This window comes from Actinocorallia sp. API 0066 (assembly GCF_020991275.1).
GTDB lineage: Bacteria > Actinomycetota > Actinomycetes > Streptosporangiales > Streptosporangiaceae > Actinocorallia.
On record NZ_JAJLQY010000004.1, the window covers coordinates 508,984 to 553,838 of the forward strand.

The following is a 44,855-nucleotide window of genomic DNA, read 5'->3' on the forward strand; positions in this document are numbered from 1 at the left end:
GCCCGGGCCTTCGGGTGCGCACGTGTGGTCTTCAACGACGGACTGCGCGCCCGCCAGCAGGCTCGCGAAGCCGGACAGCCGTACATCAAGGACAATGACCTGCAGAAACAGGTCATCACCGCCGCGAAACGCACAGCTGAACGCGCGTGGCTCGCGGAGGTGTCGTCGGTCGTGCTGGTCCAGGCCCTAGCCGATCTGCACACCGCTTACCGGAACTTCTTCGACTCTGTCACCGGCAGGCGCAAGGGCCGCAAGGTCGCGCCGCCCCGTTACCGCTCCCGCAAGGACGGTCGGCAGGCCGTCCGCCTCACCCGTAACGGGTTCTCCCTTCGCCCCAACGGCCGCTTGTATGTGGCGAAGGTCGGTGAGCTCGAGGTCCGCTGGTCGCGGGACCTGCCGTCCGAGCCGTCCAGCGTCACCGTGATCCGGGAGGCTTGCGGCCGGTACTCCGCCTCGTTCGTCGTCACGACCACTGACGAACCCCTGCCCACGGTGGAGGCAGAACTGGGGATCGATCTGGGGCTCGCGTCGTTCGCCGTCTGCTCGGACGGGACCGTCATCGACAACCCACGCGTGCTACGACGGGCCGAACGCCGTCTGAAAAGGGCGTACAAGGCGCTCAGCCGCAAGGCCAGGGGCTCAGCGAACCGGGCGAAGGCTCGTGCCCGGGTCGCGAAACTTCACGCGAAGGTCAAGGACACGCGCCGTGACCATGCGCACAAGCTTTCCACGCAGATCATTCGCGAGAACCAAGCGGTGTATGTGGAGGACCTGTGCGTGTCGGGCCTGGCCCGGAGTCGGCTCGCGAAATCCATTCACGATCCAAGCCACTGCACGTCAGGCGGTGGACGTGCGCGGCGTGCGGCCGTACGCACGATCGGGACGTCAACGCGGCGAAGAACATCCTGGCCGCCGGACGGGCGGACAGGCTAATCGCCTGTGGAGCGCGGGTGAGACCAGGAGTGATCCCGGCACCGCGCGACGAAGCAGGAACCCACCTGAGCACCGCATCGGCGGAGCAGGAGGAATCCCCGGCCTGAAAGCCGAGGAGGACGTCAAAATCTCTTGACTCAACCCGGGGGGTTTCGGTGTACGATTTGTACCTGACGCTCCGGTCCCCCGTCGGGGCGTCCGTTCCGGTGTTCCGGGCCCCCGTCGGAACACCGATGTGCGGCACAGGGAGGGTTGCCCCCGTATCCTCCCTGTGCCGCTTTCTTTGTGTCGCGGCGGAATCGGCGGCGGCGCGCTTCGGGGGGATTCGACCGCAGGGCCGAAGGTCCTTCTTCCCGCGCGGCTTTGGGCTCTGTGCCGGTATCGGCCAAGCCGGAAGGCTGTGGGCGTCGAAGCAAGGAGGATCATGGGCCCCGTCACCGTCCGCCCCGGCCACCGGATCACGCAGGCCATGGCGTCGCACGCGGAGGCGCGGGTGGCCGAGCTGCTCTCCGCGCTCGACGAGCCCGTCCTGGACGCGACGGTCACGCTCTGCGTCCTGCCCGACAAGGCACTTCCACGGCCCGCACGCGCACGGGTGAGCGTCCGGCTGCGCGGCAGGCGGATCCGGGCGCACGCGCAGGCCGCCAGCCCGCACGGGGCGGTGGAGCTGCTGAGCGAGGCGCTGGCCGACCGGCTGCGGCGGCTCGGCGGCCCGGCCGCCGAAGGGTGAGGTTCAGGGGATGATCGCGACGGGGCAGTGCGCGTGGTGCAGCACCGCGTGGCCGACCGAGCCGAACACGAGGTTCCCCAGCGCGCCCCGGTGATGGGTGCCGAGAACCAGGAGGTCGGCCCGCCGCGACGCCGCGGTGAGCGCCGCCGCCGGATGGTCGCTCACGATCTCCTCGGCGACCTTGACGTCGGGGTTGTCGGCCCGCCACGGCGCCAGCAGGTCCGCGAGCGTCTCGGCCGGGTCCACGACGACGGGCGCGGACTCGGCGTAGGGCGTGAACACCTCGCCGACGTCCCAGGCGTGCACGGCCCGCAGCACGGCGCCGCGCCGCCGCGCCTCGGCGAACGCGAACTCCAGCGCGCGGCCGTGGTCCAGGTCGAACGCGACGGCGACGACGATCTCGCCGCGCGGCCCGTGCGTGTCGCCCCTGACCACCACGACGGGCCCCTCGGTGGTGCCGGCGACCTTGAGGCTGGTCGAGCCGAGCAGGAGTTCGGCGAACCTGCCCCGGCCGCGCCTGCCGAGCACGAGGAGGACGTCGGGCCGGGAGATCTCCCGCAGCGCGCGGGCGACCTCGCCGAGGATGTTGTCGGTGGTGACGTCGATGTCGCGTCCGGCGGCGAGCCCCGCCGCCTCCTCCAGGATCCTGCGGGACTCGGTGGACCTGATCTCCTCCGCCTGCGGCGGCGGGATGTCGGGGAGCCCGAAGACGGACGAGGGCTGCACGTGCAGGATGCGCAGCGGCCGTCCGGACAGCACCGCCTCGTCGGCCGCCCAGCGCACCGCCGCGGCGGCCGCGGGCGACCCGTCCGTCGCCACGACGACGGACCCGGCGCCGATCCGCCCGGTCTGCTCGCTCATGGTCCGAGCATGCGCCGCGGCCGGGCGCCGGGGCAAGGCCGGGGGTCGCGGGCGGCGCGACCTTGGTCGGGGCCTGCCGTCTCCTCGCCCCGGTGTGGCCGGGCGCGGGTCGGGGCTTTACCTGAGCGGGACGCGCCAGCGCAGGACGGTGCCGCCGCCGTCGCGCGCGCTGATCTCCAGCGCGCCGCCGAGCGCCTTCGCCCGTTCGGCCATGTTCCGCAGGCCGCTGCGCCGTCCGCCCTCGGGGATGCCGGAGCCGTCGTCCTCGACCCGGAGCACGAGGTCGTCGCGGACCTCGATGACGACGTCGACCCGGCGTGCCCCGGCGTGCCTGACGACGTTGGAGAGCGCCTCGCTGACGACGGCGAGGAGCTGTTCGCCGGTGTCGGCGTCCACGGCGGTGTCGAGGAGGCCGTCGAGGCGGATGGACGGGGCGAAGCCGAGCAGCACCGCCGCGTTGTCGACGATGGTGTGGACGCGGCTGCGCAGGCTCTCGGCGTCCTGTTCGACCTGGAGCGCGAAGATCGTGGAGCGGATCTGCCGGATCGTCTCGTCGAGGTCGTCCACCGAGCGCTGGATGCGGCGCTGCACGTCGGGATTGTCGGCGAGCTTGACCGCGCTCATGAGGGTCATGGCGGTGGCGAACAGCCGTTGGATGACGGTGTCGTGGAGGTCCTTGGCGATCCTGTCGCGGTCCTCCAGGAGCGAGAGGCGCTCCAGGTCGCGGCGGCGGGCGGCGAGTTCGAGCGCGACGGCGGCCTGGGCCGCGAAGCCCTCAAGGAGCCGCTGGGTCAGCTCCCCGAACTGCGGCCTGCCCGGCGCGTTGACGACCGACAGGACGCCGCGCGCCGATCCGCCGCTGCCCAGCGGCACCTGGAGCGCGGGGCCGATGGGGATGTCGGCGGGGATCCCGGCCCGGTCGGCGGCGGGCCTGGCGTCGGCGAGGGAGCGGGACGCGCCGGTCTCGTAGACGGGCGCGCCGAACGCGTCGTCCAGCGGCATCCGGGCGTCGTGCAGCAGGCCCGCGTGCTCGCCGGCGGCGGCCTCCACGACGAACTCGCCCTCGACCTCGTCGGCGGTGGCGACCATGGCGAGGTCGGCGTCGCAGATCTCGCGGGCGTGCCCGGCGACCTGCCCGACGACCTCCTGGAGCGACGTGCCCGACAGCAGCGCGGTGGAGATCTCCGTCAGGGCCTGCTGCCAGCGTTCGCGGCGGCGTGTCTCCTCGTACAGGCGTGCGTTCTCGATCGCGACGCCGGCCGCGGTGGCCAGCGCCGAGACGACGACCTCGTCCTCCTCGTCGAAGTCGGCGCCGCCGTTCTTCTCGGTCAGGTAGAGGTTGCCGAAGACCTCGTCGCGGACCCGGATGGGGACGCCCAGGAACCGGTGCATCGGCGGGTGGTTGGCGGGGAAGCCGACCGACTCGGGGTGGCTGGCGAGGTCGTGCAGGCGCAGCGGCGACGGCTCCTTGATGAGCAGGCCGAGGATGCCGTGCCCGTGCGGCCAGTGCCCGATCCCGGCGATCTCGTCGTCGGTGACGCCGATCGTCACGAACTGGACGAGGTGCTCGCCGTCGGCGCTGATCACGCCGAGCGCGCCGTACCTGGCGTCGACGAGGGTGGCGGCGGCCTCGGTGATGCGGCGGAGCACCGTCTCCAGGTCGAGGTCGCTGCCGATGGAGACGACGGCCTCCAGCAGCGAGTGGACCCTGTCGCGGGTCGCCCGGACGGTCTCCAGCCGTGCCTGGAGTTCGGTGAGCAGGTCGTCGAGCTGGAGTTGCGGCAGGATCAGCCGGGCCCGGTCCGCGCCGGGCCTGGATTCCGTTCCCACGGCTCTTCTCCTCGCTGTCCGAAACTCCCCGGTTCCCTGCCTATCCTGCCCCAGCGCGGGCGTCCACCGGAACCGGGGCGCGGTGCGGTCACGGCCCGGCGGCGGGACCTTCGTCCCCGGAAAGGGCGGCCCTTCGCGACTTGGCCGTGCCGGACGTCCCGGATACGTTCGGAGTATCCGACGGCCCTGGAGGTCCCCATGAACACCGAGGGCGCCCGTATCCGCGTCTTCCTGCTCGACGACCACGAGGTGGTCCGCAAGGGCGTCGCGGCGCTGTTGGAGGCCGAAGGCGACATCGAGATCGTCGGTGAGGCGGCCACGGCGGCCCAGGCGCTGGCCCGGATCCCGGCCGCCGCGCCTGACGTCGCCGTCCTCGACGTGCGGCTTCCGGACGGCGACGGCGTGTCGGTGTGCCGCGACATCAGGGCCGCGCATCCTGAGATCCGCTGCCTGATGCTGACGTCCTTCGAGGACGAGGACGCGCTGTTCGACGCGGTCATGGCGGGCGCGTCCGGCTATGTGCTGAAGCAGATCCACGGGTCCGACCTCGTGGGCGCGGTGCGGACGGTGGCGTCCGGCCAGTCCCTGCTGGACCCGCGTTCGACCGGCCAGATGCTCCAGCGGCTGCGCGACCGGGAGACCCGCAAGGACCCGCTCGCGGCGCTGTCGGCGCAGGAGCGGCAGATCCTCGAACTGATCGGCGAGGGCCTCACCAACCGGCAGATCGGCGAGCGGATGTTCCTCGCGGAGAAAACGGTCAAGAACTACGTCTCCAACCTGTTCGCCAAGCTCGACATGCGCCGCCGCACCCAGGCCGCCGCCTTCGCCGCCCGGTTGAAGGCGGACGCCGGGCACGACCACCGGTGACCGGCGATGGGGACGTTCGCCCCTAGGGGCGGCGGGCCCGTCGGGCGAGGATGCCGGTATGCACGCTGACGCCGACGCCTCCTCCGAGCTGGAGGTCCTGGACGAGGCGGTCTGCCGGGTCCTGCTGAGGAGCGTCCCGATCGGCCGCGTCGTCTTCACCCACCAGGCGCTGCCCCGCATCCAGCCCGTCCCGTTCGCCCTGGACGGCGACGACGTGGTGATCCGCGTCCCGGCCGGGTCCACCCTGGCGGCCGCCGCGCGGGACGCGATCGTGGCGTTCGAGGTCGACGACTACGACGCGGTGCGCCGGACGGGCTGGTCGGTCGTGGTGGTCGGCCGGGCGCACCGGGTGACGTCGCCGGAGAAGATCGCCGAGCTGCGCGATCTCGGCCTGCGCACGTGGACGCCGGGGCCTGGCCCCGGCGAGGGATATATCCGGATCGTCCCGGAGATCCTGTCCGGCCGCCGGATCCGGGGCCGGGACCTTCGCCCCTGACGGCGGCCCCCGCCCCAGCCGGACAATGGCGGCATGACGGGCCTCACACCCGGACCTCAGGTCCTCGACACCGCGGCGTGCCTGCGGCTGCTGGCCACCGTGCCGGTCGGCAGGGTGGCGTTCACCGACCGGGCGCTCCCCGCGATCCAGCCCGTCAACTTCGTCATGGACGGCGCCGACGTGGTGCTGCGGACCGGGCGGGGATCAACGCTGGAGATCGCGATGCGCCGGGCTGTCGTCGCGTTCGAGGCGGGCGCGTTCGACCCGGTGACGCACGCCGGGTGGACGGTGACCGTGCTGGGCGAGTCCCGCGCGGTCACCGACCCCGCCGAGCACGCCAGGCTCGCCGCGCTCCCGCTGCGGGTGTGGGCGGGCGGCGAGCGCGACCACTTCGTGCGGATCACCGGGCGGCGGATCTCCGGCAGGCTGCTCCAGGAGGCTGCGGCCTGACCGTCACCCGTGCGCGATCACCACGGGGCAGTGCGCGTGGTGCAGCACGGCGGTGCTCACCGACCCGAGGACGAGCCCCGGGAAGCCGCCCCTGCCCCGGCTGCCGACCACGAGCAGGTCGGCCCGCGCCGACGCCCCGGCCAGCGCCCTGACGGTCCTGGCCCGCACGACGTCCTCGACCACCTCCACGTCCGGGTACCGCCGCGCCCACCCGGCGACGGCCTCCGCCAGCACGAGGTGTTCCTCCTGGGCGACGAGCGTGGGGTCGAACACGACGGGCTGCATCTCGCCGTGCCCGGTCGAGGCGGGGTGCGTCCAGGCGTGCACGGCCCGCAGCCGCGCCTTGCGGGCGTCGGCCTCGGCGAACGCGAACGCCAGGGCGGGGCCCGCGCTCGCCGCGGTGTCCACGCCGACGACGACCTCTCCGTGCGGGTGCTGGTCGGCGCCGCGCACGACCGCGACGGGGCCGGGCGCGTGCACCGCGACCTGTCCGGTGACCGAGCCGAGCAGCAGCCCGGTCAGCTCGCCGTGGCCCCGGCCGCCGACCGCGAGCAGCGCCGCGCCCTCGGCCTCGCCGATCAGGGCGGCGGCCGCGCCGCCCGGCACGAGCGCCGTCTCGACCCGTGGCGGGGCCGCCGCCGCCGCGTGGTCGGCGGCCCTGCCGAGCGCGCGCAGGCAGCCGTCCCGCAGGTCGGCGCGGACGGCCTCGGCGCCGACGGCGGAGGCGGGCTCCAGCAGCCGGGCCGGGACGGCGAACACCAGCCGCAGCGGCAGCCGGTGCCGGGCCGCGTACTCGGCGGCCCACCCGGCGGCGGCGAAGCCCGGCTCCGAGCCGTCCACGCCCGCGACGACCGGCCGCGTGTCAGCCACGGCTCAGGGAGTGCGCGACGGCGACGTTGGTCGGCGCGACGTCGATCATCGCGCCGCTCACCGAGCCGAGCCGCAGGTTCGGCGGCCCGTCCTCGCCCCTGTCCCCCACGACGAGCAGCGACGCCCCCTGCGCGGCCTCCAGGAGCACCGCACGGGCCTCGCGGTGCACGAGCCGCACCGTGACGTCGGCCGCCGGGTGTTTGGTCCGCCACAGGCCGATCTCGCGCTCCAGCCACGACCCGGACGTCCTGGCGAACTCCTCGTGCGTCGAGGCGTCCGCGGGCAGCTCGGCGGCGTGCACCACGACGAGCTCGCTGCGGCGCAGCACCGCCTCCTCGAACGCGAGCGCCAGCGCCGCGTGTGAGGCCCGCGACCCGTCGATCCCGACCACGATCGGCCCCTCGGCCGCCGGGTCCCGCACCACAACGACGGGGCACAGCGCGTGCCCGGCGACCTGCCGGGGCGTCGAACCGGACGCCAGCGCCGGGAACCCGCCCGCGCCGCGCGCCCCGACCACCAGCATCACCGCCTGGGACGCCTCGTGCAGCAGGGTCGGCGAGGCCGGGCCCTGCACCAGCGCCTTGCGGACCTTCAGGCTCGGCGCCATCGTCTCGGCGACGAACATGCCCTTGCTGAGCTCCAGGTCGGCGAAGCGCTGGACCGTCTCGTAGGACGCGGTGTGCAGCGGGTCGGCGTACAGCCAGTGCCAGGCGTGGCAGACGACGAGTTCGAGGCCGCGCAGGGTGGCCTCGCGGACCGCCCAGCGGACCGCGCGCTCGCTGCCCGCCGACCCGTCGTAGCCGACGACGATCTCGTTCATGGCTCTTCTCCCGACTCTCCCGACTCTCCCGACGTGACGACGGCGACAGGGCAGTGCGCGTGGTGCAGGACGCCGTGGGACACCGACCCGAGGACGACGCCCTTCAGCCCGCCCAGGCCGCGCGACCCGACGACGAGGAGGTCGGCCCGCTCGGACTCGCCCGTGAGCGCCGCCACCGGATGCTCGAAGGGCATCTCGCCGGTGCACTTCACGTCCGGGTACCGCTCGGCCCACGGCTCGATGATCTGCTGGATCCGGTCGAGCGGGCCCGCGCTGAGCACCGCGAGGTCCGGGGTGTCCCACGAGTGCACGGCCCGCAGGTCGGCGCCGCGCGCCCTGGCCTCGGTGAACGCGAAGTCCAGCAGCTCGGGCGACTCCCGGTCCAGCTCGATGCCGACGACGACGGTGCCGCGCGTCCCCGAGGTGTCGCCGCGCACGACGACGACGGGGCAGGCGGCCCGTCCGGCGACCCGCAGGCCGGTCGAGCCGAGCAGCAGGCCCGCGAACCTGCCCGTCCCCCGGTGCCCGAGGACGAGCAGGGCGCACCGCCCGGCGAGCTCGATGAGCGCCCGGTCGGTGTGGCCGCGCAGCTCCTCGGTGGTGACCGCGACGCCCGGGAACAGGCCCGTCACCGAGGATCTGGCGGCGGCGAGGATCACCCTGCCCCGCTCGCCCACGCCCGACTCGGCGTCCGGGACGGCCTCCCCGAACCTCGGCTGCGGCTCCCGTACGTGCACGACGTGCAGCGCCGTCCTGTGCCGCGCCGCCTCCTGCGCGGCCCACCGCACGGCGGCCCCCGCCGCTGGTGATCCGTCGGTCGCCACCGCGACCGGCCCCCTGGTCAGCTCCATCCCCCTAGTGTCACCTTCCGTGTCCGTCCGGTCGCGACCGGCTCCCGTGTTCGGCCTGTGCCCGGCCGCCGCCCCTGTGCGAAGGGCCCTTCGGCGCGGGACCTTCGCCCCTAAACGCGAGGGGCCTCCCTGGTCGAGACTGCTGTTTCCGGAACCTTCGGCGAGGAGAGGGCGGGATGCACATGTCCGGCGAGCACGACGGCGGGGCGCGGACCCCGGTCGGCACCGCGGAACTCGAATCCCTCATCCGTGATCTGGAGGAGCGGACGGCGCGCGTCACGGAGTCGCTGATGACGGTGGCCGAGGACTTCGCTCGTGCCCCGTCCGAGGAGCGCGCGGAGGCCGTCAGGCTGGCCGCCGAGACGCTGCTGACGCCGCCCACGGTTCCTGGGCCCTGAGGCTCCCTGCTTACGCTGTGCTGCTCTGTTCGGCCGAGACGGCACCCGCCTCAGCGCGGGTGCCGTCTCGCGTTTGACCGGCTACTCCGCGTGCTCGTGCGGCGGGTGCACGACGCTCACCGGGCAGAGCGCGTGGTGGATCGCCCCCTCACTCGACGAGCCGAGCAGCCGCTTGCGCAGGGTGCCGCCGCTGCGCGCGCCCACCACGAGCGCCCGCGCGCCCTCGCTCGACTCGATGAGGACCGTCGTCGGGTCGCCGTCCACGAACCGCGCCTCGACCGGGACGTCCGGATGGGCCGCCCCGCCTTCGGCGACGGCCCTGTCGAACCGCGCCCGGGCGATCTCGCGCAGGCCCTCCTCGGTGACGAACGGCGTGTCGCGGACGCTGGCGCTGCCCGGGTAGACGCACAGCGCGGTGACGCCGACGCCGCGCGCCTTCGCCTCCTCCAGCGCCGCCAGCAGCACGCCCGCCGACACCCGTGAGCCGTCCAGGCCCGCCACGACCGGCCCCTCGGGGTGGTCGTCGCCGCGCACCACGGTGACGACGCCGTCGGCGTGCGCGGCGACCTGGGCGCCGACCGAGCCGATGAGGGCGCGGCGCACCGCGCCCAGGCCCAGGCTGCCGACGACGGTCAGCTCGGCGTACTGGGACAGGTCGATGAGGGTGTAGGCGGGGGAACCGCTGTACGTCCTGGTCAGCACGTCCAGGCCGGGGTGGGAGGTGCGGATCTTGGCTGCGGCGTCGCCGACCAGTTGCGCCGCCGTCTCTTCCATGGCTTCCATCGGCATGACGGCGGTGAAGCCGGGGTAGACCACCTGCCACACGTGGCAGATCGTCAGCGACAGCCCTCGGGCCGACGCCTCCTGCGCCGCCCACTCCAGGGCGCGGTCACCCCCTTCCGAGCCGTCGTAGCCGACCAGGACGCCGAGGGCTTCGGCCATGTGTCTCCAACCTCCATGGTTAACGGTCCTGCGTGGGAACGATGACGGCACGACCCGTCAGCTCGCCCGAGGCCAGCCGCCGGTAGGCGGTCACCGCCTCGGTGAGCGGGAAGGTCGTGATCTCCGGGACCAGCATCCCGCGCGCGGCGAGGTCCAGCACCTCGCCGAGCTCCGGGCGGGTCCCCCAGTACGTGGACTGCACCGACACCTCGTAGGCGGGTGTGGTGAACGAAACGGGCAGGCTGCCGCCGCCGAGGCCCACGACCGTGACGTCGCCGAGCATCCGCGCGGCGGCGCCCGCCGTGGCGAGGGTCACGTCGTTGGCGACCATGTCGATGACGACGTCGGCGCCGCGCCGGTGCGGCGTGGCCTTGCGGATCTCGGCGGCCGTGTCGGGCCCCGAGGGCAGGACGAGGTCCGCGCCGAGCGTCTCGGCCAGCTTCAGCGCCTCGGGCCTGGTGTCCACCGCGACGACCCGCGCGGACGTGGTGGCCTTCAGGATCTGGACCGCCATGTGGCCGAGCCCGCCGACGCCGATCACGACGGCCGTCGCGGTGGGCCCGAGCTTGCCCCACGACCTGCGCACCGCGTGGAACGGGGTCAGCCCCGCGTCGGTGAGCGGCGCTGCGTGGACGGGATCCAGGCCGTCGGGGAGCGGCACCAGGAGCCGCGCGGCGGGCACCAGCATGAAGTCGGCCATCCCGCCGTCCAGACCGAGGCCGCCGCCTCCGCCGGGCGTGGGCGCCTCCCAGGGCTTCTCGCAGTAGTTCTCCGCGCCCCGGAGGCAGCGCCCGCAGGAGCCGCACCCCCACGGCCCGTAGACGGCGACGGGCTGGCCGACGTCAAGGCCGCGCACCCCGCTGCCGAGCGCGTGCACCCAGCCCGCGTTCTCGTGCCCCAGCACGAACGGAGGGCTCCACGGCAGGCCGCCCTCCTCGAAGTCGTGCATGAGGTGCAGGTCGGAGTGGCAGGCGCCCGCCCCGCCGATCTTGACCACCACCTGGCCGGGACCCGGCTCCGGCGCCGGGAGCTCCACCAGCTCGGGCTCGGACTTCCAGTCGTTCAGCCTCAGTGCGCGCATCTCCCCGCCTCCCCGGTGTCTCGGTAGCCCGCCTAGACCGCGTGGTCGTAGGCGTCGTACGCCCTGTGCTCCTCGTGCTCCGCCGCGTCGACCAGCCTGAGCCGCGTCGACTGGAGCCGGCCGAGGATCAACTGGGTGAACCTGGCGTTCAGCTCCGCCCCCAGGCCCGGATGGGCGGCGCAGTGCGTGCGGACGAGCGCCGCGTCGAACTCCAGCGCCGTCAGCGGCATGGTGACGTAGGCACCGAACCGCCAGGTGCGCGGCGGGAACAGCCACGACCAGCCCACGATGGCGCCGCGCCCGAAGAACTCCACGGGTATGTGGCCCCTACCCGGCGCGGGCAGGTCCAACCTGACCTGTCCGGAGAGGATCGCCCAGAACCTGTCGGCCGAGCCGCCCTCCCGGAACATGCGGTGGCCCTCGGGGTAGCGCACCTCGGACGCCGTCGTCGCCAGGAGGCCGAGATAGCCGCCCGGCATGCCCCGGAAGAAGTCGTGCGCGGCGAGCAGTTTCGGGTCCACGCTCATCGGTGCCTCCCCAGTGGGTCCTTCTCGACACCCCAAGTCCACCAGCGGGGCGCGCGCCGGGTCAGGGGCGCACGTCCCCGGCGCCGGGGACCTCCGCCGGGCGCCCGGGACCTTCGTCCCTACAGCCGGACCGGGCGCCGGGCGAACCTTGGGGGCGTGGATCGGAGCCAGGCAGGCACGGCGGGGCGGTACCGGGTGCGCGGCACCGCCCCGCGGCCGTACCGGATCGTCGACCGGTACGCGGCGGCGCCCGGCGAGCTGACGCTCGTCCTGGCGCCCGAGGGGCCGTCCGGCGGCGACGGGCCGGGCGGACACCGGCCGGGGCCGTCGGCGGCGGGACGGTTCTGGGTGCTGCACACCGCGTCCGGCCAACGGCTGCCCGCCGCCGACGTGTCGGCGCGGCGGCTGCACTCCGACGGCGCGACCGCCGAGAGCTCCCTGGTGGAGGTGCGGGCGCTGCGGGTGCCGTGCGGTCCTTCGGTCTGCGGGATCGGCGACGTGGTGGGTCTTTCCGGGCCGCGTGGGCTCGGCTGGGACCTGCGCGCCGCCGTCGGGCTCGACCTCCTCGTCGTCGGCTGGGAACGCGGCCTGGGGCTGCTGCGGCCCGTCGTCGAGCGGGCCCTGGCGGACGCGGCGCGGTACCGGGCGCTGCGGGTGTGGGCGGCGGGCGCCGTCTGGTCGGCGAGCGGCCCGGAGCGGGAGCAGGGCGACGGGCTTACCGGGGCGATCGCTCCGGGCGGCCTGGCGGAACCCGCCCTGCGGTTCGACCCCTCGGCGACCGTGGCGCTGCTCGCCGGGCCACTGCACGAGACGGCCGCCACGGCACGTGCCCTACGCGCCCAGGGAGTGCCCGCCGCGCGCATCCAGGTGGCCGCGCACGAGCTTCTCAGCTGCGGAAGCGGACGGTGCGGAGGCTGCCGGTTCGAGGGCGCCGCCGGACCCGTCCGGGCCTGCTCCGACGGGCCCGTCCTGCGCTACGACCAGCTTCCCGTCAGCGGGGATTCCCCTCGGCCGACAGCAACACCATGATCATGAAGGCCAGGAGGCCGGCGAACACCAGAAGTTGAAGGCCGACGATCCGCGCGCCGACCGACAGACCCGTCCAGGGGCGGTCGGCGGCCATCACGACGAACCCGGCGACCAGCGCTCCGATCAGGCAGCCGTGCAGCGCCACCCGCTGCCGGTACCGCCAGCGGCCCGGATCGTGCGCCGCGAGCGCGCCCCGCACCCCCGCCCACAACAGGAGCAGCCCGGTCAGGCACCCGGCCGAAAGCAGCAGCGGGAAGACCACGAGCGCCGTCGCGTCCTGCACGTCGCCGTACTCGGACTGCCAGAGCGGGTAGTCCACCAGAACGCGCAGGCAGAGGCAGAGGACGAACGCGCCCGCCCCCAGCACCAGCGCGCTCGTGCCCGCCCGCACCCAGGTCACTCCGTGTCGGCCCCCTCCGGCGGCGGGCTCGCCGCGACGGCGGGACCCGGCCGTCCGGGACCCGCGGCCGGGCCCTCCAACAGCGCCAGGACCTGGTCGATGCGCTCGTCGGTCAGGTCGGGCAGGGCGCCGTGCCCGGACAGATAGCCATCCCGCATGACGCCAAGTAATACTCCCGTCACACCAGGTACCGCCAGTGCCCGCGCCCCGGCGCGTCGCCGTTTTACCCGGCCGTGGCCGCCGCGCGCACCCACGCGCGCACCGTCCGGGACGATACGGTTTGGGCAGGCGCGCCGACCGGAGGGCGCCCCCTGCCCTGGGAGAGCGAGTGAGCCGATCGCCGCACGGCGGCCTGCCCGACTTCGTCGTCATCGGAGCCCAGAAGTCGGCCTCCACGTTCCTGCAGGACCAGATGGCGCTGCACCCGGACGTCGAGCTGGCCGAAGGCGAAGTCAGAGCCTTCGAGGACCCGTTCTACGACGCGGCTGCTGTCGCGGCTCTGCCTTCGCTGTTCCAAGGCTCCGGACGGGTACGCGGCATCAAGAGGCCGGACTACCTGGGCCGTCCCGAGGTCGCCGCGCGGCTGCGCGAGCACCTGCCGGAAGCAAGGCTGCTCGTCGTCGTGCGGGAGCCCGTCGCGCGCGCGGTGTCGGCGTACTACCACTACGTCCGGCACGGGTTCCTCCCGCTGCTCCCGCTGGAGGACGCCTTCGCCCGGCTCCTGGACGGCTCCCTGGACGCCGAGTACCCGCGCGCCCCCGAGATCCTCTCCTACGGCCGCTACGGGCACCACCTGGCGCGGTACCTGGAGCACTTCCCCGCCGAGCGGATCGCCGTGTTCGAGCAGAAGGCGCTGACCGCCGACCCGGCCGCCGCGCTGCGCCGCGCCTTCACGCTCGTCGGCGTCGATCCGGAGTTCACGCCGCCGCCCGCGCCGCGCGTGTCCAACCGCGGCGTCTACTCCCCGGCCCGGCTGCGGCTGCTGCGCACCAAGAACCGGTTCATGTACGAGTACACGCCCGAACTCTCGCTGCGGCGGCCCCGGCGGCCCTCCCCCGCCGGCTGGCTGTACAACGCCTCCGTCGTCGGCCTGGACCGGCTCGTGCTCAGCCGGTTCGACCCGGGACGGGCACCCGCGCCGACGCCGGAGCTGCGGGCCCGGCTGGAGGCTTTCTACGCGGACGACAGGGCGGCGCTGCTGGCCGCCGCGCCTTCCCTGCGCGCCGAGGCCGCCTGGCTCTAGCGGCCCGCTCAGGCCCGGCTGAGGGCCACCGGCAGTCGCGCGAACCCGCGCAGGCCCAGGCCCGGCGCCCGCACCGCGTCGCCTGCTGGCTCCAGCGCCGGGTACTCCGCCCCGTACAGCCGCGCCAGCACGACCTGGGCCTCCACCCGCGCCAGGTGCGCGCCCAGGCAGAAGTGGACGCCCGAGGCGAACGACAGGTGGATCGGCGCCTCCCTGCGCACGTTCAGGGCGTCCGGGCGCTCGGCGACCTCCGGGTCGTGGTTGGCCGCGCCGATCACCGTCACCACCACCTCGCCGGGACGCAGCCGCGCCCCGGCGAACTCCGTCTCCTCCAGCACCGAGCGCAGGTCGATCTGGACGGGCGAGTCGAACCGCAGGAACTCCTCGACGGCCGACGGGATGAGCGCCGGATCCGCGCGCAGCATCGCCTCCTGGTCGGGCCTGGCGAACAGCGCGTGGACGGCGTTGCCAAGCAGGTTCGTCGTGGTGATGAACCCCGCCGCGAACAGCAGCAGAGCCGTCGAGATCATCTCGTCGCGGGACAGCCGCTCGTCCTCCGGCGCCGTCGCCAGCCGGGACAGCAGATCGTCGGCGGGGCGGGCGGCCTTGGCGTCGAGCAGCACGCCGAAGTACTCGCCGACCTCCTCGCGGTCGGCCATCGCCCGGCGGAACCCCTCCTCGCCCTCCGACGGCTCCATCAGCGCGAACATCCGGCGGATCTTCGCGGTGAACTCCGGCCGGGTGTCCTCGGGAACGCCCAGCAGGTCGGAGATGACCGTCACCGGGAGGGGCAGCGCCAGATCCTCCACAAAGTCCGCGCCCGGCCGCTCGGCCAGCTCCGCGAGCAGCGCGTCCGCGCGGCGCGCGATCACCGGGCGCAGCTCCTCCACGTGCCGGTTGGTGAACGCCGAACTGACCGCCCGGCGCAGCCGCGTGTGCTCCGGCGGGTTCGTGACCAGCATCGTCCTGCCGAACCTGTCGCGCGCCCGCCGCGCCTCCTCGCCCAGCTCCGGCCTGCCGAAACCCAACTGCTCGTCGCCCTTGCCGAACGCCCGGTGCCGCAGCGCCGCGTCACACTCGGCGAACCGCGACAGCACCAGGCTGCCGTCCGACGCCCGGAGGATCGGCGCCTCCTCCCGCAACCGCCGGTACCCCGGATAGGGGTCGTCGAGCCGGCTCGCGATCATGCCCAGGTACAGCTCGTCCACTGCCGGATCGGAGACCGGCCCCGCCTGCGTCGTCATGACTCCAGCGTCCGGATCCGGTCACGCTGAGTCAACTAAACGGAGGCCACCTCCACGCCAAGCCTTCCGGCGGGTCAGCTTCCCCAGAGCGTCTCGGGGGCGACGCCCAGCTCGCGGAGCAGGCCGCCGAGCAGGACGACCGAGATGCCGAGCACGTTGTTGGCGTCGCCGTCCAGGCCGGTGACGAACCAGCCGCCGATCCCGTCGATGGTGAAAGCGCCGGCGACCGCTTTGGGCTCGCCGGAGGCGACGTAGGCGGCGATCTCCGCGTCGGTCGGGGAACCGAACCTGACACCCGTCTCGCCCACGGCGGCGACCTCACGGCCCGTCGCCGTGTCGATGACACAGTGGCCGGTGAGCAGGACACCGCCCTTGCCTCGACGCTCCCGCCACCAGGCGACGGCTTCCGCGTCGCTCTTCGGCTTGCCGAGAGGTCGGCCCTGGAACTCCAGCAGGGAGTCGCAGCCGATGACGAGGGCGTCCGCCGTCTCGGCGGCCACCGCGCGCGCCTTGCGGACCGCCAACTCCTGGACGAGCTCGCGCACCGAACCCGCCGTCACCGCGTCCTCGTCGACACCGCTCACCACAACCTCAACGTCCAGGCCCGCCTTGTTGAGGACCTCACGCCGCGTCGTGGACGCCGACGCCAGCACCACCCTGCGCACGGCAACTCCCCCGTCTTGTCTTCGCCGTCTCCGGCCGAACCGGACAGAGCATTTCATCCCGTGCGCGGCATCGCATCCCGGTGGTGGCGTGGCTTCTCCGACGTGGTGACAAGTCCCTACCGGTCGCTGGATTCTCCCAGGAATCATCTGTTTTGGTATCCGAGCCGTCACACCGGGCGACTATCGTGGGGCCCATGTCCCCCCGACACACCACATCCGGCGCCGGAGTGCACGGCGTGCCGGACACCGACTCCGCCGACGACCTCATGGCGGCGCTCGCCGCGCCGACGGCCGTCCAGTTCCCGCAGGCACGGCCGCGCACGGCGGCACCCGAGCCCGAGCCCGCGCCCGGCGGCGCGGACGCCGGGAACGTGCCCGCCGCGCCGGGCCGGACCCCGCCCGAGCCGCTGCCGCTGCACCCGGCGACGTCCCAGTACGTCCCCTACAGCGCGCCCGTGCCGACGACGGCGTTCCCGCCCACCCAGTGGACGACGCTGCCGCCGTCGGCGATCCTGCCGCCCATCCCGCCGCCGCGCGCCCGCCGCCCGGCCGGATGGCGCACCCGCAGAACCCGGATCGAGGAGCTGGAGGCCGAGAACACCCACCTGCGGGCCTGGCTCGCCCACCTCGGCGCCGCCGAACCCCTGCGCCTCCTCCTGGAGACCGACAGGCTGCGCCGTGAACTCGCCGCCCTCCAGCACGCCGTCACCACGGCCCGCGCCGAACTCACCGCCACCCACGCCGCCGTCACCCGCACCGCCGCGTCCCGCTGACGTCCCCCGGGCCCGTCGAACACGCCCCGGCGTCCTCCGCACGGCCGCCGGGGCCCTTCCCCCTGAGGAGCGTCCCAGGGTCAGAATCGCTCCCCAGAGGGAGGACCGCGCACCCCGCGACCGCCTACGCTCCCCCCATGAGACGAGGCAAACTCATCGGCGCGTCCGCCCTGACCGCCGCGTCCCTGAGCATCGCCGCCTCCCTCGCCCTCCCCGCCCCCTGCCACGCCACCACCCCGTGCGCCTTCCCCCCACCCACCACCCTGGAGGTCGGCACCCCACCCGACCCCCTCCCCGCCCGGACCGCCACCGAGGTCACCTGCCCCCCGGCCCCGTCCCGCACCACCACACCCTTGTTCCACTGATCCCACCGTCACCTTGACATGCTGGATCTGTCACCTCCCGTGACTACGGTGGCCGCATGTCCCCCCACCACCCCTACCTGGGCGTCGAGCTCAAGCCCGGCGAGGCCGAGCACCTCACCGCGCGACTCCGCCCGCACCTGCGCCCCGGCGAGTCCGTCACCGCCCTGGCCACGACCGTCAAGGCACTCCCGAAGCTCACCCACGTCGCCGTCACCACCCACCGCGTCCTCGCCTTCCACACCACGGCCCTAGCCACCGGAACCCTGGAACTCCAAGCCGACCGCACCACCCTCACCAACACCAAAACCCACCCGTCCTACCAACAACGCCACTTCCTCGCCCTCACCACCCACGACCAGGGCGAACTCGACTTCGGCAACCTCCACGCCACCGACGCCCCCCACATCCTCACCGCCCTCACCACCCCACCCCCTCCCACCACCCCGGGCTCAGCCCACCCGACACCCCCTCCCGCAGCCCAAGGCACCACCTACCCGGCACACCCCGACGTCCCAGCCTCAGCCGACCCGACGCGCCCCGGCACGCCCGGCGCGGGCTACCCGACGCAGCCGACGGCCTTGCCGGGCGCGGCTTACGGGGCGCAGCCGCCGGGCTTGCCGGGGCCGGGCTACGCGGCGCAGGCCGGGGGGTCGCAGGCCGCGTCGCCGTACGGTCCCGGGACGGGGGTTCCGTCGGCGCCCACGCCGGCGCAGCAGCAGGATCAGGGGGCGGGCCATGCGGCGAATGTCGGCTTGCCGGGGGCGGGCTACCCGGCGCATGTCGGCTTGCCGGGGGCGGGCCACGCGGCGCATGTCGGCTTGCCGGGGGCGGGCCACGCGGCGGAGCCGCCGGGTGTGGCGGGGGTGGCTTACGTGGGGTCGGGTGCGGCGTATGGGGTTGGGGCGGGGTTTCCGGCGGTGCCGGTGGCGCGGCAGCAGAGTTCGGGTGGGTGGGGGAGCCGGAAGGCGCGGATCGAGGAGCTGGAGGCGGAGAACGCGCAGTTGCGCGCGTGGGTCGCGCATCTGGGCGGGCTGGAGCCGCAGCGGCTGCTTCAGGACACCGAGCGGGCCAGGCAGGAGCTGGGCGCGGCGCGGCAGGCGCTGTCGGTGGCGCACGGCGAGATCGCGGCGGCGCGGGGCGAACTCGCCGCCGTGCGGGCCGCGATCGTCGAGACGCACGACGTCGCACTCCTCCAGGAGGTCGGCGTCTACCAGTACCAGCACCGCCTGGAACAGGCGCTCGACTACAAGGCGCGGCTCGACACCGTGCAGACGCGCATGAAGGAACTCGTCCGGGGCGAGCGGGCGATCGAAGGCTCCACGTCCTGGCAGGTCAACGGGTCGCTCGCCGAAGGCAGGCGGATGGTCCGGGACTTCTCCAAGCTCATGCTCCGCGCCTACAACGCGGAGGCCGACCACCTCGTGCGCACGATGCGGCCGTTCAAGCTCGACTCCTCCATCGACCGCCTGTGCAAGACCGGGTCAACCAGCGCCGCGAGTTCTTCTACGCCACACCCGCCGAAGTCCGCTCCGCACTCCAGTCCCTCACCCTCGCCACCCCCCATCTCCTCGAATACACCGAAACCCCCGAAGCCCCCGAGTTCCGCGCCAGCCCCAAACCCACCCCCTGACCGCCCACCGCCCCACCCGACGCCGGCCTGCACGCGGCACGTGGCCCGCGTGTGGGAGGTGTTGGGTAAGCGGACGCCGGTGGGGCGGAACTGGATGCTGATGCGGGGGCCGGTGGCGTGGGCGGACTTGGGGACGGCGTGTTCCCAGGTGCGCTGGCAGGAGCCGCCCATCACCAGGAGGTCGCCGTGGGCGAGGTCGTGCCGGAGGGTGGGGCCTGAGTGGTCGGCGGGGCGGAGCAGCAGCGGGCGGGGCGCGCCCAGCACGACGAGCGCCACCATGGTGTCCTCCGAGGCGCCGCGCCCGAAGCGGTCTCCGTGCCAGGCGACGCTGTCGCGTCCGTCGCGGTAGTAGCACAGGCCGACGGTGCGGAACGGCTCGCCCAGCTCGGGGCCGTAGTGCGCGGACAGCCGCGCGCGCATCTCGGCGAGCACGGGCAGCGGCAGCGCCTCCTCCTCCCCGTAGTAGCGGGTGAGGCGCGGCACCGCCACAACCCGCTCGTACATCATCCGGCGCTCGGCCTTCCACGGCACCACGGCGGCGAGTTCCTCGAACAGGGGCGTCGAGCCCGCGAGCCAGCCGGGCCTGACGTCGATCCACGCGCCGTGGGACAGCCGGGTGCGCCGCACCGTGGCGCCCAGCTCCCCGGGACACGGCTCGTCGGCCAGGTCCAGCAGCGAACCTTGCAGCATCATGCCGCCACCCTAAACACGAACATGCGTTCGAGTCAAACACGCGTTCGAACGATCTTCGCGGGTCGGCGCACCGACCCCGGAAACTGTCGGACCCCGGCCGTAGTGTGGGGGCATGGCACGGGCAAACGAGGCTGCGGCCGAAGCGCTCAACGAGTACGCGGAGCTGTTCGCGCTGGACGGCGGCGACGCCTTCCGCGTGCGCAGCTACCAGAAGGCCGCCAAGGCCATCGCGGGCCACCCGCGCGACATCGCCGAGATCCCGGTGCGCGACGTGCCGGGCGTGGGCGAGGCGATCGCGAAGAAGGTCGAGGAGTTCCTGGCGCGCGGCAGCTTCCGCCAGCTCGACGCGCTCCGCGCCAAGGTGCCCGAGGGAGTGCGCAGGCTCACCCGCATCCCGTCACTCGGTCCGAAGACGGCGCTGTTCCTCTACCGCGAGCTCGGCATCGATTCGGCGGACGCGCTGGCCGACGCCATCGCGGCCGGAAGGCTCAAGGGCGTGAAGGGCATGGGCCCCAAGACGGTCGAGAACCTGCTCCAGGGCATCGAGCAGATGCGCGCGTCGGGCGGCCGGGTGCACCGGGGCGTCGCGCTCGATCTGGCGCAGCGGGTCATCGCGGCGCTGCCGGGCGCCGAGCGCGCCGCCTACGCCGGGTCGCTGCGCCGGATGCGCGAGACCATCGGCGACATCGACGTGCTCGCCGTCGGCCCGCCGAGCCTGATGGACGCGCTCAAGGAGCAGCCGTTCGTCACCGAGGTCGTCGCGACGGGCGAGAAGAAGACGTCGGTCCGCACCGATCGCGGCCTCCAGGTGGACCTCAGGCTGGTGCCCGCCGAGTCCTGGGGCGCCGCGCTCATCTACTTCACCGGAAGCAAGGACCACAACGTGCGGCTGCGCGAGATCGCGGTGCGCCGGGGCTGGAAGCTGTCGGAGTACGGCCTGTTCGACGAGGACGGGAAGGTGCTCGCGGCGGCCACCGAGGAGGAGGTGTACGCGGCGCTCGGCATGGAGTGGGTGCCGCCGCCGCTGCGTGAGGACGAGGGTGAGGTCCAGGCGGCGCTGAAGCACGAGCTGCCCCGCCTGGTGCGGGTCGCGGACCTGAAGGGCGATCTGCACACCCACACGACCCTCACCGACGGCGTCGCGTCGCTGGAGGAGATGGTGGCGGCGGCAGCGGCCCTCGGGTACTCCTACTACGCGGTCACCGACCACGCCCCCGATCTGGCGATGCAGCGGATGACGTTGGAGAAGGCGCTCGCCCAACGCGCGCAGCTCGCCAAGCTCCAGGAGAAGTATCCGAACATGCGGCTCCTGCACGGCACCGAGCTGAACATCGCCCCCGACGGCTCGGTGGACTGGCCGCTCGACGTGCTGGAGGGCTTCGACATCAGGGTCGCCAGCGTCCACTCGCACTTCACGCAGAGCCGGGAGGAGATGACGCGCCGGTTCGTCACCGCCTGCGAGAACCCGGGCGTGCAGATCATCGGCCACCCCACCACCCGCAAGATCGGCAAGCGCCCGCCGGTGGACGCCGACTGGGACGCGGTGTTCGCCGCGGCCGCCCGCACCGGCACCGTGCTGGAGATCGACGCCTTCCCCGACCGGGCCGACCTGCCGTCCGATCTGGTGCGCAGGGCCCGCCACCACGGGGTGAGGTTCTCCATCGACAGTGACGCGCACGCCGTCCCGCATCTGGCGAACCAGCACTTCGGCGTGGGGATAGCCCAGCGCGCCGCGCTCACCCCCGACGACGTGGTGAACACCTGGCCGGTGGACAGGCTGCTGGCCCATCTGGGCGCTCCGGGATGAACCCGCCGGTCAGCCGTCCTGGGCGCGGCCGAGGTCGCCGGAGCGGTGGTGGCGGCGGCACAGGACGCGGTAGCGGACGTCGGCGTCGTCGTCGGTGTCGGCGATGACGACCTGCTCGCCGGAGCGGACCAGCGCGCCGCCGACCGTCCGCGCGTTGAGCTGCCCGGGACGCCCGCACCAGCACAGCACCTCGACCTGGAGCCGGGACACCTCGTCGGCGAGCTCGAACAGGCGGCGCGCGGCGGGGAACAGCTCGGCCCGGAAGTCCGAGGCGAGGCCGAACGCGTAGACGTCGACGTCGAAGTCGTCCACGAGGTCGGCGAGCTGCTCGATCTGCGCGACGGTGTAGAACTGCGCCTCGTCGCAGACCACGTAGTCCAGCCGCGGCCTCATCGACCCGACCAGCGCGCGCAGGTCGCAGTCGTCGTCGACCTCGTAGGCGTCCCCGTCGAGGCCGATCCGGCTGGTGACGCGCGGCCCGCCGGAGCGGTCGTGCTTGGTGAGGACGAGCCCGCGCCTGCCCTGCCTGCGGTGGTTGTAGTTGATCTGGAGCGCGAGCGTTGACTTGCCGCAGTCCATGGGCCCGTAGAAGAACTTGAGCACCGCGTCCCGGTGGAGTCCGCTCACCCCGGCGGGCGGGACCGCTGACAATGCCGACAGATCACTCACGGGGTGTCAGTCTATGGTGAACGCCCTGTTCCCCGTACCCGGGTCCGTCTCCCGAGCCCGGGGAAACACGATCCGTCTACACTGCCCCGGACACGACTTCCGAGGAGGAGCCGCGTGCGCGAGCCGACGATCGTCGCCGACATCGCCGACACCCTGGCGGGCCGGATCGCCGCGGGGGCGTACCGGGCGGGTGAGCTGGCGCCCTCGGTCCGCCAGCTCGCCGAGGAGTTCTCGGTCAACCGGGCGACGGCGCAGCTCGTCCTGGTCCGGTTGGAGGCGGCGGGCCTGGTGCGGGCCAGGCGGGGCCGCGGCTTTGTGGTCTGCGATCTGGCGGCCGAGGGCGGCCTTGAGGTGTGCGGGCTGCTGTTCCGGCACGCGCGGCGGCTGCCCGACACCGCGTCCGCGCTGTTCACCGGCGTCCTTGAGGTCTACCACGACGTGCTGACGCGCTCGGCCCGTGTGGTCGCCGAGCGGCCGCGCGCGCACGATCCGGCCCCGGCCGTCGCGGCGCTGGCGCGGTTCGAGGAGCTGAGCGCCACGGGCGCGCCGCCTGCGGCGCTGCTGGCGGCCGAGTTCGATGTCGCCCGCGTGCTCACGCGGGCCGCCGGACGCCCGGTACGGCTCGCGCTCCTGAACTCGGCGGCCTCGATCCTCCTGGAGGTGCCGGAGGCTGCCGTGGCGCACTATCCGGCGAGCCCGCACACGCACACGCTGCTGTGGCGCACGATCATCACCGGGTGGGCGGCCGGGACGGTCCCCAGCAGGGCCGAACTCGCCCTCCTGGACGACGTCCTGGACCTGCGGCTGCGCCAGGTGGCCGACAGGTTCGCGGCGCTGGTCCGCGCGGGCGCCGGCACGGCGCGGAGCGCGTGAAGGGGGCGCGGACGCCACGTCGCGTCCACGCCCCCGCGCTGCCGGGTTACTCGTCCCGGTGGGCCGGCATGGCGACCGGTCGCTCGCTGCGCGCCTCGCGTTTCTCCTGCTTGGCGGCGCGCGTAGCCTTGAGCGCGGCCTTCTTCTGCTTACCTGAGCTCTTGGCCGGCTTCTTCCTGTCTCCCATGGTGATCCCCCGATCCGTTGGGACGCGCCCTGAAAGCTGGCGCAAGCACCACGTTGCCTCCCCCGTCCGGAAAACGACATCCACAACAGACAAAGAAAGACCCAACACGGTGAACAATCCCGAACCGGTCTGCTCGGCCAAGGGCTGCCGCGCCGCCGCGGTGTGGGCGCTGCGGTGGAACAACCCGAAGCTGCACACTCCGGACCGCCGCAAGGTCTGGACGGCGTGCGACGAGCACCGCCCGACGCTCGGGGACTTCCTCGACCGGCGCGGCTTCCTCAAGGACGTCGTGCCGCTGGACGAGCTGGCGCCCACCGACGGTTGAGGGCCGAAGGTCAACCGGCGTCGGCGGGCTTACGGGCCAGCGCCAGCTCGCTGAGCCGCCGCGCCGTCTCCTTCGGGTCGGCGCCCTGCCCGACGGCGACGCCCAGCAGGTAGGCGGTGAGCGGCGCGGCGGGCCTGGCGACGGAGTGCGCGACGTCACGGGTGAGGTCGAGCACGGTCTGGGTGTCCAGCACGTCGGGCTCGAGGCCCAGTTCGGCGCTGACGGTGGCGAGCCATTCGTTCACGTGAGCCTCTCCTCGGCGCGCGCCAGGTCGGCGGGCGTGTCGCAGTCCGTCCAGTGGTCGGCCGCGGCGACCCGGACCGGGCGCAGCGGGTGGAGCAGCCCCCGCAGGGAGGCGCCCCGGTAGCTTTCCAGAGCCGACCTGAGGGTGTCGGTGTGCCACGCCCCGGTGAGCCACTGGTCGCGGCCCTCGGCGTCCACCAGGACGGCGTTGCGGTGCGCCAGGAGGCCCGCCACGACCGGCTGGGTCAGGAACGGCAGGTCTGCCGCCAGGAGCACGACGCGGGGCGCCACGACGATCTGGAGCCCGGCGCGCAGGGCGGGCACCGGCCCGGACCCCGGCGGGTCCTCGTGTACGAACACCGCCTCCATGCCCGGCCTCACCGGGCCCACGATGATCGTCCGCGACGCGTCGGCGACGGCGTCGGCCACCCTGACGATCAACGGCCTGCCCCCGACGAGCGCCCCCGGCTTGTCGGTGCCGCCGAACCTGCGCGCCGCCCCGCCGGCGAGGATCACCGCGTCGTACGTCTCGGCGCGGCCGCGCGGCCCGCCCGCCCACGCGTCACGCCGGCCCGCCTGACGGGCGCCGTCTGTCGTCTCCCCTGCGTTCATGAGGTGGGTCCTTCCCGGATCGGGGCCGGTCAGCCGCCGATCGCCGACATCGGGCGGTCGGGCTGGAGGAACGACGGGTCGTCGATCCCGTGGCCCGCCTTCTTGCCGCGCACGGCGGCCGCCCAGCGCTCGGCGATCTCGGCGTCGTCCGCGCCGCCGCGCAGCGCCGCCCTGAGGTCGGACTCCTCGCGGGCGAAGAGGCAGTTGCGGACCTGGCCGTCGGCGGTGAGCCGGACCCTGTCGCAGGCGCCGCAGAACGGGCGGGTGACCGAGGCGATGATCCCGACCCCGCCGCGCAGCCCGCCGCCCTCGACGGCGAAGCGCTCGGCGGGCGCGCTGCCCCGGTCGGCGGACGGCAGCGGCGTCAGCGTGAACGCCTCGGCGAGCCTGGCGTGCACGTCGTCGGCGGTGACCATGGTGGCGCGCTGCCAGCCGTGCTGGGCGTCCAGCGGCATCTGTTCGATGAACCGCGCCTCGTAGCCGCGCTCCAGGCAGTACCGCAGCAGCGGGACGGCCTCGTCGTCGTTGACGCCGCGCATGAGCACAGCGTTGACCTTGACGGGTGTCAGCCCGGCGGAGGCCGCCGCTTCCAGGCCGTCCAGGACGTCCGTAAGCCGGTCGCGGTGGGCGAGCTTGCGGAAGACGTCACGGTCCAAGGTGTCGAGCGAGACGTTGACGCGGGCGAGCCCGGCGGCGCGCAGGGGGGCGGCGAGCCGGGCCAGGCCGATGCCGTTGGTGGTGAGGGACAGTTCGGGGGCCGGGTCGAGCGCGGCGGTGCGGGCGACGATGTCGACCAGGCCGCGCCGCAGCAGCGGTTCCCCGCCGGTGTAGCGGACCTCGGTGATGCCCAGGTCACGGACCCCGACACCGACGAGCCTGACCACCTCGTCGTCGGTGAGGAGTTCGGGCTTGGGCAGCCACTCCAGGCCCTCGGGAGGCATGCAGTAGGAGCAGCGGAGGTTGCACCGGTCGGTGAGGGAGACCCGCAGGTCGCTCGCCCGTCGGCCGTGTCCGTCGCGCAGCAGCACCCGATCACTCCCCTCGCACCGTCGCGAACGCCCCCAGCATAGGGCGCGGCGGCGCGGGGCCTCGCGGCTAGCCCGCCTTGCGCCGGGCCCGGTAGGCGGCGACGTGGGCGCGGTTGCCGCACGTCCTGCTGTCGCAGAAGCGGCGGCAGCGGTTGCGGGAGAGGTCGACCAGGACGCGGTCGCAGCCGTCAGCGGCGCAGGCGCGCAGCCTGTCCAGCTCGCCCGCCGCGACGACGTAGGCGAGGGCCATGCCGCACTCGACGGCGAGGTGCTCGCCTACCCGGGAACCGGGGGCGAAGAAGTGGACGTGCCAGTCGTAGCCGTCGTGGTCGGTGAGGTAGGGCGCGGTGCGCACCTCGGCGAGCAGCCCGTTGACCAGGGGCACCGCGACGGAGGCGGCGGGCGCGGCGAAGATCTCGCGGAAGCGGGCGCGCAGCCCCCTGACCGTCTCCAGGTCGGCGTCCGTCACCGGGGGCACGTCGCTGAACCTGCCGGTCTCGACGAACGCGGCGAGCGCGCCGGTGTCCGGCAGGCCCTCGGCCCCGGCGGCCGCGCTGTTCACCAGATTCACCATGACGTCGAGGGCGTGCTCGGTGTCGTGGGTGAAAATCATGGGTCGCAGTCTAGTGCGCCCGCGCCCGTCAGATCCCGTAGTGCGGATCAGCGACGACGGGATAGGCGGCGCCGTCGTGCGGGACCCGCATGACGATGGCTCCGTTGTCGAGCTCGTAGCGGGCGTGGATGGGACGGAAAAGCGCGTCGCACGCCCACGGTGTGTAGAAGCGGCCGACGGTGGCTCCGTAGCGGAGGTTCACCACGTCGAAGCCGCCCGAAGGCATCGCCTCCAGGGCGAGGCCCTCAGCGAGGCCGATGGGGAAGCGGAAGAAGGTCGGCGCCTCGGGGCCGTGCAGCACGGTGACGAACCGGACGCCCTCGGCGGTGGTCTGCGCGACGATGTCGGTGTCCACGTCGATGCCGACGAACACCCGCAGGCTCGGCCGCAGCACCGTCGCGGCCCGGTCGGGCGGGCAGTCGATGCCGACGTGGATGCGCTGGCCGCCGCCCCGGACCGGCGCCCACACGCCGTCCCGCGCCCGGTTGGCCCACTGCACCTCGGCGTTGTCGAACTCCTGCGGTTCTGCCTTGCCCCGGGCGGCCAGTACCTGGGAAGCGGCGTTCATCGCCGCCGTCGCCCCGTCGCGCGCGTGCCGCATCGGCACTGCCTCCTCGAACTGAACTCGCCTGCATCGTCCCGGTTCGCCGACCATCATCGGTCGGCGCTGCACCGGTTTATCACGTGTGTTACGGCGGCGAAGAACTTTGGACCCCATGAGCACTGATTTGCATTCGTCCGAATACGTTCGGTAATGAGAAGGGGCACGGCGGCCCCTCGCCCGACCCGCCGCCGGGACGCCTGCCGATAATGGGTCGGTCCCGCGGAAGCATCCGGGGAAGAGGGGAGTAGCCATGAGCGAGCAGAACCTTACGGACGGCGTCATCCGGGTCGCCGACCTGCCGGAGGCCGACCGTGCCTTCATCCGCGACGAGCTGCGCCGCAACACTCCCCTGCACCACCTGCTCGCGCTTGAGGTGGTGGAGATCGGGACACGGCACGCCGTGGTGTCGATGCCCGTCCGGGAAGAGGCGTTCAACAGCACGGGCAACCTGCACGGCGGCGCGCTCGCGACGCTCATCGACGTCGCCGCGGGCACGGCGGCGGCGCGCGGCAGCGGCTTCCGGCCGGGCGAGCAGAGCCTCGTCACGGCCGACCTGCACGTCCGGTACCTGGGCAGGCCGAACGGCGACACCGTCTACGCGCACGCCGAGGTGATCAAGGCGGGCCGCCAGCTCGTCATCGTGGAGTGCAGGGTGAAGGACCCCGAGGGCAGAATCGTCGCCGCCGCGGACTTCTCGATGATGATCGTGCCGCTCCGGCAGGCGCTGCGCCCGGTCCCCGACGTGCGGCCGCACGACCCGGACCTGTAGCGGGGCGCCGCCGGGAACGCGGCCCGGAAAATGGTTTGATCCACTCCCGGGATCCGGGATTTGATGGTCCTGGCGCCATCGGTTTCGGACGAAGGAAAGGAGACGGTGATGCCATTCACGACGCTTCCCGGCGGATCCGTTCCGATCCGTATGTGGGCGGATCCGGAGACCGTCGAACAGCAGGCGATCGAGCAATTGCGTAATGTCGCCGCGCTGCCGTGGGTACACGGAATGGCGGTCATGCCGGACGTCCACTACGGAAAGGGCGCCACGGTCGGCTCGGTCATCGCGATGCGCGGTGCGGTGTCCCCGGCGGCGGTCGGCGTGGACATCGGCTGCGGCATGACGGCGGTGCGCAGCTCGCTGACCGTCGCGGACCTGCCGGACGACCTCGGGCCGCTGCGCTCGAAGGTCGAGCGGGTGCTGCCGGTCGGGCGTGGGATGCACCGCAGCTCGGTGGAGCCGGACGCCGTCCCGGGGCTGAAGGAGCGCGGCTGGTACGAGTTCTGGAAGTCCTTCGACGAGCTGCACCCGTCCGTCCGCCGCGAGGTGGGCAGGGCACGCAAGCAGATGGGTTCGCTCGGCGGCGGAAACCACTTCTGGGAACTGTGCGCCGACGACGAGGGCGCGCTCTGGGTGGTGCTGCATTCCGGTTCCCGGGGAATCGGGAACCAGCTCGCGGAAGTGCACATCGAGGCGGCGCGAAACCTGCCGCACAACCAGGATCTGCCCGATCCGGACCTCGCGGTTTTCCTCACCGGAACCGCGAAGATGGCCGCTTACCGGCACGATCTGTTCTGGGCGCAGGAATACGCGCGGCGCAACCGGGCGGTGATGCTCGCGCTCACCGTGAACGCGATCACCCAGCAGTTCAGGGGCCGCCGGGTGCGCTGGGAGGAGCCGATCTCCTGCCACCACAACTACGTCGCGGAGGAGACCTACGGCGACGTGGACGTGATCGTCACCCGCAAGGGCGCGATCCGGGCGGGGCAGGGTGATCTCGGCATCATCCCGGGGTCGATGGCGACCGGCACGTACATCGTGCGCGGCCTCGGCAACGACCTGGCGTTCAACTCGGCGTCGCACGGCGCGGGCCGGAAGATGAGCAGGAACCAGGCCCGCAAGCGGTTCACCGTGGAGGACCTGGCCGAGCAGACCAAGGGTGTGGAGTGCCGTAAGGACTCCGGCGTGATCGACGAGATCCCGGGCGCCTACAAGGACCTGGAGTCGGTGATCGCGGCGCAGAGCGACCTCGTGGAGGTCGTCGCGCACCTGCGGCAGCTCGTGTGCGTCAAGGGCTGAGCCGCGCCCGGTAGACGGAGGCGGCCTCGGCCATCAGGCCCGGCAGGGCGGGGTCCGGGTGACGGCCCCGCCTCGCCACCAGGTCGGCCAGCCGCTCGATCCAGCGCAGGCACCACCGGAGGTCGTCGGGCCGGGCCACGGCCCGCCCGGCGACGTCCACGTGCACGGCGCTGGTGTGCGCGTAGGCGCCGCGCGGGTCGAGGATCGCCGGATCGGCCGGCCCCTGGGCCTCGGCGACGAGGTACGTGGGGTGGCGGACGGCGTAGTCGATCTCGGCGGTGCCGTCCCCCTCGGCGACGATCCCGTCGGCGTCGTGGATCCTGACCCTGGCTCGCGCGCCCGTCACGGTGGCCCGGACGCGCAGCCGCTGTCCGGATTCGGCGGCGACCCGCTCCCCCGGCCCGGAGGCGGGCGCTCCCGACGAAGTCGGGGTCGTCAAAGCGCCCGGCTTCGGGCCCATCGAACACGGCCCGGAGGCGGGCGCTCCCGACGAAGTCGGGGTCGTCAAAGCGCCCGGCTTCGGGCCCATCGAACACCGCCCGTGTCCGGCGACGTCGAGCGCCAGCCATGGGCCGTTCGTCGCGAAGGTCCGGCCCGCCCGGATCGCGTCCTGGTACGCGGGGACGCTGAGCGGGCCGTCCAGCCGCGCGTAGACCCTGGCCCACCCCGGAGGGTTCGAGTACGTGCCCATGCGCCCGTAGGACAGCATCACGTCCGTCCCGGCGGTCGCGGCGAGCCGGACGCCCGCGCCGAGCAGCCGCCGGTACATCCGCGCGGTGCCGGTGCAGGACAGATGGGTGAGGACGTCAAGGCCGTCCACAAGATCGAGGGCCCCGGCCACAACGAGCTCACGGGCCGCGCAGGAGTGCGTGCCCCGGCCGAACAGCGCGTCCAGCGGGTCGGGCGCGTCGCTGCCCAGCGGGTGCGCCCAGGTGACGATCCCGCCGCGCGCCCGGATCTCGGCGCACATCGTGGTGACGCAGGGCGCGTCCTCGGGGTGGTCGGACTCAGAATGCCCCGAGGCGTACCGGGACGGCTCCCCCCGCGCGCCGAAGGAGGCGACGTGCCCGAGCAGGTCGTTGCGATACTCCGCGCCCATCCGGGCCACCCTCCCGGCGGTCGACCAGGGCAGGTCCTTCCCCGGCCAGGCGCGCAGCACCTCCCGGTCGTAGACGAAGCTCGTGGTGGCGTTGGCCGCGAGCGGGTTCAGCACGTGCAGCGCCTCGCCGTGCTGCGTCCGGGCGGCGTCGGCGGGCCCGGCCACCTGGTCGCCCGCGAAGTTCAGGTGCAGGTGCAGGTCACCGCCGTACCAACCGTCGGCCGCCGGGTCCCGGACCGGACGCGGGTCGAGTTCGAGGTGCACGGTCTGCCCCGGCCCGGGGGCGGCCGCCTCGGTGGCCGTCCCGAAGTCCATGCCGCGCGCGGCCGTCACCACGAGATGCTCGGCGGGCACGTCGAGGGTGACGTCGGCGCCGTGGAAGTAGGCGCGGCCGTGGCCGTCCCACTTGCGCAGGACGCCTTCGGGGAACCAGCCACGGCCGCTCGGGCTGAGCACGTACCAACGGCACGGCTCCGGCGAACGCAACACCAGCCGTGCCTTCTGGACCTCCCGGACGGTCTGAGGCAAGGCGATCTCCTGACCGCCGACGGTCAACGGGCCGGAGCGCGCGTCCACCGTCGCCGTCAGGCACCCGCCCGCAGGAACCTCCCCCACCGGCTCGACCACCACCGGCGCGGACGCCGAAGACTCCACGAGCAACAGCAGCGGACAAGGCTCCCCGGCGAGGACGGGGTGCACGACCCCCGAGGAGGCGAACTCCGCGCCTTCGTCGGTGATCCGCAGCACGAGGAGGCCATCGGGGACGGACCCTGCGAGCGCGTCCCTGAAGGCGGCGTCCATGTCCCGCGTGGTGGCGGTGTCCACGGCGTCGTCCAGGGAGAGCCCCTCGCTCAGCCCGGCCGCGACGGGCGCGGCGAACAGCGCGGCGTGCGGGACGAACCGCAGGTAGGGGACGAGCGGCCCGTAGGCCGACCGCGTGGACTCCGTCCAGTTGGCGCCGTGCCGCGCGACCGTCTCCCGGTAGGCGTCCAGCGCCGCCTCGACGGGCGGAGGCAGGCAGCCGCAGAGCTCACCGTGATCACCCATGGTTTCACGGTGACGGACGTCACCACCGGGTCACAAGGCGGTTGGCCGCTGCGGGCCAGCCCGCCGCCACGGGCGGGCCCCTACCAGTGGTCGGGGCTGAACGGCTCCTCGTCCGGCCTGCCGGACGACGACAGCAGCTCCAGGTCCGATTCGACCATCATCGCGACGAGTTCCTCAAAGGACACCTCGGGCTCCCACCCGAGCTGCTCCCGCGCCTTCTTGGGGTCGGCGCACAGGAGGTCCACCTCGGCGGGCCGCGTGTACCTGTCGTCAAGGACGACGTACTGCTCCCAGTCGAGCCCGACGGTGCCGAAGGCGAGTTCCACAAGGTCGCGGACGGACCGTGTGACGCCCGTGCCGATCACGTAGTCCTCGGGGACCTCCTGCGCGAGCATCATCCGCATCGCCTTGGCGTAGTCCCCGGCGAAGCCCCAGTCGCGGCGGGCCTCCAGGTTGCCCAGGCGCAGCTCGCTCGCCAGGCCCAGCTTGATCCGCGCCGCCCCCAGGCTGATCTTGCGGGTGACGAACTCGGCGCCGCGCCGCGGCGACTCGTGGTTGAACAGGATGCCGCTGACCGCGAACATCCCGTAGGACTCGCGGTAGTTCTGCGTGATGAAGTGCCCGTAGGTCTTGGCGACGCCGTAGGGGCTGCGCGGGTGGAACGGGGTCAGCTCGCTCTGCGGCGTCTCCCTGACCTGCCCGAACATCTCCGAGGACGACGCCTGGTAGAAGCGGATCTGCGCGGCCGGCTCGGTGGTGCGCGAGGAGCTGATGCCGCTGACGATCCGGATCGCCTCCAGCACGCGCAGCGGCCCCATGCCGGTGATCTCCGCGGTCAGCTCGGCCTGCTGCCACGACATCGGCACGTAGGAGATCGCGCCGAGGTTGTACACCTCGTCGGGCTGGACCCGCTCCACCGCCGAGATCAGCGACCCCTGGTCGAGCAGGTCGCCCGTGGTGATCCGCACGTCGCAGATGTGCTTGCGCAGCCGCGCCACGTGGGGGTTGGCCTGGCCGCGGACGAGACCCCAGACCTCGTACCCCTGCGCGAGCAGGTGCTCGGCGAGGTAGGACCCGTCCTGGCCGGTGATGCCGGTGATGAGCGCTCGCCTGGTCAGCGGAACCCCCCTCTGCTGTGCCCTGGGGCACGTGACCAACGTGGACAAACACATAAATATGTGTGAAAGAAGAGGTTATCTACCTCTGTGTCCATCTGAGTAGTCCGGGACCCGGTGAACCCGAACCCGGTTCACCTCCGCGGGCCCCGGAACGCCGGAACAGGCCGGGGGCGGGCCGGACTTAGGATGGCCCACCGGGCGGCCGATCGCCCCGGGGAGGGGAGACCGTGACACTGCGGCTGGGCGGACGGACCCTGGACGGCCCCACGGTGATGGCCGTGGTGAACCGCACCCCCGACTCGTTCTACGACAAAGGCGCCACGTTCGGCTTCGACGCCGCGATGGCGGCGGTCGACCGCGCGGTCGCCGAGGGCGCCGACGTGATCGACATCGGCGGCGTCAAGGCGGGCCCCGGCGACGAGGTGGACGTCAAGGAGGAGCTGCGCAGGGTCGTCGACACCGTCGCGGCCGTCCGGGCGCGCCACCCCGGCATCGTGATCAGCGTGGACACCTGGCGGGCCGAGGTCGGCGACGCCGTCGCGCGCGCGGGCGCCGACCTCCTGAACGACACGTGGGGCGGCCCCGACCCCGAACTGGCCTCGGTGGCCGCCGAGCACGGCCTCGGGCTCGTCTGCGCCCACGCCGGACGCCAGCGCCCCCGCACCCGCCCCCACCGGGTCGCCTACGACGACGTAGTGGCCGACGTCATAGCCCACGTGACGGCCGAGGCGGAGCGGGCGGTCTCCCTGGGGGTCCGCCCGGACGGCGTCCTCATCGACCCCGCCCACGACTTCGGCAAGAACACCCGCCAGTCCCTGGAGATCAGCAGACGGCTCAACGAGCTGGTGGCCACCGGGTGGCCGGTTCTGGTCGCGGTGTCGAACAAGGACTTCATCGGGGAGACGCTGGGCCGTCCGGTGGACAAGCGGGGCGTCGGGACGATGGCCGTCCTGGGGGTCTCGGCGTGGCTCGGCGCCCGGATGTTCCGGGTCCACGACGTGGCCGGAGCGCGCGGCGCCCTCGACCACGTCGCCGCGCTCGGCTAGCGCGGAGGCCCGGGGGGGTTCAGCCGCCGTGCTCCTTGGCGTACGCCAGGAACTCCCGCGCCACCTGCGGGAGGGGACGGTGCGCGTGGACCAGCCCGATGGTCCGTGTCAGCGGGGGCATGAGGGAGCGGACGACAAGGCCGTCGGTGTCCTCGATCTGGTTCCGGTACCACAGCAGGGAGCCCCGGCCCGCGCGCACCCACCCCGGCCACGCGCTCCGCTCGTCCGACTCCACCGCGACGACGACGCTCGCCCCGATCGTGGCGAGCATCGCGTCGAGTTCGGCCCGGCGCGCGGTGCCGCGCGTCGGGACGATGAGCCGCAGCCCCTCCATGGCCGCGGGTGACACCGGGTCGCGCATCCGCAGGGTCGGCGGGGAGACGAGCACGACCTCCCGCTGGTCGAACGGGTGGGCGGCGAGGTCGCCCGGCACCGGCAGGTCGGTGACGGCGAGGTCGGCGCGGCCGGACCTGACGGCCGCGCCCACGGCCTCCCGCCCGTCGCAGCGGACCACCCGCACCTTCACCGCGGGCTGGTCCCGCGCGAAGGCGGGCAGGAGCCGAGCGGTCAACTCGGGTTCCAGCGTCGGCGTCGCGGCGATCCGCAGCTCCGACCCCCTGCCCTGCCCGCGCGTCACCGCCTCGATGGCGTCGACCGCCTCCAGCGCGATCCGCGCCTGGCGGACCACCTGCTCCCCCGCGGCGGTCAGCACCACCCCCCGTCCGGACCTGGCGAACAGCTCTATCCCCAGTTCGCGCTCCAACTCCCGCACGGCCCGGGAGAGAGCTGGTTGAGCGACGTAAAGCGCCTGTGCCGCCGACGTCATGGTGCCGTGGTCGGCGGTGGCCACGACGTAGCGCAGCTGCCGCAGATTCATGCCAACGACGGTATGGCACCCGCGCCCGCCGGTCCCGTACATGACGGAAAGCCACCGGTTGTAACTAGTTACGCCAAGGACTTACAGCCGGTCGGGGAGGTCCGCCGCGTACGACTCCTTGACGACCTCCAGGACCTGCCAGGAGTCCAGTTCGCGGACCTGGGTGAGCGAGCGGACCGCGTCCAGCACGTCGCCCAGGCCCGCCGCCGATCCCGCCTCTGCCCGGCCGACGAGATCGAACCTTCCGAAGCCCGCCGACAGATACCGCACGCCCTCCAGCGCGGCGATCTCCTTGGCGGCCTTGCGGACCGAGCCCCCGACGACCACACCGAACGCGGCGAGCTCCTGGCTGCCCAGGGAGGCCGGATCGGCGAGGCCGGTCACCTGGATGACGCCGGAGCGCATCAGGCGCACCACGCGCGCTCTGGTGGCCGCCTGGGACAGCCCGATGATCCCGGCGAGCCTGGTGTAGGGGGCGCGGCCGTCGCGCTGCAGCTCCTGCAGCAGCCGCCAGTCGATGTCGTCGAGCGCGACCTCGCCGAGGCCGCGCACCACCGAGTGCGCGTCCTTGACGACCTCCGCGGTGCGGAAGACCTCGACGGCCGCCACCCCCGGGAGCTGTCTGATCTCGTCGACGGCTTCGGCGAGCGAGGCGTCGTCGCGGGCTCTGGCTTCGGCGAGCACGGGTCTGGGGCCGGTGGTGAGCCCCGCGAAGCACACGGCGGGATGGGCGGCGACCTCACGGGCCGTCTCTCGGGCGGGCCCGGCGCTGGTCACGGCGAGATGGCCCACGGCGCTCGCCCCGATCACCTGGGCGTGCACGATGCCGACGACACGGACGACGCCGTGTTCGAGCAGGCTCTGCACCCGGGCCCTGACGGCCGTGCGGGAGAGCCCGACGCGGTCGGCGAGTGCCTGGAACGTCGCCCGGCCGTCCCGCTGGAGCTCGCGGACCAGCACGGAGTCCACTGCGTCCAGCAAGGGGAGTCCTCCTGTCGATGGTGGGGTTCGCAAGATCCTTACATTTTCCAGCCGGTAGTGGGAAATTTTGATCTTGCTCGTGTTTGCCCCGTTCCAGCGCACAGAAACCGGCTATGTCGCCGCTTCCCGAGCTCGAAAAAACGGTGGCGGTCCCGTTCCGCACTACGGAAAAGCACCTGTGATCAGCCCCATTCCTCGGTGGCGTTTCCCACTTCTGGCCTCAAGGTGAGTTCGCGGGCGAAACAACGGACGAGTCCAGGCGGTCGGAAGCCGACATGACCGGACGGACCGGGCACCGGTTCCAGCAGCCTCGCGTCCACGAGTTCCTCCAGCCCCTCGACCTCTTCGGCGTGCTCCCGGTCGAACGAACCGTCGGCGAGACGGGCGAAGACCCGCCGCGCCGGGGCCGAGAGCCGGGCGTGTGTGGCGGCCAGTCCCGGCCGCACGTCGAGGTCGCCGTGCGCGAGTTCGGCGAGCCTGCCGTCCTCGTCGCCCAGGCGGCGTTCCAGATCGGCGAGCCGCCAGTGCGGCTTGCCCGCCAGCCGCGCCGCCGCGGCCCGCACCGCGAGCGGCAGCCGGTCGCACAGGTCGACGATCCGGGCGGCGGCCTCCGGTTCGGCGGCCACCCGCGCCGGGCCCGCGATCCGCGCCAGCAGCGCCAGCGCGTCGGCGGCGGGCAGCGGGTCGAGTTCCACGTGGACGGCGCCGGGCAGCGCCGTCAGGCGGGCCCGGCCCGTCACCAGGACGGCCGGGCCGTCGCCGCCGGGCAGCAGCGGCAGCACCTGGCGCTCGCCGCCCGCGTCGTTGAGCACGATGAGCAGCCTCCGCCCGTGCGTCCTGGCCCGGTACAGCTCGGCCCGCTCGGCCCTGCCCTCGGGCGGCTGGTGCACGCCCAGCATCCGCAGCAGCCTGCCGAGCACCTCGGTCGGGTCGGCGGTGAAGTGCAGGTCGGCGTACAGGCGGCCGTCGGGGAACCGGGCGCGCATCCGGTGCGCGGCGTGCACCGCGAGAGCCGTCGCGCCCGCTCCCGGCCTGCCGCTGACCGCGACGATGGGCAGGCCCGTGCCCTGCGCGAGCGCGCCCGCCACCTGGGCGACCTCGGCCTCGCGGCCGGTGAAGTCCGCCGGGTCGTGCGGGAGCGTCGTCTCGGCGTCGAACGGGCCCGTCAGCACGTTCAGGTGGGTGCGCCGCAGCTCCGCGCCCGGCTCCAGGCCCAGCTCGGCGACCAGGACGCGGCGGACCCGCCCGTAGACCTCCAGCGCCTCCGGGCGGCGGCCCGCGCGGGCCAGCGCCACCATGAGCTGCGCGTGGAACCGCTCGCGCAGCGGATGGCCGGCGCACAGCCGCGTCAGCTCGGGCACCAGCTCGGCCGCCGCGCCGCGCGCGAGATCCGCCCTGATGCGCTCCTCCAGCGCGAGGAGGCGCTGTTCCTCCAGCAGCGCCGCCTCCGCGTGCAGGCCGGGCACGCCCGCGAGCGCGGGGCCCGTCCAGCCGCCGAGCGCCTCGCGCAGCAGCGCGGCGGCCCGCTCGTCGTCGCCCGCCCTGCGCGCGCGGCGGGCCTGCGCGACCCGCGCGGCGAACCCGAGCGCGTCGACGGCCTCGACGTCGAGGCGCAGCAGGTAGCCGGGCGGCCGCGTCTCCAGCAGGCCGCGGGCCGGGCCGAGCGCGCGGCGCAGCGCCGACACACACCCGTGGATCTGGGTCGTCGACGTCGCCGGGGGTTCGCCCGGCCACACCGCGCCGACCAGCCGTTCCACGCTCACCGGCCGGCCCGCCTCCAGCGCGAGCGCGGCCAGCACGGCGCGCGCCCGTGGCCCGACCGGCACGGCGCCGCGCTCCCCGTCGCGTAGCTCCACGGGGCCCAGGAGCCTGACCTGCATCGGTGCGCTCTCCTCCCCGCCACGGCCCTGTAAGAAAACTTCAATGATCTAACAAAGGATGTCAAGAGCTTCCGTAGGAATTTCCCGTGGACCCCGGTGGGTAGAAAGCGTGCGGAGTTGTCCCCGGACGATTGGCGCCACCTTGCGGCTGCTCAACGCTGAGCGCATCGCTCACGAACTCACCTACAACGACGTCTTCATGGTTCCGTCGCGGTCGTCGGTCGGGTCGCGGCTCGCCGTCGATCTGACGGCGACCGACGGCAGCGGGACCACGATTCCGCTGGTCGTCGCGAACATGACCGCCGTCTCCGGCCGCCGGATGGCCGAGACCGTCGCGCGGCGGGGCGCGCTGGCGGTGATCCCGCAGGACATCCCGGTGGAGGTGGTGGCGGAAGTCATCTCCTGGGTCAAAATGCGGTCGCTGGTGTTCGACACGCCGATCACGCTCGGGCCCGGCGACACCGTCGGGGAGGCGATGAGCCTGCTGCCCAAACGGGCGCACAACGCGGTCATCGTGGTGGAGGAGGGCAAACCGGTCGGGATCGTCACCGAGGCCGACTGCCAGGGCGTCGACAGGTTCGCCCAGCTCCGCGACGTGATGTCCCGCGACCTCGTGACGCTGCCCGACACCGTGCTCGCGCAGGAAGCCTTCGAGGTGCTCCACACGCGCGGCCACCGGATCGCCCCGGTGGTGGACCCCCAGGGGCTCCTGGTCGGGGTCCTCACCCGGACCGGAGCCCTGCGCGCGACGCTCTACAGTCCCGCCGTGGACACTGAAGGCAGACTCCGGATCGGCGCCGCCGTGGGCGTCAACGGGGACGTCGCGGGCAAGGCCAAGGCCCTCCTGGAGGCCGGTGCCGATCTGCTCGTCGTGGACACCGCGCACGGCCACCAGGAGAAGATGATCAGCGCGTTGGAGGCGGTGCGGGGGCTCGATCCCGCTGTCCCGGTCGTGGCGGGCAACGTCGTCACCGCCGAAGGGGTCCGTGACCTCGTCGAGGCGGGGGCCGACATCATCAAGGTCGGCGTAGGCCCCGGCGCGATGTGCACCACGCGGATGATGACCGGTGTCGGCCGCCCCCAGTTCTCCGCGGTGCTGGAGTGCGCCGCCGAGGCGCGGCGGCTCGGCAGGCACATCTGGGCCGACGGCGGCGTGCGGCACCCGCGCGACGTCGCCCTCGCCCTCGCGGCCGGCGCCTCCAACGTCATGGTCGGGTCATGGTTCGCGGGCACCTACGAGTCACCCGGGGACATGCAGAAGGACGCCGGCGGACGCCTGTACAAGGAGAGCTTCGGGATGGCGTCCGCGCGGGCCGTCCGGCTACGCACCGCGGAAGACACGCCGTTCGAGCGCGCGCGCAAGGCGCTGTTCGAGGAGGGCATCTCCACGTCCAAGATGTACCTCGACCCGCGCAGGCCCGGCGTGGAGGACCTCATCGACGCGATCGTCGCGGGCGTCCGCAGCTCCTTCACCTACGCGGGCGCCGCCAGCATCGAGGAGTTCCACGCGCGCGCCGTCATCGGCGTCCAGGGGGCCGCGGGGTACGCCGAGGGGATGCCACTGTCCACGAGCTGGTGACGGCACGGTGATGACCGGGCCATCCCCCCGCCGCGCGGCGTGATCTTGATGGCGCCTCCCATGATCATGAACCGTCATGGAGAACCACATGATCGGGGCGGCGCCCACGTTCCGCGCGGCGCGGCCGCCGCTGGGCGCGTCCGGTCTCGGCCCCGCCCTCCTGGTCACCGCGGTCTCGGCGCTCGTCCCCGGCCTCGCCCACCTACGCGCGGGCCGGGTCGCCGCGGGACGGCGCCTGCTCGTCGGCTCGGCGGTCGGCGGCGTCCTGGTCTGCCTGACGGCCTCGGTGGCGGGCCCCTCCCTCGCCGAGGCCGCCGTCAGCCCCTCCTGGCTCACCGTGATCGTCTCCGGGGCCGTCCTGGCGGCCGTGGCCTGGATGTGGCTCGTCATCGCCTCCTACGCCGTCGTCCGGCCCGTCGCGCCCGCCCCCGTGGTGCGGCTCCTCGGGGCCGCCTGCGTGGGCCTGCTGTGCGCCCTCGTCTCCGCCCCTCCCCTGGCCGTCGCGCACTACGGCGACGTGCAGCGCGACATGATCGAGGGCGTCTTCCCCGACGGGCAGGGCCCCGCGCCCGCCCCCGCGCCGGAGGACGGCGCCTGGAAGGGCCCGCGCCGCCTGAACGTGCTCCTCCTGGGCGGCGACGCCGACGTGGGCCGGACCGGCGTGCGGACCGACAGCGTCACCGTCGCGAGCGTCGACACCCGCGACGGCTCCACGATCCTCCTGAGCCTCCCCCGCAACCTCCAGAAGGTCCCCGTGTGGAACGGCGGCGGCAGGGTCGCCTATCCCCGCAAGGAGCTTCTCAACGCCGTCTACGAGTACGGCCGGGCGCACCCGGAGCTGACCGGAGGCCGCAGGCCCGGAGCCGAACTGCTCAAACGGACCGTCTCGCACGTGCTCGGCGTCCCCGTCCACCACTACGTGCTGATCGACATGCGCTCCTTCCGGCGCCTCGTCGACGCGCTGGGCGGGCTGCGCGTCTGCGTCCCCAAGCCCGTCCCGGTGCCTCGCAGGCAGGTGCCCGCAGGGGTGATCCGCGAAGGGTGCCGCACCCTCTCCGGCCGCGAGGCGCTCTGGTACGGGCGGTCCCGCACGGGCAGCAGCGACTACGCGCGCATGGAGCGCCAGAAGTGCCTCCTGTGGGAGCTGTCCCGCCAGGCGACGCCCATGAAGGCCCTGCGCGGCTTCAGGAAGCTCGCTGAGACGTTCCGGGAGTCCGTCCACACCGATCTTCCGCGCCGCACCCTCCCGGGCCTCGTCGGGCTCGCTGGACGCGTCCGGGAGGCGCCCGTCCTCAGCGTCCAGTTCACGCCGCCGCTGATCACGCCGGGCGACCCCGACTACCGGCTGATCCGCAGGACCACCGCGCGCCTCCTGCGCGCCGACGGTCGCGGGAAGGTCAGCGCGGGACATGATTTGGGCAGGACCTGCGCCTGAACGCGATGGAGCCGGACCGGCGGGGCATACCTCCCCTCAGAGTCCATGGGGCCGAGAACGGGGGAGGGTCCATGCGGCATGGGCAGGGCAGGCAGCTGGCTCGCGCGTTCGCGCTGACGCTCGCATCGGCCCTGTTCTGGGGGGTTGCCCATCTGACGTCGGGCCGCAAACTCGTCGGCGCCTCCCTCGCCGCCGCCTACACCTCGGTGTTCGCCGGGATCGGCCTCGCCGTCACCCGCTTCCGCGGCCACCTCGCCGAACTCGCCGTCCAGCCCGACTGGCTCACCCTCATGATGATCGCCTGCGTCGGCCTGGCCGTCGGCTGGGCCGTCGTCATCGCCTCGTCGTGGAAGCTCGTCAGGCCCGTCGAACTCGGCGCCCCCGCCCGGATCCTGGGCGTCGGCGCCGTCACGGGCCTGTGCCTGGTGATCGCCGCGCCGTTCGCTTTCGCCGCGCACAGCACCCTCGTCGCCCGCGACACCCTCGTCACGATCTTCGGCGAGCACGACCCGGCGGGCGCCAAGATCCTCGCGGGCAAAAAACGCCTCAACGTGCTGCTCCTGGGCGGCGACTCCGGCCACAACCGCTTCGGCTTGCGCACCGACAGCGTCACCCTGGCCAGCGTCGACACCAGGACCGGCGACACCGTGCTGCTCGGCCTGCCGCGCAACCTGGAGCGGGTGCCGCTGCCCGAGGGCCCCGCCCGCCAGCGGTTCCCACACGGCTTCACCGGCGACGGCGCCCTCACCCCCGGCCTGCTCAACGAGGTCTACCAGTACGCCGAGGAACACCCCGAGATCGTCCCCGGCGTCCCGAACGGCAAGCGCGGCCCGACACTCCTGAAGAAGACGGTCTCCGGCATCCTGGGCGTGCCCGTGGACTACCACGTCCTCGTGGACATGAGGGGCTTCGCCCAACTCGTGGACGCGATGGGCGGCGTCTGGATGCGCATCCCTGAGGAGATCACCTACGGTCGCCACAACGAGGGCCGTCTCGCCGCCGGACACCGCAAGCTCTCCGGCAGCGAAGCCCTCTGGTACGGCAGGTCGCGCACCTACAGCAGCGACTACGTCCGGATGTCACGGCAGAAGTGCCTGATCCGGGCGATCGCCCGGCAGGCCGACCCGGCCAAGGTCCTCACCCGCTTCCAACAGCTCGCCACCGCCGCCAAGCACACGATCTCCACCGACGTGCCGCAGCGGCTGCTTCCCGCGCTGCTCAAGCTGTCCGGCAGGGTGAAGGACAAGGGCGACATCACCAGCCTCCAGTTCACCCCGCCGCTCATCGACACCGGCAACCCCGACTGGGCCAGGATCCGCACACTGTCCGCCAAGGCGATCCGCACACCCCACGCGCACGCCGCCAAGGCGTCCGCCGCCGGACAGTCCGCCCCCGTGGTGCCCGCCGACGAGACGGCACAGCAGGCCCACCCGGAAGGCGCGGCCGCGTCCCTGGACGCCTCCTGCCCGTCCTGACGCCGCCGTTCCGCTGGACGCCGCCGTGACGCGGCGGGACACTTGATCCATGCGCGCGCGGTACCGGCTCCGTCAGGCGGTCAACGTGGTGAACCTCTCCACGCCGCTCGGCCTCCTCCTCGCCTACACGGCGGGACGCGGGATCGTCCGGCGCGGCCCGGACGGGCTCCTCCTGGCCGACGGCTACCGCCCGCCCGTCCCGGTCGCACCCGTGTTCACGATGGGCAACGTCGTGCTCTTCCGCGACGTGCGGGAACTGGAAGGCAGGCCGCGGCTCCTCGCCCACGAAGGCAGGCACGCCACCCAGTACGCCTGGTGCCTCGGCCTCCCGATGCTGCTCCCCTACTTCGCGTGCGTCCTGGTCTCCCTGGCCCTGTGCGGCGACCACGCGTCCTACAACCCGTTCGAGCGCCGCGCGGGCCTCGCCGACGGCGGCTACCGTCAGCGGGCCCTCAGACGGCCGTTCAGAGCCGCTCGATGATGGTCACGTTGGCCTGGCCGCCGCCCTCGCACATCGTCTGGAGGCCGTAGCGGCCGCGCGTCCGCTCCAACTCGCCCAGCAGCGACGTCATGAGCCGCGCGCCGGTCGCGCCCAGCGGGTGGCCGAGCGCGATCGCGCCGCCGTTCGGGTTGGTCCGCGCCGGGTCGTAGCCGGTGTCCTTCAACCACGCCAGGACGACCGACGCGAACGCCTCGTTGATCTCCACCGCGTCGATCTCGTCCAGCTTCATGCCCGCCTTCCTCAGCGCGTGGTACGTCGCCGGGATGGGCGCGCTCAGCATCCGGACCGGATCCTCCCCGCGCACACTCAGGTGGTGGATGCGCGCGCGCGGCGTCAGCCCGTGCTCCCGGACCGCCTTCTCCGAGGCGATCAGAAGCGCCGCGGAGCCGTCCGAGATCTGCGAGGCCAGGGCGGCGGTCAGCCTTCCGCCGTCCACGAGCGTCTTCAGGCCGCGCATCTTCTCCAGCGTCGTGTCACGGCGCGGACCCTCGTCGTGCTCCACACCGGCCAGCGGCGCGATCTCCTTGGCGAACCTGCCTTCGTCGATCGCCCTGATCGCCCGCTGGTGTGAGGTGAAGGCGAACTCCTCCATCGCCTCCCGGGTGATCCCCCACTGCTCGGCGATCATCTCGGCGCCCCTGAACTGGGACACCTCCTGGTCGCCGTAGCGGGCCTCCCACCCCTTGGAACCCGCGAACGGCCCCGCGAAGCCCAGTTGGACGCCCGCGATCATCGCGTAGGCGATGGGGATCTTCGACATGTTCTGGACGCCGCCCGCCACCACGAGGTCCTGCGTCCCCGAGAGCACGCCCTGGGCCGCGAAGTGCACCGCCTGCTGGGACGACCCGCACTGGCGGTCCACCGTCGTGCCGGGCACCTCCTCGGGCAGCCCCGCCGCCAGCCACGCCGTCCTGGCGATGTCCCCGGCCTGGGGCCCGACGGTGTCCACACAGCCGAACACAACGTCGTCCACGGCCGCGGGGTCGATGCCCGTCCGGTCGACCAGCGCCCTGATCGCGTGCGCGCCCAGATCCGCCGGGTGCACCTCGGCGAGCCCGCCGCCGCGCCGTCCGACGGGACTGCGGACCGCGTCGACGATGTACGCCTCTGCCATGCTGCTTCTCCTCGCTCAGGGGTGTCGGCTGCTGACCGAGACGACCTCGCCCGTCATGTAGGACGAGTACTCGCCGGCCAGAAAGATGATCACGTTGGCGATCTCCCAGGGCTCGGCATACCTGCCGAACGCCTCACGTGAGGTGAGCTCCGCGAGCAGTTCCTCGCTCGTCACCTTCACCAGATGCGGATGCATCGCCAACGACGGGGACACGGCATTGATCCGGACCCCGAACTCGGCGGCCTCCAGCGCCGCGCACCGCGTCAGGGCCATCACCCCGGCCTTGGCCGCCGCGTAGTGGCTCTGCCCCTCCTGCGCCCGCCAGCCGATCACTGACGCGTTGTTGACGATCGCGCCCCCACGGCCCTGCTCCCGCATCCTGCGCAGCGCCGCCCTGGTGCACCGCATCGTGCCGTTCAGGGTGATGTCCAGGACGCGGTGCCAGACGCCGTCGTCCATGTCCACGAGCCTGTCGGTGCCGCCCAGTCCCGCGTTGTTCACCGCCACGTCGATCCCGCCGAACACCGCGGCGGCGTGCGCGTAGAGCGCCTGGACCTGCGCCTCGTCGGTGACGTCGCAGGGGATCGCGGTGACGCGGTCGGCGCCGAACTCCTTGGCCAACTCCGCCGCCGACTGGGTGAGCCGCCGCTCGTGCGCGTCCGAGAGCGCCACCAGGGCGCCCTCCTCCAGGCAGCGCCGTGCGGTGGCGCCGCCGATCCCCGCGCCGGCTGCGGCGGTGATGACGACGACCTTGCCTTCGAGCAGGCCGCGCGGGGCCGGGTACCGGGGAACCGTCATACCGAGCACCATACCAAGCACTTGCTTGGTTCACGAGGGGCGGGGGGCGCCGTGAGATCATGGACGGGACACCGCAGTCGAGAGGGGTGACCGTGCCGCTGATCCGGGAGTTCCGGGCCTTCCGCGTCGCCCTGCACCGAGGGCGGCGCCCCGAAAGCGTCCTCGTCCGGCTCACCGCCGACGACGGCACCGTCGGCTGGGGCGAATGCGCCCTCCTCGACGACCAGACCTGGCGCGACCTGCGCGACCGGATAGGCCCCGCGCTCCCCCGCCTCGACTGGGACCACCCCGACGAACTCGGCGGCCTGCGCGCCCTCGGCGGGCCGCGCGCCGTCGCCGCCGTCGAGATCGCCGCCTGGGACCTCTGGGGCCGCCTGCACGGCGTGCCCGTCGCGCACGCGCTCGGCGGCACCCGCACGTCCGTCGTCACCGGGGCGCGCATCCCCTGCCAGCCGACCGCCGAGATCCTGCCGTCCCTCGTCAACCGGTACATCGGCGGCGGATTCACCAGGATCACCCTTGAGGTTCAGCCCGGCTGGGATCTCGAACCGCTGCGCACCGTCCGTGGCGCCTACCCCGCGCTCGCCCTCCAGGTCGACGGCGGCTGCTCCTACACCGGCTCCGTCGAACATATGACGGCCCTGGAGGCGCTCGACGCCTACGACCTCGTCGCGATCGAGCGGCCCTTCGCCGAGCTCGCGCCGCACGCCGACCTGCAACGGTCCGTCCGGGCCGCCGTCGCACCCGACGTCACCGACCTGGACACGCTGCGGGCCGCCATCGAGACGGACGCCGGCCGGGCCCTCAGCCTCCGGGTCGGCACCCTCGGCGGGCTCACCCCGGCCCGCGCCGCCCACGACCTCGCGTACGCCTCCGGGTGGGACATCTGGTGCGGCGGCTCCGGCGTGTTCGGCATCGGCAAGGCGGCGTCCGTCGCGCTCGCCAGCCTGCCCGGCTGCACCCTGCCCAGCGACATCACCGAGTTCGTCGGCGGCCCCGAATACCTCGAACCCCCACTCCGCGCCACCGGCGGCGTCGTCGCCGTCCCCCTCTCCCACCCCGGCCTCGGCCACGAGATCAACGGCGACCGCCTCACCCGCCTCGCCACCGACACCCTCACCATGCACTGACCCGCCCGGCCCCACCTTCTGACGGCCCGTGCCGTCCCTTCCCG

The 44,855-nt window shown here is 73.3% G+C and carries 49 protein-coding genes and 1 pseudogene (1 of these 50 running past the window's edge); 21 read left to right on the top strand and 29 right to left on the bottom strand.

The features are described from left to right. Both LO762_RS13315 and LO762_RS13320 read left to right on the top strand, forming a co-directional pair. A pseudogene (locus LO762_RS13315) lies at positions 1–1,040 on the top strand (RNA-guided endonuclease InsQ/TnpB family protein) (it extends 57 nt beyond the left edge of the window). A 317-nt stretch (positions 1,041–1,357) separates the two neighbouring features. Beyond that, positions 1,358–1,663, top strand: coding sequence for an HPF/RaiA family ribosome-associated protein (locus LO762_RS13320; protein WP_230614926.1), 306 nt, complete (start codon positions 1,358–1,360; stop codon positions 1,661–1,663). Between the two features lie 3 nt (positions 1,664–1,666). On the opposite strand, the gene LO762_RS13325 is transcribed toward LO762_RS13320, so the two are convergent. Together LO762_RS13325 and LO762_RS13330 are read right to left on the bottom strand one after the other, a co-directional pair. After that, positions 1,667–2,524, bottom strand: a complete 858-nt coding sequence (locus LO762_RS13325; RefSeq protein WP_230614927.1) for a universal stress protein — start codon at positions 2,522–2,524, stop codon at positions 1,667–1,669. Between the two features lie 117 nt (positions 2,525–2,641). After that, entirely contained in the window at positions 2,642–4,354 is a 1,713-nt protein-coding gene (locus tag LO762_RS13330) for a GAF domain-containing sensor histidine kinase (RefSeq protein WP_230614928.1), read from the bottom strand. Positions 4,355–4,552: 198 nt separating this feature from the next. On the opposite strand from LO762_RS13330, the gene LO762_RS13335 reads away from it, so the two are divergent. Genes LO762_RS13335 through LO762_RS13345 form a run of 3 tightly spaced genes read left to right on the top strand, consistent with a single transcriptional unit; the run spans position 4,553 to position 6,167 of the window. Next, positions 4,553–5,221: a response regulator transcription factor gene (locus tag LO762_RS13335; RefSeq protein WP_230614929.1), complete on the top strand. Its 669-nt coding sequence runs from the start codon at positions 4,553–4,555 to the stop codon at positions 5,219–5,221. 58 nt (positions 5,222–5,279) lie between these two features. Beyond that, on the top strand, positions 5,280–5,717 hold the full coding sequence (locus LO762_RS13340; RefSeq protein ID WP_230614930.1) for a pyridoxamine 5'-phosphate oxidase family protein: 438 nt from the start codon (positions 5,280–5,282) through the stop codon (positions 5,715–5,717). Between the two features lie 33 nt (positions 5,718–5,750). After that, a complete protein-coding gene (locus LO762_RS13345) occupies positions 5,751–6,167 on the top strand; it encodes a pyridoxamine 5'-phosphate oxidase family protein (RefSeq protein WP_230614931.1) in 417 nt (138 codons plus the stop codon). Positions 6,168–6,170: 3 nt separating this feature from the next. Here LO762_RS13345 and LO762_RS13350 read toward each other — a convergent pair whose 3' ends face one another. From LO762_RS13350 to LO762_RS13360, 3 genes are read right to left on the bottom strand one after another with little or no spacing between them, the layout of a single operon-like run. Further along, positions 6,171–7,037 (bottom strand): universal stress protein, encoded by an 867-nt coding sequence (locus LO762_RS13350; RefSeq protein WP_230614932.1) that lies wholly within the window; start codon positions 7,035–7,037, stop codon positions 6,171–6,173. Then, positions 7,030–7,857: a universal stress protein gene (locus LO762_RS13355; RefSeq protein ID WP_230614933.1), complete on the bottom strand. Its 828-nt coding sequence runs from the start codon at positions 7,855–7,857 to the stop codon at positions 7,030–7,032. Before LO762_RS13355 ends, LO762_RS13350 begins: the two co-directional genes overlap by 8 nt. Then, complete coding sequence (locus LO762_RS13360; RefSeq protein ID WP_230614934.1) at positions 7,854–8,708, bottom strand: universal stress protein; 855 nt, start codon at positions 8,706–8,708, stop codon at positions 7,854–7,856. The genes LO762_RS13355 and LO762_RS13360 overlap by 4 nt, the downstream gene beginning before the upstream one ends. Before the next feature lie 176 nt (positions 8,709–8,884). Between LO762_RS13360 and LO762_RS13365 the strand changes: the two genes are divergently transcribed. Then, a complete protein-coding gene (locus tag LO762_RS13365; protein WP_230614935.1) occupies positions 8,885–9,106 on the top strand; it encodes a hypothetical protein in 222 nt (73 codons plus the stop codon). 81 nt (positions 9,107–9,187) lie between these two features. Here the strand turns inward: LO762_RS13365 and LO762_RS13370 are convergent, their stop codons facing one another. The 3 genes from LO762_RS13370 to LO762_RS13380 are packed head-to-tail and all read right to left on the bottom strand — an operon-like array spanning position 9,188 to position 11,656. Further along, positions 9,188–10,048, bottom strand: coding sequence for a universal stress protein (locus LO762_RS13370; protein ID WP_230614936.1), 861 nt, complete (start codon positions 10,046–10,048; stop codon positions 9,188–9,190). 19 nt (positions 10,049–10,067) lie between these two features. After that, positions 10,068–11,129 (bottom strand): NAD(P)-dependent alcohol dehydrogenase, encoded by a 1,062-nt coding sequence (locus tag LO762_RS13375; protein ID WP_230614937.1) that lies wholly within the window; start codon positions 11,127–11,129, stop codon positions 10,068–10,070. Between the two features lie 32 nt (positions 11,130–11,161). Beyond that, a complete protein-coding gene (locus LO762_RS13380) occupies positions 11,162–11,656 on the bottom strand; it encodes a Crp/Fnr family transcriptional regulator (RefSeq protein ID WP_230614938.1) in 495 nt (164 codons plus the stop codon). Positions 11,657–11,812: 156 nt separating this feature from the next. On the opposite strand from LO762_RS13380, the gene LO762_RS33485 reads away from it, so the two are divergent. Next, entirely contained in the window at positions 11,813–12,685 is an 873-nt protein-coding gene (locus LO762_RS33485; RefSeq protein WP_230614939.1) for a hypothetical protein, read from the top strand. Here LO762_RS33485 and LO762_RS13390 read toward each other — a convergent pair. Beyond that, complete coding sequence (locus LO762_RS13390; protein WP_230614940.1) at positions 12,648–13,085, bottom strand: hypothetical protein; 438 nt, start codon at positions 13,083–13,085, stop codon at positions 12,648–12,650. The two genes, LO762_RS33485 and LO762_RS13390, sit on opposite strands and share 38 nt — an antisense overlap. Beyond that, positions 13,082–13,243 carry a hypothetical protein gene (locus LO762_RS13395; RefSeq protein ID WP_230614941.1) on the bottom strand — a complete coding sequence of 54 codons (162 nt, stop codon included), beginning with the start codon at positions 13,241–13,243 and terminating at the stop codon, positions 13,082–13,084. Before LO762_RS13395 ends, LO762_RS13390 begins: the two co-directional genes overlap by 4 nt. A gap of 170 nt (positions 13,244–13,413) precedes the next feature. Here LO762_RS13395 and LO762_RS13400 point away from each other — a divergent pair, with 170 nt between their 5' ends. After that, entirely contained in the window at positions 13,414–14,328 is a 915-nt protein-coding gene (locus LO762_RS13400; RefSeq protein WP_230614942.1) for a sulfotransferase domain-containing protein, read from the top strand. Positions 14,329–14,336: 8 nt separating this feature from the next. Here the strand turns inward: LO762_RS13400 and LO762_RS13405 are convergent, their stop codons facing one another. Both LO762_RS13405 and LO762_RS13410 read right to left on the bottom strand, forming a co-directional pair. After that, a complete protein-coding gene (locus LO762_RS13405; protein ID WP_230614943.1) occupies positions 14,337–15,572 on the bottom strand; it encodes a cytochrome P450 in 1,236 nt (411 codons plus the stop codon). A 74-nt stretch (positions 15,573–15,646) separates the two neighbouring features. Continuing rightward, complete coding sequence (locus LO762_RS13410) at positions 15,647–16,237, bottom strand: nucleoside triphosphate pyrophosphatase (RefSeq protein ID WP_230614944.1); 591 nt, start codon at positions 16,235–16,237, stop codon at positions 15,647–15,649. A 194-nt stretch (positions 16,238–16,431) separates the two neighbouring features. Here LO762_RS13410 and LO762_RS13415 point away from each other — a divergent pair, with 194 nt between their 5' ends. Continuing rightward, on the top strand, positions 16,432–17,010 hold the full coding sequence (locus LO762_RS13415) for a hypothetical protein (protein WP_230614945.1): 579 nt from the start codon (positions 16,432–16,434) through the stop codon (positions 17,008–17,010). Positions 17,011–17,147: 137 nt separating this feature from the next. Further along, positions 17,148–17,375 (top strand): hypothetical protein, encoded by a 228-nt coding sequence (locus tag LO762_RS13420; protein WP_230614946.1) that lies wholly within the window; start codon positions 17,148–17,150, stop codon positions 17,373–17,375. Positions 17,376–17,893: 518 nt separating this feature from the next. Here the strand turns inward: LO762_RS13420 and LO762_RS33490 are convergent. The 3 genes from LO762_RS33490 to LO762_RS33500 are packed head-to-tail and all read right to left on the bottom strand — an operon-like array spanning position 17,894 to position 19,698. Beyond that, positions 17,894–18,598 carry a hypothetical protein gene (locus LO762_RS33490; RefSeq protein WP_308103824.1) on the bottom strand — a complete coding sequence of 235 codons (705 nt, stop codon included), beginning with the start codon at positions 18,596–18,598 and terminating at the stop codon, positions 17,894–17,896. A 20-nt stretch (positions 18,599–18,618) separates the two neighbouring features. Continuing rightward, positions 18,619–18,762 (bottom strand): hypothetical protein, encoded by a 144-nt coding sequence (locus tag LO762_RS33495; RefSeq protein ID WP_308103825.1) that lies wholly within the window; start codon positions 18,760–18,762, stop codon positions 18,619–18,621. A 9-nt stretch (positions 18,763–18,771) separates the two neighbouring features. Then, entirely contained in the window at positions 18,772–19,698 is a 927-nt protein-coding gene (locus tag LO762_RS33500) for an alpha-ketoglutarate-dependent dioxygenase AlkB (protein WP_308103827.1), read from the bottom strand. A 112-nt stretch (positions 19,699–19,810) separates the two neighbouring features. On the opposite strand from LO762_RS33500, the gene polX reads away from it, so the two are divergent. Beyond that, a complete protein-coding gene (gene polX, locus LO762_RS13435; RefSeq protein ID WP_230614947.1) occupies positions 19,811–21,505 on the top strand; it encodes a DNA polymerase/3'-5' exonuclease PolX in 1,695 nt (564 codons plus the stop codon). A gap of 9 nt (positions 21,506–21,514) precedes the next feature. Here polX and LO762_RS13440 read toward each other — a convergent pair whose 3' ends face one another. Continuing rightward, positions 21,515–22,174, bottom strand: a complete 660-nt coding sequence (locus LO762_RS13440) for a thymidine kinase (RefSeq protein WP_230614948.1) — start codon at positions 22,172–22,174, stop codon at positions 21,515–21,517. Positions 22,175–22,288: 114 nt separating this feature from the next. Here LO762_RS13440 and LO762_RS13445 point away from each other — a divergent pair, with 114 nt between their 5' ends. Further along, entirely contained in the window at positions 22,289–23,047 is a 759-nt protein-coding gene (locus tag LO762_RS13445) for a GntR family transcriptional regulator (protein ID WP_230614949.1), read from the top strand. A gap of 46 nt (positions 23,048–23,093) precedes the next feature. Here LO762_RS13445 and LO762_RS13450 read toward each other — a convergent pair whose 3' ends face one another. After that, positions 23,094–23,234, bottom strand: a complete 141-nt coding sequence (locus LO762_RS13450; RefSeq protein WP_230614950.1) for a hypothetical protein — start codon at positions 23,232–23,234, stop codon at positions 23,094–23,096. 109 nt (positions 23,235–23,343) lie between these two features. Here LO762_RS13450 and LO762_RS13455 point away from each other — a divergent pair, with 109 nt between their 5' ends. After that, positions 23,344–23,559: a hypothetical protein gene (locus LO762_RS13455; RefSeq protein WP_230614951.1), complete on the top strand. Its 216-nt coding sequence runs from the start codon at positions 23,344–23,346 to the stop codon at positions 23,557–23,559. A 10-nt stretch (positions 23,560–23,569) separates the two neighbouring features. On the opposite strand, the gene LO762_RS13460 is transcribed toward LO762_RS13455, so the two are convergent. The 5 genes from LO762_RS13460 to LO762_RS13480 all read right to left on the bottom strand — a co-directional run bounded on the left by LO762_RS13460 (position 23,570) and on the right by LO762_RS13480 (position 26,656). Next, the gene (locus LO762_RS13460; protein WP_374201555.1) at positions 23,570–23,803 is read right to left on the bottom strand and encodes a DUF6457 domain-containing protein; all 234 of its coding nucleotides are present in this window, start codon (positions 23,801–23,803) and stop codon (positions 23,570–23,572) included. After that, positions 23,800–24,414: a molybdenum cofactor guanylyltransferase gene (locus LO762_RS13465; protein ID WP_230614952.1), complete on the bottom strand. Its 615-nt coding sequence runs from the start codon at positions 24,412–24,414 to the stop codon at positions 23,800–23,802. Before LO762_RS13465 ends, LO762_RS13460 begins: the two co-directional genes overlap by 4 nt. 29 nt (positions 24,415–24,443) lie before the next feature. Beyond that, positions 24,444–25,439, bottom strand: a complete 996-nt coding sequence (gene moaA, locus LO762_RS13470; protein ID WP_230614988.1) for a GTP 3',8-cyclase MoaA — start codon at positions 25,437–25,439, stop codon at positions 24,444–24,446. A gap of 70 nt (positions 25,440–25,509) precedes the next feature. After that, the gene (locus tag LO762_RS13475) at positions 25,510–26,055 is read right to left on the bottom strand and encodes a CGNR zinc finger domain-containing protein (protein ID WP_230614953.1); all 546 of its coding nucleotides are present in this window, start codon (positions 26,053–26,055) and stop codon (positions 25,510–25,512) included. A 28-nt stretch (positions 26,056–26,083) separates the two neighbouring features. After that, complete coding sequence (locus LO762_RS13480; protein ID WP_230614954.1) at positions 26,084–26,656, bottom strand: hypothetical protein; 573 nt, start codon at positions 26,654–26,656, stop codon at positions 26,084–26,086. A 253-nt stretch (positions 26,657–26,909) separates the two neighbouring features. Between LO762_RS13480 and LO762_RS13485 the strand changes: the two genes are divergently transcribed. Then, positions 26,910–27,428: a PaaI family thioesterase gene (locus tag LO762_RS13485; protein ID WP_230614955.1), complete on the top strand. Its 519-nt coding sequence runs from the start codon at positions 26,910–26,912 to the stop codon at positions 27,426–27,428. A 108-nt stretch (positions 27,429–27,536) separates the two neighbouring features. Beyond that, positions 27,537–28,730 (top strand): RtcB family protein, encoded by a 1,194-nt coding sequence (locus LO762_RS13490; protein ID WP_230614956.1) that lies wholly within the window; start codon positions 27,537–27,539, stop codon positions 28,728–28,730. On the opposite strand, the gene LO762_RS13495 is transcribed toward LO762_RS13490, so the two are convergent. Together LO762_RS13495 and LO762_RS13500 are read right to left on the bottom strand one after the other, a co-directional pair. Continuing rightward, on the bottom strand, positions 28,720–30,876 hold the full coding sequence (locus LO762_RS13495) for a CehA/McbA family metallohydrolase (RefSeq protein ID WP_230614957.1): 2,157 nt from the start codon (positions 30,874–30,876) through the stop codon (positions 28,720–28,722). The genes LO762_RS13490 and LO762_RS13495 overlap by 11 nt on opposite strands. Positions 30,877–30,956: 80 nt before the next feature. Beyond that, positions 30,957–31,994: a GDP-mannose 4,6-dehydratase gene (locus tag LO762_RS13500; RefSeq protein WP_230614989.1), complete on the bottom strand. Its 1,038-nt coding sequence runs from the start codon at positions 31,992–31,994 to the stop codon at positions 30,957–30,959. Positions 31,995–32,266: 272 nt separating this feature from the next. Here LO762_RS13500 and folP point away from each other — a divergent pair, with 272 nt between their 5' ends. Continuing rightward, positions 32,267–33,040: a dihydropteroate synthase gene (gene folP / locus LO762_RS13505; protein WP_230614990.1), complete on the top strand. Its 774-nt coding sequence runs from the start codon at positions 32,267–32,269 to the stop codon at positions 33,038–33,040. 19 nt (positions 33,041–33,059) lie between these two features. Here the strand turns inward: folP and LO762_RS13510 are convergent, their stop codons facing one another. From LO762_RS13510 to LO762_RS13520, 3 genes are all read right to left on the bottom strand, one after another. Continuing rightward, positions 33,060–33,917, bottom strand: a complete 858-nt coding sequence (locus tag LO762_RS13510) for a LysR family transcriptional regulator (protein ID WP_230614958.1) — start codon at positions 33,915–33,917, stop codon at positions 33,060–33,062. A gap of 81 nt (positions 33,918–33,998) precedes the next feature. After that, positions 33,999–34,898 carry an Lrp/AsnC family transcriptional regulator gene (locus tag LO762_RS13515; protein ID WP_230614959.1) on the bottom strand — a complete coding sequence of 300 codons (900 nt, stop codon included), beginning with the start codon at positions 34,896–34,898 and terminating at the stop codon, positions 33,999–34,001. A gap of 182 nt (positions 34,899–35,080) precedes the next feature. Beyond that, entirely contained in the window at positions 35,081–36,778 is a 1,698-nt protein-coding gene (locus LO762_RS13520; protein ID WP_230614960.1) for an AfsR/SARP family transcriptional regulator, read from the bottom strand. 142 nt (positions 36,779–36,920) lie between these two features. Between LO762_RS13520 and LO762_RS13525 the strand changes: the two genes are divergently transcribed. The 4 genes from LO762_RS13525 to LO762_RS13540 all read left to right on the top strand — a co-directional run bounded on the left by LO762_RS13525 (position 36,921) and on the right by LO762_RS13540 (position 41,748). Further along, positions 36,921–38,357, top strand: coding sequence for a GuaB1 family IMP dehydrogenase-related protein (locus LO762_RS13525; RefSeq protein WP_230614961.1), 1,437 nt, complete (start codon positions 36,921–36,923; stop codon positions 38,355–38,357). Between the two features lie 76 nt (positions 38,358–38,433). Beyond that, complete coding sequence (locus LO762_RS13530) at positions 38,434–39,792, top strand: LCP family protein (RefSeq protein WP_230614962.1); 1,359 nt, start codon at positions 38,434–38,436, stop codon at positions 39,790–39,792. Between the two features lie 71 nt (positions 39,793–39,863). Beyond that, positions 39,864–41,267, top strand: a complete 1,404-nt coding sequence (locus tag LO762_RS13535; protein ID WP_230614963.1) for an LCP family protein — start codon at positions 39,864–39,866, stop codon at positions 41,265–41,267. Positions 41,268–41,316: 49 nt separating this feature from the next. Continuing rightward, on the top strand, positions 41,317–41,748 hold the full coding sequence (locus LO762_RS13540) for a hypothetical protein (RefSeq protein ID WP_230614964.1): 432 nt from the start codon (positions 41,317–41,319) through the stop codon (positions 41,746–41,748). On the opposite strand, the gene LO762_RS13545 is transcribed toward LO762_RS13540, so the two are convergent. Both LO762_RS13545 and LO762_RS13550 read right to left on the bottom strand, forming a co-directional pair. Then, positions 41,732–42,883 carry an acetyl-CoA C-acetyltransferase gene (locus LO762_RS13545; protein WP_230614965.1) on the bottom strand — a complete coding sequence of 384 codons (1,152 nt, stop codon included), beginning with the start codon at positions 42,881–42,883 and terminating at the stop codon, positions 41,732–41,734. The two genes, LO762_RS13540 and LO762_RS13545, sit on opposite strands and share 17 nt — an antisense overlap. 15 nt (positions 42,884–42,898) lie before the next feature. Continuing rightward, the gene (locus LO762_RS13550) at positions 42,899–43,681 is read right to left on the bottom strand and encodes an SDR family oxidoreductase (protein ID WP_230614966.1); all 783 of its coding nucleotides are present in this window, start codon (positions 43,679–43,681) and stop codon (positions 42,899–42,901) included. Between the two features lie 92 nt (positions 43,682–43,773). Here LO762_RS13550 and LO762_RS13555 point away from each other — a divergent pair, with 92 nt between their 5' ends. Continuing rightward, the gene (locus tag LO762_RS13555) at positions 43,774–44,811 is read left to right on the top strand and encodes an enolase C-terminal domain-like protein (protein WP_230614967.1); all 1,038 of its coding nucleotides are present in this window, start codon (positions 43,774–43,776) and stop codon (positions 44,809–44,811) included. Positions 44,812–44,855 lie beyond the last annotated feature (44 nt).

Bases quoted from the DNA above. Each gene is read 5' to 3' on its own strand.
- LO762_RS13320 (WP_230614926.1), top strand. From the start codon at position 1,358: ATGGGCCCCGTCACCGTCCGCCCCGGCCACCGGATCACGCAGGCCATG.
- LO762_RS13325 (WP_230614927.1), bottom strand. From the start codon at position 2,524: ATGAGCGAGCAGACCGGGCGGATCGGCGCCGGGTCCGTCGTCGTGGCG.
- LO762_RS13335 (WP_230614929.1), top strand. From the start codon at position 4,553: ATGAACACCGAGGGCGCCCGTATCCGCGTCTTCCTGCTCGACGACCAC.
- LO762_RS13340 (WP_230614930.1), top strand. From the start codon at position 5,280: ATGCACGCTGACGCCGACGCCTCCTCCGAGCTGGAGGTCCTGGACGAG.
- LO762_RS13345 (WP_230614931.1), top strand. From the start codon at position 5,751: ATGACGGGCCTCACACCCGGACCTCAGGTCCTCGACACCGCGGCGTGC.
- LO762_RS13355 (WP_230614933.1), bottom strand. From the start codon at position 7,857: ATGAACGAGATCGTCGTCGGCTACGACGGGTCGGCGGGCAGCGAGCGC.
- LO762_RS13360 (WP_230614934.1), bottom strand. From the start codon at position 8,708: ATGGAGCTGACCAGGGGGCCGGTCGCGGTGGCGACCGACGGATCACCA.
- LO762_RS13365 (WP_230614935.1), top strand. From the start codon at position 8,885: ATGCACATGTCCGGCGAGCACGACGGCGGGGCGCGGACCCCGGTCGGC.
- LO762_RS13370 (WP_230614936.1), bottom strand. From the start codon at position 10,048: ATGGCCGAAGCCCTCGGCGTCCTGGTCGGCTACGACGGCTCGGAAGGG.
- LO762_RS13375 (WP_230614937.1), bottom strand. From the start codon at position 11,129: ATGCGCGCACTGAGGCTGAACGACTGGAAGTCCGAGCCCGAGCTGGTG.
- LO762_RS13380 (WP_230614938.1), bottom strand. From the start codon at position 11,656: ATGAGCGTGGACCCGAAACTGCTCGCCGCGCACGACTTCTTCCGGGGC.
- LO762_RS13395 (WP_230614941.1), bottom strand. From the start codon at position 13,243: ATGCGGGATGGCTATCTGTCCGGGCACGGCGCCCTGCCCGACCTGACC.
- LO762_RS13405 (WP_230614943.1), bottom strand. From the start codon at position 15,572: ATGACGACGCAGGCGGGGCCGGTCTCCGATCCGGCAGTGGACGAGCTG.
- LO762_RS13415 (WP_230614945.1), top strand. From the start codon at position 16,432: ATGTCCCCCCGACACACCACATCCGGCGCCGGAGTGCACGGCGTGCCG.
- LO762_RS13420 (WP_230614946.1), top strand. From the start codon at position 17,148: ATGAGACGAGGCAAACTCATCGGCGCGTCCGCCCTGACCGCCGCGTCC.
- LO762_RS33495 (WP_308103825.1), bottom strand. From the start codon at position 18,762: ATGAGCTTGGAGAAGTCCCGGACCATCCGCCTGCCTTCGGCGAGCGAC.
- LO762_RS33500 (WP_308103827.1), bottom strand. From the start codon at position 19,698: ATGATGCTGCAAGGTTCGCTGCTGGACCTGGCCGACGAGCCGTGTCCC.
- polX (WP_230614947.1), top strand. From the start codon at position 19,811: ATGGCACGGGCAAACGAGGCTGCGGCCGAAGCGCTCAACGAGTACGCG.
- LO762_RS13450 (WP_230614950.1), bottom strand. From the start codon at position 23,234: ATGGGAGACAGGAAGAAGCCGGCCAAGAGCTCAGGTAAGCAGAAGAAG.
- LO762_RS13465 (WP_230614952.1), bottom strand. From the start codon at position 24,414: ATGAACGCAGGGGAGACGACAGACGGCGCCCGTCAGGCGGGCCGGCGT.
- LO762_RS13475 (WP_230614953.1), bottom strand. From the start codon at position 26,055: ATGATTTTCACCCACGACACCGAGCACGCCCTCGACGTCATGGTGAAT.
- LO762_RS13480 (WP_230614954.1), bottom strand. From the start codon at position 26,656: ATGCGGCACGCGCGCGACGGGGCGACGGCGGCGATGAACGCCGCTTCC.
- LO762_RS13485 (WP_230614955.1), top strand. From the start codon at position 26,910: ATGAGCGAGCAGAACCTTACGGACGGCGTCATCCGGGTCGCCGACCTG.
- LO762_RS13490 (WP_230614956.1), top strand. From the start codon at position 27,537: ATGCCATTCACGACGCTTCCCGGCGGATCCGTTCCGATCCGTATGTGG.
- LO762_RS13495 (WP_230614957.1), bottom strand. From the start codon at position 30,876: ATGGGTGATCACGGTGAGCTCTGCGGCTGCCTGCCTCCGCCCGTCGAG.
- folP (WP_230614990.1), top strand. From the start codon at position 32,267: ATGGCCGTGGTGAACCGCACCCCCGACTCGTTCTACGACAAAGGCGCC.
- LO762_RS13510 (WP_230614958.1), bottom strand. From the start codon at position 33,917: ATGAATCTGCGGCAGCTGCGCTACGTCGTGGCCACCGCCGACCACGGC.
- LO762_RS13520 (WP_230614960.1), bottom strand. From the start codon at position 36,778: ATGCAGGTCAGGCTCCTGGGCCCCGTGGAGCTACGCGACGGGGAGCGC.
- LO762_RS13530 (WP_230614962.1), top strand. From the start codon at position 38,434: ATGGAGAACCACATGATCGGGGCGGCGCCCACGTTCCGCGCGGCGCGG.
- LO762_RS13535 (WP_230614963.1), top strand. From the start codon at position 39,864: ATGCGGCATGGGCAGGGCAGGCAGCTGGCTCGCGCGTTCGCGCTGACG.
- LO762_RS13540 (WP_230614964.1), top strand. From the start codon at position 41,317: ATGCGCGCGCGGTACCGGCTCCGTCAGGCGGTCAACGTGGTGAACCTC.
- LO762_RS13545 (WP_230614965.1), bottom strand. From the start codon at position 42,883: ATGGCAGAGGCGTACATCGTCGACGCGGTCCGCAGTCCCGTCGGACGG.
- LO762_RS13550 (WP_230614966.1), bottom strand. From the start codon at position 43,681: ATGACGGTTCCCCGGTACCCGGCCCCGCGCGGCCTGCTCGAAGGCAAG.